We start from the raw sequence: 57,671 nt of genomic DNA, 5'->3' as shown, positions 1-57,671 counted from the left end.
GTAAAATCCTAATTTAGAAATTCCACTTGCTATATCCCCAGAAACAAGCGACGTAGTTGTTTTACTTTCCTGTTCATCATTTCCAAGATAGGTAGTTATTGTTGCTGCTCCAAGGGTAGAAGACAAGGTGCCGATTCCAACAGCAAATCCAGCAAAGGATCCACTTGGATATTCATTGGTATTTACGGCATTGTTATCTTTTACTTGTATCCACCCGGACCCTCCAATAATAAAACTGAAATTTGAAGAATTGATGAGGCTGGCATCAGTGATTCGCCCCTTATTCGAAAATTCATCTGTTGAAACAATAGTTTGACTGGATGTTACTGTCAAATTGTTAAATGCAGATACTGTAATCGGCATAAATGTGTTACAAGTTGCACCACCAACCTGAGCCATTGCATCCATTGGTAGTGATACTGTAAATAATACGTACAAAATGGTGAAAATCCACGCGTACGCCCTGCCTCTCGCGAAGGCGATTGAATTTAAAAAAGATTTCATGGTTTCTATATTAGAGCGTTAGAGGGATTGGAAACAGGGGTTTTGATTTGAATAGATCCAAGGACAATAGCCTGAGCTTACCCGCTGCCGGATATAGAAAAAACGATTCAATTTGGGGGGAAATGTGACGAAGTGATACACCGGGAACCCAGTGTACAATCTTTCTTCGCATACGGAAGATAGAAATGTTCATGATTGTATTATTATAGTGAGAAATATTTAGTAAAAGCGCATTGAATCGGACGTACCTCTGACAGTCAGGTTAAACGTGTGTTTTAACCTGTTATCAAAAAGTAGTTATCAGTAAAGTTTATTGCAAACTTGTGGGGGGCGAACAACATTGGAAATATGAGTATGCTAAAGGGGCGTGGCCCGGATAACTGTCATATTTCCCGCGACTGTTGATACGAGGGATTGGTAGTGATGTGTATTTCATATTGTATACTATGTATGGTGAGAAATATGTTATTCGCTTCTAGAGAAAAGAATCAGATATGAAATATCATTCAATAAACTTATAGCCATATATACAAAGATTCAATATCTTCATACTATTTAAACCACCGTCGATAGACAGTCATGTTTGGGGCCATATGTTATTTTTTCCTTTCCTTCGTTTTTTTAAATTTAGTATCTTCTAATCATTGTGGAGTACTGGCATTGATTGATTACAGACCAGATGTAAAGCCAGCAAGTTTGTAATAATACGGCAGCTTATATGGGTAAGGTGGTTTCAACGACTGATAATCTGCATAACACTTTCTAAGTCATTGTTTTTATTAATTTAAGGTAACATTTCATTGTATTACTTGCCAATTAAATAACAGATTACGAATATCAAACTAGTGTAATTTCTCTAAGTACTATATTCTATCATAAACATAGTAAAATTTCTACAATAAACTAACAAGTTATTGTAAATTTTCACTAAAAATATATTTAGTGGTTAAATAGCCCATTGACATGAAAAAAATATTCAAATATTGAAGGATTTTTCCTGGGACTATAATGAAACGAGAAAGGATGGGATAAGGTAGGCTAAGATTAAATATATGACCTCACTTAAAACTAATTTTATATAAATTATTCTTTTTGTATAAAAAAAGCATCAAAAAGAAAAGTTCAGTATAAATTATACCTTACTTTTTTTTTGATGCTTGTACCGAAAGGGTACCGAATTTTGAGATAACGTTGAGTAAAAGTTTTTGTAATATTTTTAAAATTTAATGTGTAAAAATACCTTATGCTGAATGGAGTTTAAATTGACTGATTACCTAATAAAAAGTAATATTTATTCTACGACAATTGGCTAAAAAACTTCGTTGTAAATATAAAAAATATTTGTAATTATATCAAAGGTATTGTCAAAAAAATATAATTTTTTTGTTTTTCGAACAGGCATTTGTAAAAGTTAAAGGTAATTTCAACGTTGAAACTCAATAGAATATCAAATTTATTTCATAATTTCTATTATAATTACTAATTACAAGTTGTATTTATTGCAATTTTAATGTTTTTTGTGCTTTAACTTTCTTATTTCCAGTCAATTGAGTTTGAGATTTTTTAATTTCAAAAAATATTGTCTGGTTACCTGCCTATCATTAAAAAAAAGTCCCCAAAAAATATTTGTCAAACAAAATTAATAAGATCATGAAAAAACTAAGAATGGCGGCCGCAGCCTTTTCAGTTGTATTAATAATGTCTTTATCTTTTTCCTATTCATTTGCCAGTAGAGGTGTAGAAGTTTTTGTACAAGATAAAATGTCGGTAAAACCAGAGGATTTACCAGAGCCGATTAAATCCACACTTTCAGCCGGCGCGTATGCAGGTTGGGAAATTACCGAAGCCTTTCTCATTACGAAGCCTGATAAGACTCAGTATTTCGAGATTATTGTAAAAAAGGGAAGTGAAATGTCAAAAATTAATCTGGATAAAGACGGCAGGAAGGTTGAATAGACGTTTTAAGAAAGAAAACGCCAAAAAGCCGCACATTCTCCGGCTTTTTGGCGTTTATTTTTGCAATTTTGCATTTCTGTAAATCGTTACTTAAAGAAATTTTTTACTATTTAATCCATTCTGCCTTATGGCTCATTTGCTGCTTGTTGAAGACGATACCACATTCTCTAAACTGCTAAGTAATTTTCTGGGCAAGCATGGCCATGAAGTGAAGGTTTGCTCAACAATATCAGGAGCCAAAGAAGCTATACGTTCCAATTCCGGCACTTCTAATGAGTATGCAGTGCTTATGCTGGATTATCGCCTGCCGGATGGAAATTCGCTTGATCTTTTAAAAGCACTAAGAGAAGAAGGTAACAGAACGCCAGCGCTGATCATGACCAGCTTTAATGATATCAGGACGGCAGTTACGGCCATGCAGAGTGGTGCATTTGACTATATTACCAAGCCTGTCAACCCCGAAGAATTGTTGATGGTGTTGAAAGAAGCGCTTAACAGAAAAGAAACTGTTTCAGTAAAAACAACCAAAAAACAAGAGAAACAGTCACTTGATTTTATTGAAGGAAGCAGCGCGATATCAAAACAGCTTTATGAGTACGTCCGGCTGGTAGCACCAACGGATATGTCAGTAATTATTCAGGGTGAGAGTGGGACGGGTAAGGAGCATGTTGCAAAATCTATTCACCGGTTGAGCAAACGTAGCGATGGCCCGTTTGTCGCTATTGATTGTGGTTCTCTATCAAAAGACCTTGCAGCCAGTGAACTTTTTGGGCACAAAAAAGGTGCTTTTACCGGTGCACTACAAGATAAAATTGGCCAGTTCGAAGCAGCTGATGGTGGTACATTATTTTTGGATGAGATCGGAAACCTCGGCTATGACGTTCAGATAAAATTGCTGCGCGCTTTGCAGGAAAGAATTGTGGTGCCTATCGGTAGTACAAATCCTGTTAAGGTTGATGTGCGCTTAATTGCAGCTACAAATGAAGATTTAATGGTGATTTCCCAGACGGGGGATTTTAGGGAAGATCTTTATCATCGTTTGAATGAATTTAAAATTCAGGTACCGGCACTTCGGGAAAGAGGCGAGGATCTTGCTGTTTTTATTCAGCATTTTGTTGATAAAGCAAATGAAGAATTAGGGAGGAATGTTCGTGAGATATCCGAAGAGGTAATGGGTATTTTTCAGAAATACGATTGGCCCGGCAATTTGCGTGAGCTCAATAATGTTATTAAAAGACTTATACTTTTGTCAAAAGATGAAATCGCCGATCTGAAAGCTTTACCACAGGAAATGATCACATCCATGGAAGCAATACCTGCCGCCTCAGTGAAACTGCCGGGAGGTTCAGACCTGAAATTGTTGCAGGAAACCCATGAAAAGGAAATGATTGAAAAGGTTTTGCAGGACGTTCGTTACAATAAAAGTAAAGCAGCCAAGCTGCTTAATATTGACCGCAAAACGCTTTATTATAAAATTGAAAAGTATCATATTGAATAGGAAAGGATTTTTCCGTCAATTTGTTCCATTAACAGATCAGCTTCTGCAACTGTTTCATACAGTTCAGAAGCTGTAATGCTTTCAGGGTTTTCTCTCAATGAGATTTCGATTTTCCTGAATTGGACTGAGATTTCCCGTGCTCCAATTTGTCCAATCCGTCCTGATAAACGGTGCGCTGTGGCGGTAACATTTTCAATATTATTCTTCGAAATCGAATCTTTTAATTCCAACAAATCATTTCGGGTATCGTTAACAAATTGTTCGAGAATTTCTTTCATTAATATTTCATCCCCAAAAGTCATTTCTTCCAATACACTGAAATCAGGTGCATAGGACAATTTTTCAGCGTTTTGAATACTTGCTGGACTGATAGGAATTTGTGCAGGCTGATTATTTGAATTCGCCTGTAACAAATCCAGGATTTCATTAGCATGGAAGGGCTTCATTAAAATTCCGTCAAATCCCATTTTCAGTAGTTGGCTTTGTTCTTCAGGCAAGGCCTGAGCGGTCAAAACATAGATCTTTACCGTTTTGGAAGCTACTTTTCTTAAACGCTGGCATAGTTCCGCACCATTCAGGCCTGGCATACGCATATCCGTAAGCACCACGGTTACATCTTCATCCCATTCTCTTGCCAGCACTTCCTCAGCAGATGTAAAACACTCGTGTGCAACATGATGTGTTTCCAAAACCGAAGCGCACCATTTCAAAATAAAAGCATCGTCATCAACAAGCCAGACTTTGTCAGTTATATTGTATGTTTTTTCCAGTGATTTGTCGGTGATTCCGGTAGGGGTTTCGCCTTTGGGGAAATCTGCATTAACTGTAAAAGTGGTTCCCTTGTTCAAAGTACTGTTTACTTCAATGGTTCCACCCATGGCGTCTACTAACGCTTTTACAATACTCAATCCCAAACCGGTTCCTCCAAAACGGCGTGCAATGGAAGGATCGGCCTGTTCAAACTGATTGAAAACACGATTAGTCTGCTCCTTTGATAATCCAATTCCGGTATCTTCGACTTCAAATTTTATAGCAACATTATTTTTTATTTCGGTATGCGTCACACTTAAAGTCACCTGACCTATTTCAGTAAATTTGATCGCGTTTGTCAGCAAATTGTATAAGATCTGACGAAGCCGGAACGGATCTCCTTTTAAATATACATCGACACCTAGTGTATTTTCCAAAGACAAAACCAATGATTTGGCAGTGGCTGTGGGGCGCAACATTTTCACAACCTCGTTGAGTAGCGGAGTGATCGCAAAAGTACGTTCCTCAAATGTAAACTGATCCGAAATAATACGGCTGTAATCCAGCACTTCATTTACCAGGTACAACAAATGTTCGGATGCAGAATGAAGCGTTTCGAGATCTTCCTTTTTCGGTTTTTCCTCTTTTTTCAACGCTTCCGTATAACCGATAATGGATTGCAGCGGAGTTCTTATTTCATGGCTCATGTTTGACAAAAAGCGCTGTTTGGCCATACTGTGGTACTCAGCTTCTTCTTTTGCCTCTTCCAATGCATATCGATATTTGCTGCTTCGGGTAATATCTGTAAAAATAAAATAAGCCAGTAAAGCGGTAAGAAAGAAAAAGCCGATCATAATGTATTCGATCTGGTTTATACTTTCTCCTACCATATTTTGGGTTTGCAGGCCATCTGTACTTGCCTGCCGGACGATCTCACCTTCAACCTCCTGCATTACATTGCGCAATTGACTTACTAATGCATTTCCCGCGGTAGTTAATTCATGTTCACGATTCACAAAACGGTCTGTTCGCGCGCGCTGCGATTTTTCAATAGCTTGCACCGCAACGCCAACTTGTTCAAATGTACTGTCTGCCCGTGCAACGGTGAGCGTATCAATATGTGATGTAACTTCCTCTTTTCTGACCACTTTTGGCATAGCGACCGGCGGAGCAGTTTTGACTTTTTTATTACCAAAAACCCGGTTGAAAAACCCTTTTTTACCTTCTGCCGGGTTAGCAGGAGCAACAGGCTCTGTGTATACTGTGGTTGTTGTGGTTCTTCTTTCGGTAGTGATTACTGTGCTATCAGGTTTCTTCCGTTTTTTGGTAGTTATAAGCCCGGAAATACTGTGTACTTCTTCCGAAAGTGCTTCGTTATTTACAAGTTTGGATCGAACTCTGACATAGTCACTATAAATACTATCCCTGGCAATGAGAATGCTTTTCATAGAGTCTATCCTTATGACTTGTAATGGCGTGTCACGGCAGAAGAAACTCAATGTATCCAGCGTACTGATGAGCTCCGCGGACTGATTTAGAAATTGCTGTCTGATAGAATCTTCTTTTTCGGGAAGGGGTCGTGCATTTTGTAATTGGTCCAGTAAAAGAATATCCTTAAAAACTTTATTGACGATGCGTAATTTTTCGCTTGGCGTGGAAAGGATTTCCAGTTTTTCAAGCATATTCTCAAAAGCGATTTTACTGACAATCCATGAAGATCCCAACGCAATGGCAGCCACGAAAAATCCTAGCAGCACTTTGCCTTTTACAGACTTTGTAAATGCTCTGTTTCTTTTTGAAGACATTATAAATTGACTATGGTATTGATTATTAACGCAATTTTGCGAAAAAAACGTTTAGTTTTTCAAAGAATGCATTTACCCTAGATTATTAGAATGAAGTTTTTTGTTTATATCAAAAAAAACAGGCCACCTCAATGAAGAAGTGACCTGCCAGCAATATATTCAGAATTGTTATTTTGCCAAAGAGTTAATCCAGGCAGCAATTTTCATGGCATCTCCTTTTGGAACTTGCGGCATTGGAGCCATTGGCGTTGCAAAATCAGGCCAGTTTTCTGGTTTTGGAGCGTAGATCAAATCAACGATTTGCTGGTTTGTATATTTACGTTTCGCTACATCAACATAAGCAGGACCAACTACTTTTTTATCTGTTGCATGACAAGCCAGGCATGTATTTTTAGTAAGCAATGGTTTTACTTCTTCCCAGGTTGGTGCTTTTGAAGCTGAGGCTGTTTTTGCCGGTGCAGCTTTTCCTTTTCCATCCGGAGAGATATGCTCCTTCACCGGTGCAGCTTCTGTTGCTTTTACATTTCCTGATCTTGATGTTTTCAAATCAGCAGATTTTAATTTCTCGCCATCAGGAATATTGTTCAATGTATAATATGCATCCGGGTGAACAAGTGACCAGTAATTTCCGGCAGCGCGTACGCCTTCAAGCTGAATTTTATGTACGTAATACTGACGCATTCCATCCAGAACAATTCTTACTTTTTTACCATCTTCAGATACTTTCACACCCTTTACATTCACTTCTTCCGTATTGATCGGAGGACTTCCGTATACAGGATAGTGTTTGTACAAATAGCTGCTCACTTTGTAAGAATCAAGATCTTCCGCAGATTTACGGTCAACCGGCATAGTGAATTCAATTTCAAAACCGTCTGGCTGCGCCTTTACAGTATACATTTCAAATGGCATTTTACCATTCCAAACCAAACGTTGCAAGCCTTGGTTGGCATCACCTGCTGAACCCCATCCACGGTTTGTTTCACCCACGAACATAGAACCATCTTTATCAAAAGCCATACGTAAAACACCCGACTGGAATCCACTGCGGAAACCGATTGAAGCACCCTGATATTCACCTTTTACTTTTTCAAGTACCAGACGCATGATATTACTTTGTCCCTGGTCACCAACAAAAACCTGACCTGTAAATGGACCGAAACCACCTTTTGTTTCATCCATGATCAATTCAGAAGTCGAAACTCCGTGAACACCATAAGGAAGCCAAACAGCCGGAAGCTGAACCATCGGGTATTTTTCTTTCAATTGATATAAAAACTGAGGTTCTTCTTTTCTCGTGTTTTCAGGTTTGATCGCACGGTCGTTTGAATCTCTTTCTTTACGGTTATCGCGTTCTGCGAAGAATTGTTTTTCGGTAAGTTTAACAGGAGAATTTGGTAATTCAGCCCATTTTAAACCAGCTGGATGTCCCATAAATCCACCTTTTTTCACAGGGAAAACTCCACCTGTACCCATCCAGTCACCCTGGTTGTCGGTATACCAAAGCTCGCCAGCCAACATACTGATACCGGCAGGTGAGCGAACACCTGTTGCGTAAGGCTCAAACTTTCCATCCGGTGTGATGCGGAAAATCCATCCACGGCCCGGAACACGGCTTTCGCCTCTCCACCATTCTTCGTCACCAAAGGCTACGTTTCCACTTACGAAAAAGCTTCCGTCCGGTGCCACTTTCGGGCCGAAAGAATACTCATGGTAGTGACCAGACAATGGCCAGGCGTAAAAGGTTTCGTAAACATCTGCTTTTCCATCACCATTTTTGTCGATCAACTTTGTCAACTCACCACGTTGTGCACAATACAAAACGCCGTCTTTGTAAGCAAGCCCAAGAATTTCGTGAAGACCTGTTGCGAATTTTCTGAAATATGGCGTGCGGCTCGTTGGGTTATCCACGATCCAAACGTCTCCGCGGCGTGTTGAAATCCCCAAAGATCCGTTTGGTAAAGTTGTCAAACCACCCACTTCCAAAACAATTCCCTCAGGAATCGGCGGCGTAATGATCTTGTAAAAATCTTCCTCTTTCGGCGATTCCTGAGCTTTTACCATCGGTAGAGCCGCCAAAATGATTAATGCTATTTGAGCAATTTTTTTCATCGTTATTATCAGCTTATAGCTTTGATTACTTTGATTTAGAATAATATGGCATATTTCAGATCACCATTTTTCACCGGAACGATCAGCTCCTGGTTTCCATTGACAGTTCTGATCTCAGGTTTCACCGTTTTGTCGGTAATCTGGATAAAGTACGATTTGTTGTTAACCGCATAAAGTCCTTCTGAAACTTTTTCGATTGAAGTGCCTTCTGCCAATTTCGCTACAAGATCTTTTACGGGATTGGCAACTTTTACTTCGCGTTCGAAATATTGGTTGTTTACAACTGAAAGATGGTCAGAAACCGGAGAACCAAATGCGATGTAGTTGAAGGTAGGCGCATCTGTGTCATCCAGTGAATATCCTTTTGGACGGTAGCCGCTTCCGGTAGTATCCGCAACCCAGGCAGATTGTCCGTTGATTTTTCCAAGCAGCATATCATTTCCTAAAAGCGTAACGCTGCCACGTGGACGGGAAGATCCATCTCCACGATCATGCCACATCGGCGTTGCATCAAGAAATTCTCCACGCCAAACCTGTAAAACTGCGCCTTTTTCAAGGTCATATGTATAATGTAGGTTTGAAGGACTTCCTACCGAAACTGCATGTACGATACGAGTATTTTTCGAAGTCGGCGTTTTTTTGAAATCCATGAAACTACGCATAACCGTATTGGTAGGAGCTGTAACAAGAATTGGATCCACGCCACCGCCTGTTGCGCCAGAGCTCAAAGTATTCAAAGAAGTTTCTCTGAAACCAGGACCAGAAACCCAAAGACCAAGGACCGGTTTCATCCAGCCTTCTGTTTTGTTGTTAAAAAGCTCAATGTTATGATCGCCGGCAGTCAGCGTAGTTTTTGCCTGGCGGAAGCTGTTGTTATCTTTTGATTCCAAAGGAAGAACATCTTTGCCGTCAATTTTCAGGTAAGAATTTCCCGCAGCTTGCAATCTGAAATTATATTCACCAGCAGTTGGTGCGTTATATTTTCCGTTATAAACAAAAGAGTAGTTGTTCGCTTCTTTCAAAATCTCCCAGGTAAGCGCGTCTGTCTTTCCTGATTCAGCTACTTTTTGTTTTGATAAATCTTCTTTGTCAGACAGATTTCCGTAATAAGTTTTGTAAGACAGGTCTGATAACGTTCCCGGCTTTTTGTCAAAATTATTGATCACAATATTTTTGATCGCCAGTGAGCCGTGGTCACCCTGAATACGGATAGGGCCCATCGGAACATCTTCGGCTGTAAGAGAACCACGTGTCGGGCCGCTCACTGCTACGTTTTCATGGATAAGAACGCCGTTCAAAATAATTTTCAGGAATACAGCGTTTGAAATTTTCTTTCCGGCGGCATCGAAACGCGGAGCCTGGTAAGAAATTTTAATATTTTGCCACAAACCAGGAGCTTTCGCTACATTAAAACGAGGCGCATATCCTTCGTAACCTTTTTCGCCTTCTGGTTTTGAATCATTCCAGCGTTCGTAAATTCCGCCGTTGTCGTTATATTTGGCAGTTTTTTTACCCCAGCTATCAAAAAGCTGAACTTCATAATTGCCTTGCAGATAAATACCTGAGTTAGATTCTTTTGTCAGCATAAAATCCATTTCAATATCTAAATCTCCGTGTTTGAAATTTGATATCAATTCATATTCCTGGCCATATTTTCCTTTTTCATGAAGAGAGGCTAAAACTCCTTTGCCAGGTTTGGTATTCAATACATTGACTTTGGAAATATCAACAGAGGCGTCACCTACAATTTTCCAATTGCCGGCTTTGTTCGTAAATGCGCTCAGGTCGTTCAGAGGAATAGCCTCCTGTGCAAAAGCGGATTGCACGGCTATCACTCCCAGACCCCAGGCGATAAATTGTAAAAAGAAACTGTTAGGTTTAAACATACAAAAAGTAAGCTTAATAGGTTTATAGATAAAAAGAGGTACAAATTACGATATAAGAATTGGGAAAATCACATTTCTTTTCTGCTGAGAAAACATTTCCTTGCCATTTTAACACACTATTTCATAATGCATAAGGAAAATTTCAGGTTGAATAATTATCAATCTTAATACTTCTTAAATTCAAAATACGACTAGTCTGAACATTTACAGATCCAACTTGCAGTTTTTGGAATGAACCGCGGTTGGATCTGCCGGAAAAAGCTAAACGTTAGGAATAATTATATCTGGATGATTTTTGTCAATCTTTTCAGGAGAATTTGGTGTGCGATTTGTATTTCAACACTAAATCGGTTTAGCAAACTTACTCAGATATTAATAATTTTTCAATAGCAAGTTGTAAAATTTCATTTTAGGGGTAAGAATTTTAAGAAGCAGTTTTTGTTGAAGAATCCCTGATAATCAGTTCTGCGGGAAGAATAATTTCATGAATAGTGGTATCATTTTCTTTTAAAGCGTTCAGCATAAGCCTGATAATCTGGTTGGAAAGTTCAGGGACCGGCTGTGCCACAACGGTGATAGACGGACTGTAAAATCTAAAAAGATCATGATCATCAAAAGAAACAACGCCAATATCGTTCGGGATATTTAGATGCTGTCTTTTGATCGCCTGTAAACCCCAGACACCGATATAGTTGGTAGAAAAGAAGATGGCGTCAATTTCTTTATTTGTATCTAAAAAAGAAGCGATCTCGCTGACATTATTTTCGGACGTATCGTAGAAATTTAGTTTTTTGACAAAGGTTTTGAGACCGGAATCGATTACGGCCTTTTCATAACCAGCCAACCGATCCGCCATTTGAGTCTGATCTGAATTAATCGTTACAAAAGCAATATTTTTAAAACCGTTTTTAATCAAATGATTAATCGCCAAACAAGTGCTGTCCAGATTTTCGATCCCGACATAATTGCATTTTAATTTTGGTAGATTTCTGTCAATTAAAACGACAGGGATTTCTTCATTGATGAGTAATTGTATTTCATTTTCAATGCCTTCGGGAGGTGTGATAATATAGCCATCGATTGATCTGTCGCGGAAAAGCCGGATGAGTTCCAAAGCTTTTTCTGTCTTGTTGTCGGTACTGCAATAAATGATCCGGTAGCCCTGGCTATGCGCTTCTTCTTCGATCAATCTTGCAACCTGGGCAAAAAGTAAGTTATTTGAAATATCTTCAACCATCAGGCAAATGATTTTCGATTTGCCGGTCCGCAATCCCTGAGCCATCATATTAGGTTTGAAATTTACCTCTTCGACAAACTTCAAAACCTTTTCTGTAAGCGCTTCACTAATTCTTTTTTCCTTGGCCTTACCGTTCAGAATAAAAGAAACTGTCGTGATCGATATTCCTAATTCTCTTCCGATATCCCGTATGGAAAGTTTTTTACTCATTGTAATTTGGGGCGGACGTTAATTGTATCAAACTAAAAATTCATTGGAAACGTAGTTTCCAATGAATTTTTATTCCTATATTTTTATATTAAAAATTCATAAAGCAATATACGCAATCATTTCTTAACTGATTCTGCTATTGCTCTTTTCTTGTTCGGCTTGGCACCCATTACAAAATTGATCTTGCCGCCATCCATGATCTCCGCATGCGTGATGTAATTGCGGGTCAGGACTTTACCGTTCAGTTCAATTTTCTGAATGTACACATTTTTATCGCTCTGGTCTTTTACATCAATTTCGAAAGTCTTGCCATTTTCGAGATTTAACTTCGCATTTTGTACCGTCGGGCTGGTGAAAATATATTGATCTGAACCGGGTGCTACCGGATAAAAACCTAGTGAACTGAAAATAAACCAGGCGCTCATTTGTCCAAAGTCATCATTCCCGCCCAAACCATCCACCGAAGATTTATACATCGCTTTCAAAATCATCCGGGTTTTTTCTTCCGTTTTCCACGGCTGATCCAGCCAGTTGTACAAATACGCTACGTGATGGGAGGGCTCATTTCCGTGGACGTAATTTCCAATAATTCCATCGCGGGAAATATCTTCAGTATTTTCAAAATACTTATCTGGCAAATTCATACTGAAAAGTGAATCCAGGTGTGCGGTGAAACGTTTTTTGCCGCCCATAAGCTCAATCATATCTGCGGGTGCCTGTGGTACATATAAACTGTAATTCCAAGAATTCCCTTCTATAAAACCTTGTCCGTGTGTATCCAGCGGATCAAAGTTTTTCCTCCATGAGCCATCATTTAATTTAGGGCGCATGAAACCAATTGACGCATCGTAAACATTTTTATAGTTACCAGCACGTTTAATAAACTCATTATAAATATCAGTACGATTCAGTTTTTTCGCCATTTGCGCGATACACCAGTCGTCATATGCATATTCCAAAGTTTTGGAAACCGACGAAGAATTTTTATCATCCGGCACAAAACCTTTTTCCATATAGTAGTTCAGTCCATCGTAATAGTTATTTCTGGCTGTCGTCACGCAGGCGTCCAATGCTTTGTTTACATCAAAATTTGCATTTCCTTTGATCACCGCATCCGCAATAACCGGCACTGAATGATAGCCGATCATACACCAGTTTTCATTGGCATAATGTGACCAGACCGGCAGCATTTTATGCACACTTTGATTATAATGTGCCAGCATAGATTTAATCATATCCGCATTTCTGGCAGGCTGCAAAACGTTGAAAAGCGGATGTAATGTCCTGTAAGTATCCCAGAGCGAGAAACTTGTGTAGTTCGTGAAACCATCTGTTTTATGAACGTTCTGGTCAATTCCTTTGTATGAACCGTCAACATCCATGTAGGTCGTGGGTCCTAAAAATGAATGATACATAGCGGTGTAGAAATTGACTTTGTCATCTTCATTAATCGCTTTGATGGCCACTTTATTAAATTCCTTATTCCAAAGCGCTTGTCCTTCCTGTTTCACCCGATCAAAATCCCAATGTGGAATTTCCGCTTTCATATTCGCCAATGCACCTTCTGTACTAACAGGAGAAATGGCGAATTTGATCTTGATCTTTTCATTTTCCGCAGTCTGGAAATCAAAATACATTTTCAGGTTTTTGCCTGCAACTTCAGGAAAATTATGTGCCTGATCGAATTTGCCCCAAAAACCTTTGTAGACATTTTTATCATCAATCCGCGTTCCATAATTTTTAAACGGCTTACTGAAAGTCATCGCGAAATAAACGATCCGCGTTCTCGCCCAGCCATTGGTCTGACGAAATCCAGTGATCAGCGTATCGTTTTCAACACGTACAAAAGTCCAGACATTTTTATTGTCATATTGATATAGTCCGGCCATCAAATCCAGGATCACGTGCGCCTCATCCGATTTTGGAAAGGTATATTGATGCATCCCAACACGGTTGCTTGCTGTTAATTCGGCCGTGATGTTGTGATCATCGAGTTTTACTTTATAATAAGCAGGTTCTGCAATTTCGTTTTTGTGGGAAAAAGCCGAACGGTATCCACTTTCAGGTTTGTCTTCCGTTCCAGGATTTAATTGCAATTTCCCCGTTGTTGGCATAATCAGGAAATCACCCAGATCCGAATGGCCTGTTCCACTGAAATGCGTGTGACTAAAACCTGTGATCGTTTTGCTGTCATATTGATAACCCGCACAGAATCTGTACACATCTGCATTGTATTTTCCGTTGACGCCATAAGGCAAGGTATCAGTATCAGGACTGAGCTGCACCATTCCAAACGGAACCGTGGCTCCCGGATAAGTATGTCCCATTTTGGCAGTTCCAACCAAGGGATGTGCATAAGGAACAAAGTTTTCGATTCCTTTTTGTGCAAAAGAACTTAGCGAGGTAAAAAAAAGAGCAGTTGAAAAGAGCTTTTTTAGGGTCATTTTACTATTGATATTTATAGAAAATAAGGGCATGAACTTGATGGTCAGCATTTAACTTTACCTTAAAAGTAGATATAAATCGATTTAGCAACCACAACAGCAATTTATATTTTTAAAATTTGTGCTAATTATACAATTTAAGACACGTAAATTTGAAATCTATGACCGAAATTGACGTTTTTATCGGAATACAATCTTATTGAATAAGTTTGATAGATAAATTTTATGAGTAAATCAGCTCTTTTTGAATCTTATAATCCCAAATAAAAATCGATTGATAATCTATGAAAAAAATTACAATGATGGTGGCTGGTATATTGACAACAGCTGCGTCGTATGCCCAATTACAGCCCTCGAAACAAACTCCTGAATCAAGCGAATTATGGACGCCGGTTCCTCGCATCGTAACGCCTGGTAAGGCTGCTGCCACCGGATATGGTTTTTCAGCACCTTCTGATGCGATTGTTTTATTTGATGGAAAAAATCTTGATCAGTGGGTTTCTGGAAACGAAGGCGGCGGTGCTGCACCATGGACAGTTGCTGACGGCGCGTTAACTTGTGCACCTAAAAAAGGGGATATCGTTACCAAACAAAGTTTCTCGGATTATCAGCTCCATATCGAATGGCGTGCTCCTGCAAAAGTTGAAGGAAATAGTCAGGGACGTGGAAATAGTGGTATTTTCATGCAGGGAATTTATGAGCTTCAGGTACTTGACAGCTACAATAACCCAACGTATGTAAATGGCCAGGCTGGTTCTATTTACAAACAAACAATGCCATTGGTTAACCCGGTTGTAGGCCCTGGCGAATGGCAGACTTATGACGTAGTATACACTGCGCCACATTTCAATAAAGATGGCCAAATGGTGATTCCTCCATATATCACGGTACTTTTAAACGGTGTTTTGGTTCAAAATCACACAGCAATTCAAGGCACAACTCCTTACATTGGACAGCCCATGATCACACCTCACGGACCGGGCCCGATCAAATTACAGGATCACAACAACACGACGAGTTTCCGTAATATCTGGATCAGAGAAATCTAGTTTCCGCAAATATTCAATGAAAAAGGGATGTCAGAAATGGCATCCCTTTTTTCGTTTTTATCAAAATTGAACCAATCAAATTTCACTGCAAAATTGCAGCAGCTGTTTCAATTGGTCTTCATTTTTAAAATCGATATCATTTTTCCGAAGAAATTCGGATAACGAATGCTGCTGTTTTGCGTAGATTTTTGAGAAACCGGATCTTCGGGCAACGTGAAAATTACGGTTCTGGTCGATAAGGAAATATGTTGTTTTGTATTTATATTCCGGATTTGATGCGTTGTTTTGCCATTGAAATTCTCCATTTTGATTATTGATCAGTAAAGAAGAAGGAATTGTACCTTCGCTCGTGGCCGTTAATTTTCGCTCCGACATATTGGCGGAATTTCCTTTAAGTGCCAGATATTTCTTTTTTGCCAAAAGCACATTATTGAAGTTTCCAACAACCTCCATTTCTCCATTTTTAAGCTGACTGTAAAATACATTTTCTCCGATTATAATGTGATCAACGAATGCCTTATTCGTGATCAGTAGCGTATCGTGGTTTGTGGCTATATACTGCACTTCTCCGTGGAGATAGTTGTAATTGAGTTTTACGTTGGTATGTTTTCCGTTTTTAAAATAGACCTTACCATCTTTAAATTCTTCATATTGATAAATTCCTTTGTAAGAAACGCGAATTGTTTCTTTGTTTTCATTTGGAAAGGCTGTTGAAAGTGTCTGAGAAATAAGATCTTGGGCGGGAGCCGAGAGCAATAGCACAAAAAGCAAAGTTTTCATATATGAGGATTGTTTAGTTGCAATTCACAAACTTAAAATCGGGTACTGAGCACTGTACTTTTTTGCTGTTAAAACAAAAAGATGGTTTGACTTAAAGATGTGATTTGTAACTTTTTATACCCTCTTTTCTGAAAAATAAATTTATAGTTTTAAAGCGCGGCTAAATCCTTCTTTGGTTTGAAAATATGATTCTTATTGAACATCACAATGGCAACGAGAATTAATCCATAGGCTGCTAATTGCCAAACGGTAATTTCTTCTTTAAAATAAAATACAGCAATGAAAAAACCGATCAAAGGATTGATATAAAGCAAAATTCCCATCGTTGATGAATTGACACCTTGCAAAGCATATAAATTCATGAAGAGCGGCGCAATGGTGAAAACAATTGCGATGAGTACAATCAATAAATAAAACGAAGTTTCCGTAGGAATTTCCGCGCTATAAGCCGGGTAAAAAGGAAGCAGAAGAAGTGACGAAAATAGTATTTGAAAAGTAAGCAGCAGGAACTTGTCAAATCCAGTATTTTTTTTCTGACTAACCAGATAAAGCGCATAAGAAACTGCGATAATTAAACTGTACAAAAGATCCGTCACATGGCCGATTGATAATAATGAACAACTGAATGCGCTTAACGCCACTGCGGCCCATTGCCAGCGGTTCAGTTTTTCATGCAGAATGAAGTAAGCCAGTACTGTCGTCAGGATGGGGCAGACCAGATAGGCAAGTGACCCTGCTTTTACGCTGATATGATTGATTGCATAAATAAAGAAAAACCAGTTTCCGGTTAACAACAATCCTCCCAGTAAAGTTATGATCACAACCTCCCGTTTCTTTTTCTGATTTAGCGATTTAAAAAAGGCATGATTTTCTTTCAAAACCTTTTGTCTGAAAACCAGACTGATAATCAGCATCAGAACTGCGCAGAAGAAAACTCTGTAAAAAAGAATATCCAGTGAAGCATATTCACGTAAAGCTTTTAAAGCAAAACTGAAAAATCCCCAGATGGTAAATGAAGAAAGTGCTGCGATATAATATTTTGAAGATTTCATTCCAATCGATTCTTAGAGAATCACAAAATTAAAAGATGTGAGTGAGTTCCTGAATAAACCTGATTAAAGAAGTTTCGTTCCGTGTATTCGTATTTGAACGGAATAAATTCTTGTTTATTAATTTCCCCATATTGTCAGCGAAAGAAAGTTGAAGGAATCGTCAATATAATTTAATGGATTATTTTTTAGTACTTTATATATATATGATTTCGTTCGAGATATCTAGCACGACAATTTTATTAAGTAAACCAGTACTACTAACTTACCACTTATGCGAATATTTTCTGGTTTAACCCGGTCAAAATACATTTCATTTTCCATTCTGTTTGTCCTGGTCGCGCTGCAATCTTGTAAAAAGGATGCCGAGACAATGACACAGCAAGAGCTTGTGAAAGAATTAAGCAAGGAAAAAAAATATAATGAACTTCTTGAATATGCAGCGAATGCAGGTGTAAAGACGGAGAAATTCGCGTTCAAAGAATCCGATGCACCGGTCTTTGCATTACTTGAAGAAACTGGTTTCGGTCATCAGCCATCTTTCAGGTATATCAATAAAAAAATCAAAGCCGACACAACGATGTTGAAAGAGGCTGCAATAGCTTTGATAAAAGGCGAGTCAGTGGATAAGGTGATGGAAAAGATCGAACCTGAATATCCGGTTTATAAAAACCTGAAAAAACATTATACGCGGTTAATTGCTGAAAACAAGAAGGATAGTGCCGCAGTGGTAGCAGAATCTATCAATGCTTATCGCTGGATACACAGACAGGCTGGTGATGCGCCACGTCTGGTTATGGTCAATATTCGTGGTGCGTATCTGACAGGTATGGATGCAGATGGCAAGGGTGGTATTACCATGCGGACCATTGCCGGGAAGATTGATACGCAAACGCCAACCATTGATACTTATGCAACAAGTATTGTGACACATCCATACTGGAATGTCCCGAAAAGTATCGCGATCAAAGAAATCTTCCCAAAAGCTGCGAAAGACGAGGAATATTTATCGAGAAATAAAATTGAGGTTATTGACAAAAAAGGCGAAGTTATTGATCCATCGGATGTTGACTGGGAATCGATGACACCCGAAGAGTTTCCATACCGTTTTCGCCAGGAAACCGGTGGAGACAATTCCCTGGGATTGTTGAAAGTTGAAATAAAGAATCCGCTTGCCATTTATTTGCATGATACCAACGCGCGTTACCTTTTCAACACAGATCAGCGCTGGAGAAGTCATGGATGTGTAAGAGTTCAGCGTCCTACCGATCTTGCGAATTTCATGGCGGGTGAGCAATTGCTTGACAATGATACGCTGACGGAACAGGATACGATTTCTATCCCCCCAAAATGGCATAAACTTAAAAAACGGATTCCTGTTTTCCTTTTATACCTGGGCGCAGATTGTAACGAAAAAGGTGATCTGCTTTATTTTGCTGATGTATACAAAAGGGATTCTCCCAAAGTCTGACCTTTTTCTTTGATCAGATTAATACCGGATAATAAAGCAGATGATTTGAAATAACGTGGGTTTTGAGAATAGATAAAGAGGCCGGCACCGTCGTATAAAAGCTGTATAAGTTTTTTGCTGTCTGCGATAGAAACAGCAGGACATCCCTGGCTTCTTCCCAAACGGCCTGTGTTTTTAATGAAATCCTCACTTACATAATCTGCTCCATGCATAACGATTGCGCGTTCATACGCGCGATCGTTAATTCCTTTTTCCATACCTTCCAAACGAAGAGAAAGTCCGTGTTTGCCCTGGTAAGTACCCAATGTCCGGTAAAAACCAAGACTGGACTGAAAAGAGGAATTATCATTTGAGAATTCCTTCGCATATTCCTGACCTGAATTTCTGCCATGGGCAACAAAAGTATTCAGTATCAGTTTTCTCCTGATCAGGTCGATCACATACAGTCTTTTTTTACATGAAGACTGACTGAAATCCGCAATGGCCATGATCTGCTTGCCAAGTCTCATTTTATGAAATCCATACCAGGCATATTCAAATGCAGTTTTAGAAAGACCCTGGTTTTTCAGGTCAAGGGAATCGTATAAAGTAGCCCATTCTGGCTTGGTAACGGAATCAGAATTAACGGCTGCGGTATCTTTTTGAATCTGGTAAGAAGAAACTAAAAGGGGATTAATTTTTTGAAAGCCAAAGGAAACGCTAAGCGCAACAAACATCACTATTACTACAACTTGTGCTTTTGTCATCTCGAATACTTAATGGTTTGATAAGATTCAATTAAGAGGACCGGGGAATACGGTATATCACAAAACGTTACAAAGAAAAAAAGCTTATCTCAAATTTAAAAATATCCTTTCAACGTGTGAGCTGGTTTAACAAAACATCTGACGGAATTGGTTCCGATGTTAGATGTTTAGCCTTTCACTCCAAGTAACTTTTCGTTTTTAATTTATATGTTAAAAGATTAAAATCATGTAAATGGAATGCCTTTTCAGGCTTATCATTCGTTTTCGCATCAGTATTTCATTATTTCTTCGACTCTATAAATCTATGTAATAATTTTTAGCGTAAATAAGAAATATCCTAACAGGTGCTGATTAGGATGTATGATAGAAATTTTATTTATCTCAATTTTTTTAAGCGCATCCTGAGTGATTTTGCCCGCATAGTGAATGAGTATGGAGAAATGGGAAATATTAGTTGCAGATAGCAATGCAATCGTAAGGATTGGCTTAGTTCAGTTAATAAGTGAAAATATTGTTTGCGAAACGCCACTTATGGTGGCGAGATCGTCAAAGGAAACGTTGCTTGCTGTAAAGCAAAATTCTGGTATTGACATGATTATAATCGGGACCAGCCTGGGAGAAATTGATGATTTGATTGGTGAGATCCGGAATGTATCAACCAAAGTCAGGATTGTAATTTTCGCCAAAAATTTGCATTATCCGAATGCTATGAGCTATCTGATTGCGGGGGCGAACGGCTTTGTAACCCAAAATGCATCAGCAAACGAAATTGAAAGAGCTATTACAAAAGTTCTAAATGACGAACGGTATTTAGGTCAGGAATTACTGGAAGCTATGGCTCAGGAGACATTTTTGAATAATGTACACAGAAGAAAAAAATCTCCTCATAAAAATAGAAGGTCCAGTTCCTTGAATGACAAGCTTTCAAAAAGACAAAAAGAAATTGTTGATTATCTGATCAAGGGAGAATCTTTGTCAGCTATTGCCAGCCATTTAAATATTAAAATTTCTACTGTGGGAACGCATAAATCAGTTGTTTTTGAGAAACTCGGTGTTAAAAATGTGCTTGAACTTATTGAGATCTATTATGGAGATCTGGTTGTTTGATAAATAAATCCCGTTAACGGTGGCATGATATTGCTATCTCTTGTCCTAATATATTAAATCACTATAACCGGGAATACATGGAAAATGAACCTACTCCTTTCAAAAAACAATGGTACAAATGGAGATTTATCGGATTGGCTATAATCGCGCTTGCAATTTTCGTGAAATTTTTTGTCCTGAAAAGTGAGGAAGAGGAAACGCTGGCTCCGATTGTTGAAGTAGATATAAGCAAAGTAGCGTTCAAAAGTGAAAAAGAAGTTGAGGCAGTTCTTGGCAAAGGCAAACTTGATAGCTATTGGAGAGATGCCAATGCAGGTTGCGATAAATGTCCGAAGGTGATTTACAGAGATGGTAAAATAGAAATTATTTATATCAACGAAATTGCAGATCGGATTACGATTAATAATCTTTCGGAGTATGATTTCAAAAACCACGTCATACTCGGCCTGCTCGATTTGAAAAGGGATATTAATCCAACTTTTGAAAACGACGCTGTGAAACGTTGGGATAATTATGAAAAGTATACCCAGATCGCTGCTTTCGCGAAAAAGGATAGAATCGAATATCTTTTGATAAAAAGTAAATCAAAATAAGAGCTTGTTATTTAAGAGATTGAAGAAGTCTTCTCAACAGAGGACTTCTTTTTTATTTTGAGGTGAGATTAACTTCATATTAATTTTTTATCAAATTTATTCACATCAACAGAACCTGAATAATTGCTGTTACTTTTGTACTTCAATCCGATCGTTCCCTTATGCTTTCTTCAAAAATTTACGGGCGTATTATGTTAGGCCTGATTTTCGGACCGATGCTGCTTTCATCGTGTAGCCGTCATTACACAGTTTCAGGAAATCAATATAAAGAATACGCTATTGATCAGTCGGCAGGTATTGATTCTTCATTGGTCAAATATTATTTGCCTTACAAAAAACAGATGGATGCGGAAATGAACCGTGTTATTGGCCGCACGGATCAGGAATTGACAAAAACATCCGATCCTGAAACTTTGATGGGTGATTTTTTCTCTGATGCTATTTTAACAGAAGGATTGAAAAAAGATCCGGCAATCCAGTTTACTTTATCAACAAAAGGAGGATTGAGGACCAGTTTTCCAAAAGGTAATATTTCGGTTTCAAATGTTTTTGAATTGATGCCGTTTGAAAATGAACTGGTCGTTTTGAAATTATCAGGAGCATCGGTTCAAAAAGTTATTGATTTTATCGTAAAATCAAATGGGCAACCTGTTGCCGGTATCCGTATGAATATCAAAGATAAAAAAGCAACTGATGTGATGATTGCCGGGAAACCATTTGATATAAATCAAAGCTATAATCTGCTTACCTATGATTATCTGGCGAACGGTGCCGAAGGACTTGAATTTTTGAGTGAAGCCTCAGAAAGAAAAAATATTGACAAGAAAGTAAGAGATGCGTTAATTGATTATATCAACGGTCTCACAAGTGCAGGAAAAACCATAAATACTCAATTAGATGGAAGAATTGTTGTCAACAATTAATCGCCGGGATTTTCTGAAAAGTGGTGGTGCGGCTGCTGCTCTACTGGCATTAAGTGCTTCTCCTTTTTCAGCTTTTGCGAAAGATGAAACGGTGCAGCTTACAATTTTGCATACCAACGACGTACATAGCCGTATCGAACCATTTCCAATGGACGGATCCCGGAATCAGGGTATGGGAGGCGTGGCCAGTCGTAGTGCTTTGATCAATAAAATACGTGCTGAACAAAAAAATGTGCTTTTGCTTGATGCAGGTGATGTTTTTCAGGGAACTCCTTATTTTAATTTGTTCGGTGGAGAACTGGAAATGAAGCTGATGAGCGATATGGGTTATGACGCGGCAACGATGGGAAACCATGATTTTGATAATGGTATAGATGGATTTGTAAAACAATTGCCTCACGCGAATTTTCCATTTCTTGTAAGCAATTATGATTTTCAAAATACAGCGTTAAAGGGCAAAACGCAGCCATACAAAATTTTCAAAAAACAGGGAATCAAAATTGGTATTTTTGGTTTGGGAATTGAACTGGCAGGTTTGGTTGATAAAAAGAATTACGGAGATATTATTTACCAGGATCCAATAGCGAAAGCCAATGCAACGGCTAGTTTGTTGAAAAATGATCTGCATTGCGATCTTGTGATTTGTCTTTCTCATTTGGGATATAAATACAAAGAGGAAAAAGTTTCAGACCAGATTTTGGCTCAGTCAACAAGAAATATTGATCTCGTGATCGGTGGGCATACGCATACTTTCATGAAAGCTCCGGAAGATATCAAAAATCTGGATGGAAAGATTACTACGGTTAATCAGGTTGGTTTTGCCGGAATTAATCTGGGCCGTCTGGATTATTTTTTCCATAAAGGAACCGGCAAACGTATTATGACAGCCAGTGTTTGTCCGGTGTATGAAAATTCACTTGTGTAGTTTGGCCAAATTGTACTAACAAAAGAATAGCCTGGCTGTGTGAGCAACCAGGCTATTCTTTTTTCTACAAAATAAATTCTATTCTACACGACTGAACTGCATGATCGGTGTTACGCTGGTAAAATTAGGTATGTCCGCGATAAGCGTTGGCCCTTCGGCATCAAGGCCTGATTGTAAAGATTGGAGATCACTGAAATGAATTCCACAAATAAGTGCGTATGCTGGTTCTGATCCGGGTGCGGGGCCTGAAACGCCAACTTCAACATCAACTTTTAATAATCCCCACGGACCGAGTAATTCTTTGACCATTGGCGTATGAACATCCAAATAATAAGCCATATTGAAATCGTCTTCGGCAGCACGTGGATATAAAACAGTAACTTTGAACATTGTTTTTTAGGTTGAAGTGATTAAGGATTTTGAACAGGTTATGGAAATTGAATAGTATCTGGATCAACCTCCACAAAACATTATCAATTTAGTCCAAACTTTTGAAAAAGCAGAAGTTATTTATCAGTTAGCTTAAAAATTGAGGCGTCAATGCATTAATCCGCTATCAGATCCTATTTCCACCTCAACTGTCCGTGTGATCATCCTTCTTCCTATCAGAAAAACACAAAGTGCGAGGGAGGATGATCCTGCCATGGCGAGTGTCATGGGAAAAGTTGATGGCACCTCAAACAGGCTTACCACAACCGAAATTGCCGCGCCCATTCCCATCTGGATTGCCCCCATAAGTGCAGATGCGCTTCCGGCATTTTGTGAAAAAGGAGCCAGTGAGAGTGCTGCTGCATTAGGATAAGTCAGACCGATGCAACACAGGAAGAAAAACAAAAGTATAATTGTAAGCGTCAAGTTCAAAAAGCCATGATAGGATGCGAACAGCATGGCAAGACTTATGATAACCATACAAACAAGAGCGATATTGATGACTTGTTCACTTTTGTATTTTCGTAACAATAAGGTATTTATTTGACTTGATCCGATAAAACCAATAGATAAAAAGGCAAAAATCCAGCCATAAACTTTTTCATTTGTATGGAATACCTCCATGAAAACCAGTGGCGATCCAGACACGTAAGCGAATAATCCTGCAAAAGCGATGGCACCAGTAAATGAATAGGTATAAAATTGCGGCTCACGAATTACAGAAATAAAGTTTAAAATGATGGGTTTAGGCTTTAATGATAAACTGGTATCGGGTTTAAAACTATCGGGAAGCCATAAAACCGACGCAATCAAAATAGCTACCCCCATTCCGGTTAAAATTATAAACACAGCCTGCCAGCCAAAAGCTGCCGTTACATATCCGCCAACTGTTGGGGCGATCATAGGGGAGGCACCAACAACGAGAAGAAGTAATGAAAAAACTTTCGCGCTGTCTTTCACAGGAAACAGGTCACGGACCATCGCGACCGAGGCAACAGCGGCGGCACAGCTTCCAATTGCCTGAACAAATCGTGACAAAATCAACATATCAATTGTAGTAGACATCGCACAGCCAACAGAAGCCAGAATGTAGACTGTCAGGCCGATGAACAATGGTTTTTTTCTGCCAAACCGATCCAGCAGGGGACCGTAAAGTAATTGTCCGGCAGAAATTCCGATAAAAAATCCAGATAGTGAAAGTGAAACTTTTGAAGCCGTCGTGTGTAAATCCTTCGCAATGGCAGGGAATCCCGGAAGATACATATCAATTGAAAAGGGGCCTAATGCAGTTAAACTGCCCAAAATAAGAATGAGGTAAAAGTAAGTTTTATTGTTCATTGGTTGTACAAAATTGGATAACGGACTAGTTTTTGATAACAGCGATAGGACAAAGTCGGTTCGGGGAATAATATATTAGAGGTATAAGGTCTGTCTTTCAGGCTTGTAGAATAAATTTTCATAGAAGAACGATAAAACGATTTTCTTGTAGAAGTAAAACTTCCGCTTAACTTTACCCTCATAAATGAACATACACAAAGATGAAAAGTGATATAAGAACTGTTTCCCTGAAATCCTTTACCTGGACCATAACCCTGATATTAATTTTAGCCTCCTTTGTATTTATAACGCTGATTACCAATTCAAAATCCGGCACAATTCAAAATAATATTCGTGTGTTGAGAAATGGTAATGATAACTATCGCAGAATCGACACGTGCATTTCTGTTTTATATGTTGCGGAAAATAATAGCAGGTTATTTTCAGTCACTTCGGATGGAAGATTTTTGAAACGTTATACCCAACAAATGAAAACCGTTTCATCAATTCTGGATGATTTTCAGGAAGAGAAAAAAAAACAAGTTTTTTTTAACAATTTATATCTTCCGCAACTGCTTGAAAACAAGCAGACTAAAAATGAGGAGTTTATTCATTTGAAGAAGATGGTTGATGATCTTTTGTTATTTCGTCCGGAAAACAAACAGGGGGAGCTTAAAGTTACAATTCCGGTTACAAAACCTTATGTTGTCAAAACAACGACAAAAGTTGCCGAATTGGATTCCGTCACCATTGTTCCAAGACAGAAAAATAAGAAATTATGGAAAAGATTGGTAGAGGCTGTTTCAAATAAAAGTGGCGACAGCAGCGAGGTTAAAATTGCGGCTTTGAAAACCACAACGACTTTCGCGGATTCTATCGCATTGCATACAAAAAAGCCTGATGTGATAGATTTTTCAGGAAATGACAATTCTCTGGCAAAAGCAAGGCACGAACTTAACCAGGCTGAGCTGGAATTATTGGTGATCAATAATCGAATTTTTTCTAATCTTCAAGCGGCTTTGAAAGCTTTGAAAATGGAAGAAATCAAGGATGTTGAAAAATTGAGAAATTCAATTTTGGTCCAGACATCAGACAACATAACGGAGCTAGATCACTTGTGGTGGGGAAATGTAGTGATTGTTCTGATTCTGACGCTTATGATTCTCTGGAATATTTCCAGGTTGTACAAAAGCGAAAAGAAAATTATTGAGTACAGTAATCTGGCTATTGAATCAGCCAGGAAAAAAGGCGAATTTTTGTCACATGTATCGCATGAAATTCGTACTCCGTTGAATTCAATCATTGGATTTTCGCGCCAGATTGATCTTAGCAAACACCAGGAAGATTTGCAGATGAAAATCAATGCAATTAGAAATTCGTCCGACGTTTTGCTTATGCTGGTGAACGAAATACTGGATTTTTCAAAATTCGAAAGTGGTAAAATAAAACTTGTAGACCATAAGTTTTATCCGTTTGAGATGCTTGAAAATGTTACAGGCATGTTGTCTGTACTAGCTGGAAATAAAGAAATCCTTTTACATAAGCAATTTGAAATTGACGATAGCTTAATGCTTAGTGGTGATGATTTTCGTCTCAAACAAGTCATTATCAATCTTATTACCAACGCAATAAAATTTACACCGCAGAAAGGAGTAGTACATGTCCGTGCCAGATTTGATAAGATAAATGATCATCGGGGGACGTTGAAAATTTCTGTAACCGATTCAGGGGTCGGAATTGAGGATAAAAATTTGAAATTAATCTTTGAAGATTTCACACAAATTGAATCGGCAGACGAGCGGAACAGGCAGCAGGGAACTGGCCTTGGATTACCCATTTGCAAAAGAATTGTCGATTTGTTTTCAGGAGCCATCAGCGTACAAAGTGAGCCTGGGAAAGGCTCTGTTTTTAAAATTGAAATTCCTCTCGCTATGGCAGTTGAAAAAACAATGGCTACGGAAGATAGCGGTCTGACGGGTATAGGCCAACTTTTGAAAGACAAGAAGGTACTGATGGTTGACGACATCAAAATAAATCTATTGCTGCTGGGAAGGATTATGGATAAAAATGCGATTCGTTATGACCTTGCATCAGATGGGGAAGAAGCTTATCACTTGTTCAATACTTCGGATTATGACCTGATTATTACTGACGTCCAGATGCCAAAAATGGATGGGCTGCAACTAACAAAACTGGTGAGAAATGATCATAATCTCTTAAAATCGGGTATTCCAATTATTGGTTACACAGGAAACGTCGCGGACGATGATCGCTCACATTACCTGCGTATGGGGATGAATGAGCTGTTAGGGAAGCCGTTTACGGAAAGTGATCTTATTGAGGTTCTTGAGAAAGTAATTTCATAATTATTTTTATATTCACGCAACTTGTTCTTTCATCAGAACATCTTCTCATAAGCCGTGAAAAACTATAATTTAATTACTCCTATGTGTAATCGTTTTACTTTGATCATTTTTCTGTTTTTTTTAATACTCCATCAGGTCAATGCTCAAACCGGAACAGGTGTAAAGGGTATAATCAAAACCCAAAAAGGGGAACCTTTACCTTTTGCCGCTATTGTTGTTAAAGGCACAGAAATTAGCACCATTTCCAATGAGGAAGGAAAGTATCAGCTGGATTTGAAACCAGGATATTATGAGGTTATCTTCCAATATCTGGGTTTCAAAACGGGTCAGAAATCTTTTACGATTGAAAATAAAATGGAAACATTTGACCTGACGATGGAGGAGCAGGCCTATAATCTGGGCGAAGTCAGGATTGGAAATAAGGGCGAAGACCCTGCGTATACGATCATGCGGAGAGCAATTGCGAAAAGCCGTTATCATTTTTTGCAGGTTGAAAGTTATACTGCAAAAGCCTATTCCAAGTCCTCTTTTGTCATTACGGATCTTCCGCTTGAATTTCTTTATAAAAAAGAATTGAAGGAAATTGAAAAAGAAACAAACTTCAAAAAGGGCGTTCCTATTTTGAATGAAAGTGTTTCGGAAGTAACATTTCGCCAGCCTAATTCTTACAAACAGCGTGTTATTGCCGCGAGAAATAGTCAGGATAATAATTTTGCCAGCGCTAATCAGTATTTTCTTACAAGCTTTTATCAACCCGAGGTTGTGAAAGCTGTTTCGCCTTTATCGCCGCGTGCTTTTGCTTATTACAAGTTTGAATATGAAGGGAGTTTTCGGGAAAACGGTGTTGAGATTAATAAAATAAAAGTCACGCCGCGTTCCTATGGTGAAGGTGTTTACAAGGGGACAATTTACATTACTGAAAATCTGTGGAGTATTTACAGTCTCAATCTGCAAACGGTCAATACAGGTTTTAATATCGAAATAAAACAGGTTTATAGTCCGGTTCAGGGCGTTTGGATGCCTACAAATCAACAGTTTCATATCAATGGCGGGATTTATGGAATTAAGGGAAAAGGCGATCTGGTTATTTCTCAGACATTTTCGAAATTAAAAGTGAACCCCGCTTTTCAGGCTGATATTGTTGTGGTTGATGGAAAAAAGGAAAAGGATGAAGCGAAGAAAGTTGGACTTTCTAACCGTGAAATTAAAAGCCAGAAACTGGAAGAAGTGGTCAGCAAACAGAAAGAATTTTCAGCTAAGAATTTGAAAAAGCTGATGAAGGAATATGAAAAGCAGGATCTGAAAAAGAAAGAAGAAAAGGGTGAGGATATTGATATGAATTTTAGCCGGAACGATTCAACGTCAGTCGATTCTTTGGCGAACAGGAGAACGATGGCGTTCTGGGATTCAATCCGGTCGGTTCCTTTGACAGTTGCGGAAGTGAAAAGTTATACCCGACTGGATAGTCTGGTGATTATTAAGGAAGGAACCCAGGAGCAGCGAGACAGCCTGAAAGTCTCGAAAGCAGACACTACCAGGAAAAAAGGTGGTGGAGGTTTTGGTAGTTCAATTGGTGATATTTTCACTGGTCATACTTTTCGTTTGGGTAAAAAAAGTCCTTGGCGGCTGGAATATGTCAGCCCGCTTTATGGCTTGCAGGTAAATACTACTGAAGGCTGGGTACTCAACGGTGGCGGATTGAAATTGAGATACCATAAAGGTGCTCAACCCAAAAAGAATTCCGATGAAATTCATATATCGAATAATGGAGTTAAAAGAGTAACAGTTCGTGACGAGGGAACCTGGACATTTAGCGGACTAACGCGGTATTCTTTTGCAAGGGAAAAATTATTTGCGACCGGCGGTGTGGATTATGCCTGGAAAAGAAATCTGATCAATATTTCAGGTGGGAAAACGGTATCACAATTTAATCCGGAAAACCCGATGCATCCAATCCTGAATAGCTTAACGACGCTGTTTCTGGAAAGGAACTTTATCAAAATTTATGAAAAGAATTTCATTCGCCTTGATTTTAAAACAAATCAGAGAAACGAACATTTTGAATTAAAAGCGAATGTGGAATATGCGGATCGTCAGCCGCTTTCAAACCTTGGAAATACAAATCCATACCGCTGGATTGACTGGAATAAACGTTCTTTTACATCAAATGATCCCTCTAATTCGGAATTGGCAAATCAGTCTGAGACATCCAATGTTAACATGCAGCCACATCAGGCTTTGACTCTTGGCTTATCGGCCTATTATAAACCCTGGCAGAAATACAAAATCATAAAAGGAAAGACAACCTTTTATGACGATGATTCTCCAAAACTTTCTGTCAATTACCGGAAAGGAATTAAAAGTGTATTTGGCAGCGACGTTGATTTCGATTTCTTACAAATTGGAATCTCTCATGGATTTGACTTAGGTATTCGCAGCAAATTGAGTTATAAAGTGGCAGCGGGTACTTTTATAAATAGAGATTCCGTAGCCTTTCCTGACTTCCAGCACTTTGCCGGAAACCAGTTTTTCTTCCAATATGGCGATCCTGTTGGTACATTCCGGATGCTTGATTATTACAGATATAGTACATCCAAACGTTTTGTGGAAGCACATGCGCTGGCAGAATTACGCAAGTTTTTGTTAACGCAAATAACCTGGTTCCGTGTGTTGGGAATCAAAGAAAATTTCTTCGCACATTACCTGGCCACGCCTGATTCAAACAATTACGGAGAATTGGGTTACGCTTTGGATGTCGGTATTCGCTTCCCGTTCCGCGTAGAAGTGGCCAATAGTTTTGAAGGGTTTAAGTATAAACACACGGTTTTCCGGATCGGGACGACGATGAATTTTTCTTTAGGGAAGAAGTAGGGTGGAGAAAGTAATAATCGTTTTGGGAATGGATTCCCGAAAAGTGTCAACTTTTTAGGAATTTATTCCCAAAAAGTTGACTTTTCATTTACATTTTCTGAATAAACATGGTTTTTAAAACCATAACCGTTCTTTCCACTTTGCCTTCAATTTCTTCTGCATCGTCGGTCAGACGAATATTTTTTACCACGGTTCCTCTTTTCAACGTTGTCGACGAACCCTTAACTTTTAAATCCTTAATCAGTTTTACAGAATCGCCATCTGCAAGCAGTGTTCCGTTACCATCTTTAACTTCCATGACTTGTTTTTTACTATTCGAATATTGTTTAACAGGGCCAAAGGTAGACAAAAGGACTAATATTGATTGGTTCAGCTAATTGGCGTGTGGAAAAACTGACGAAGATCATAATTCCAAAAGAAAAGCTGCTTCCATAGACGGAAACAGCTTTCTTGATTTATAACCTAAAAGACTTACTAAGCGTCCAAAGCCTCACGAAGTTCTTTCGCAGCAGCGGCCGGATCAGCTGCGCCATAAATAGCAGCACCTGCAACGGCCACTTTCACACCCGAAGCTTTCACCGCGGCGATGTTGCTCAACTTAACACCACCCGCGATTGAAACCGGTACACCAGCACGGGAAGCTTCGTCGATCAAAACCTGGATTGAATATCCTGGCTGTGCTTGTTCGTCCAAACCTGCGTGTAGTTCTACAAATTCTACACCCAAAGCGATCACTTCCTGAGCACGTTTTACACGATCCAAAACACCGATTGTATCTACTACAACACCTTTTCCATGTTTTTTGGCAGATTTAACGGCACCGATAATCGTTGCGTCACCTGTTGCTCCAAGGATTGTGATCAAGTCCGCACCTGCACCGAAAGCCATATCAGCTTCCAGTTCACCTGCGTCTGCTGTTTTGAAATCAGCAAAAACCAGTTTGTCCGGAAATGCTTTTTTCATCGCTGTAATCACAGCCAAACCTTCACTTTTGATCAAAGGCGTACCCAATTCAATAATATCGATATAAGGAGCAACTTTTGTTGCCAAGGCGATTGCGTCTTCTGTTGTCAATAAATCTATTGCGACTTGTAACTTAACCATGGTTGTATTGTTTATTTAATTATAAATTATTGGTATTCAATTGTTAATGTAATACTATTCAAGATTGGCGTGACGCTTCCAAAGTTCTTCTGCTGGTGTTCCGTCCAGTTTCCATAAAGTTTGTATGAGCGCATCAGCTAGAAGTAATACGGATTGTTCAAATAAACTTCCGGCATATTGTTTGGAAATATTACCACCGTGATCTTCCTTTTGAGCTGCCGGAAGAATAGAAACATGACTGGATAATTTTGCCAAAGGGGAATCCAGAGTTGTAGAAATTGTGATCACTTTTGCATTCGCAGAAACAGCTTTTTCGGCTGCTTTAACAATACTGCTGGTAGTTCCGGAACCAGAACCGGCGATTAATAAATCATTTGTTCCGATCGATGGCGTTACAGTTTCACCAACTACAAAAACCGTAAATCCTAAATGCATCAAACGCATAGCAGTTGCTTTCAAAGCTAATCCCGTTCTTCCCGCACCTACGATAAAAATCCTTTCAGCATTTTGAATAAAGGGAATCATATCGGCAACCTGATCAAAATCAATCTGACTTGCCAGCCTCTTATTTTCTTCCAGAATCATCATCATATTCGTCTGAATATCAGATGCCAAATCAATATTTATTGCAGAATTCGTCATCTCACTTACCCTTTATTGAAATCCTGAAAAATCCCGATCATCAGGAAAATCCTGTAAATCGAGATCACAAAGGTACCGGGACGCGTCTTCGAACACGTTACACAATCAGCGCGATATGTTGGACTATTTGCTAATGAATATTTAATCGATTGCATAATTTGCTAATTTTGGTGTCTAATTCGGAATATGACATGAACAGTGATATTTCGAAGACTTTTTAAAAGTGGAAAGAAATGGAAGAAACCAAACTTAGCGTTGAGTTAAATAAAACGTTGATTTATATAAGGAGTCTGGATAATTGTCCACCAAGTTATCTTAACGATCCAAGCAGAAAGGAATTCTTTGAGATTGTCTGGCTGAAAAATGAAAATGCGCTTCACACTGTGAAAGGCGACGAATTATTGAAGGGCGACTGGATATATTTAATTCCTCCTTACCGCGTACATCAGCTTAACAAAGCAGGGAAAAACGGTATTTTATTATCTTTTAAAAGAGATATTCTGGATGATGATGTGAAGGAATTTTTGCTGGATGTTTTCAAGATTTTTAACATTCAGGGAGAGTTTTCCTGCTTGCAGATCAATGACGAAACGGCTGAGCAATTAGGGAAAGTATATCAATTACTGGAAGAAGAATATCAGCGGGAAAATAATAGTCTTGTGATTATTAAAGCATTACTGAAAGTATTTTTGCTGCAACTGGTTCGTATCAAAGAGCACAACTTCACTGTGCAGGACATTAATCAAAAGCGGGTTTATGAGTTTATGGTTTTGCTGGAAATGAATTATCAGCAGGTTAGAAACACAGATTTTTATGCAGGTAAACTGGGAATAAGTTCGAAACGTTTGAATCAGATTTTGAAAGAAAAACTGGATAAAACGGGTATGCAATTAATTCATGACCGGATTATTCTGGAAGCAAAACGTCAGATTATCCATAGTGAAAATACGATTAAAGAGATTTCGTACGATTTGGGATTCACTGACCGACCTTATTTTAGTCGGTTTTTTAAACAACATACCGGATTATCGCCGGAGCAATTTCAGAATGAAGCGAAGGCGCATATCGTTACCAAATTCAATACGTTATTCTGAGTGGCTAACATCACCTCTCAGAATAATTTTATCAGGCGTTGGATAGTCAAGTAATTTGGTGAAATCAACTTTCCAGAAATCAAGATCGAGTAAGTGATTTTTATCGTCTTTGGTCAAAGTGATAACAACCGGAGTTTCATCGGAATCAACATATTCAACCTGAATAAGATCTCCTGCATAAGCGGAAACGTCACCACCCAGACTGATACTTCCCATCTTTCCGTCTTCATATTCGTCAACATACTCATCGACAGGATATTCTTCCGGGTTTAGATTTAACTGTGCCAAAAGAAATGCGATCAAATCTTTTTCGTTTTGCCGGATAGGTCTTTTCTCTTTCATTGTTATTAAATCTTAAAATCTGACAGTCCATAGCCGACTGCCCGGTCAGGCTAACTTTTTATCTTTGTTTCTCCACTGTTCTGCCTTTTTACCGACAAACCAGAAAGAGACCGCAAGTATTGCAAAGAAAATTCCTTTGTTGGTCCTATCCCAGAAATATTCGAAGTATCGGGTGTAAATATTTAATAGAAAAAATATAAGGCAGGAATCTCTCAAAACGTCGTTTTTTACCTGAAATGCATATGCAGTAAGTGCTCCCAAAACAATGGTATAGCCCACAGCCCAATACCAAAGTGTTCCCTGGCGAATAACCGTCCAGCGGCTCAGATCATCATAATTTCCAAAAATAGAAAGTGTCCAGGCGGCTAGCAGAAAAAGGAATAAGCCAATGGAATAGGTGACAGGAGTAAAGGATTTAAGCAAATTTATTTTATCGACACCCCACGAAAGTGACCAGATGACAAGCCCGAAAATGGTCATGTTTAGAGGATAATTCATTCCGGCAAAACGCCAGTTGCCACCGGTCCAAAAGTATGTTTGTGCTCCCCACCAGCCCGCGAGCGTCAAAAGCATAACCGTCCATAAAAGTTGAGAATTCAGATATGCTGCGCTTATAAAATAGGCAACGGCCGCAATCAGTAAAGGTCGGGCATAATTGCCATCAAAATAAGCAAAACTACGTGTCCAGTACGCAATGGCGATGGCGACGCTCAAAATAATCGTGATCGTATACGTTTCATTGCTTGCCTTGGCTGTTGGGTATTTAAGTTTTCTTCTTTTCGCTAAAATAATGAAAGCGACGGCCAGTAATGAAAATCCTATGCCAACAATCGTTTCAGAAAAACCCCACTTATTACGTAATAATTCTATCCATTTTTCATCAATAACCAGCGCGCCAAAAGCTAGTAAACCACAGGAAACCGCTGATATGAAGGCATACCAGGTTATGGTGTCCACATTGGAATTACGAAGCTCATAGCTGTTGCGCAAATCCTCAGCAAGTTCCGGCGATATCTTTTTTGTTTCCTGCCAAAAGTTGATTGCATTGTTGATAACCGCTGCTTCTTTCTTTTCTAATTCCATTTAGTTGATGATGAGGTTTACTTCAAAGGATATTGTTTTGTACCCGATAGTATTTTCAAATATACCTGTTTTAATTTTTTATTATGAATATCGTGCCGGTTTTGGAAAGTTGATTTTTGGGTTTTTAGTTAGAGTGGTTACAAAAGAAAAAGAGAAGTCAAGTTTTCGAAACTTGACTTCTCTAATGCCTATCAAAATATTTCAATTATCTATTTCAACCCCGACAAAAACTCAACAACGTCCCGGATTTCTCTTTTGGACATGATTGAACCCATCGGAGGCATACTTGATGGAACGTTATCACGTTTTGCAATTCTGGCAACCGGGATTTTTAAAGGTTCAGCTTCGGAAGTTTTTAGGACCAGTTCATGGGCGTTTTCTTCCATCAGAATTCCCGCTGCTGTTTGTCCGTCCTTTAATGTTAACACCACCATACCAAAACCCGGAGATAATCTTGCACTTGGCTCGACTAGCGCTTGCAGGATTTGTTCTCTACTCAATGTTGAGCCAATTTTGGAAAGTGATGGTCCAACTGCTCCGCCCTGGCCGCCAATTGAATGACATCTTGCACATTCTGCTTGTGAACTCGTCATAAAATATCTGCGTCCAAGCATTGCATTTCCTCCATAAAGTGATTCCTGATAGTCAGCAACCGTAGTTCCGGTAGAACGCATAGGAGCCATTTTAGCAATTAATGAACTTGATTTTGTAGAATCGATCGCTTCACCAAGATCAAGAGCCAATGTATTTGGAAGGTCTTTTGAAGCCATTTTGCTAATCAAACCGTCAAAAATTGTTTCTGTTTTTGCAACCGGTAATCCACCCAAAACGCGTAACATTTGCTGTTGTTCTTTGATACTTCCTTTTTCAAAAATCGTTTTGGAAATATCAGAAAGTGTTTCCTTTGACATCGAAACGCTGCTCACCAAAGCCAAGGCCGAGGTACGAACATCAGCATCCGGATCAGTCATCCCCTTTTTCATTACCGTTTCCATTTCTGAATATTTCAGGTCATGCAAAGCAGTAAGCATAGCTGCTCTCACTTTTGGATTTTTGCTGTCATCAAGGATTTTAGCCAGCGCCGCATTGTTTTCAGAAATTTTAAGCTCGCTTACCAATTGAGACGTTGCAATTAAAATAGCCGCATCGTCTTCTTGCAGCAAGCTACTGATCTGAGGTTTTATTTTCGTTTTGACAATTTCTGGATTCCTGGTAATGACGCCACGGTAACGACCGTCAACGCGATCCAGGACAGAAGGATTAGCCCAAGTTCCCAAAGTTGCCAATGCTTCTGCTCTCAACTCGTTACTCACATCTTTTCTTTTCGCAAAAGCGATCAGGTTATCCAATTGCTCATCACCGCCAACGCGCAAGGACGCATTGATCGCACGACGCAACAAAGGCTCAGAAGTAAATCTTTTCTCTTTCAAAATAGCCGCCAAGGCAGGTAAGGCTGGCATAATAGATAGATCGTCATTGATTGCACGAGCTGCTTCCGTTACGATATATTCATCTTTATCCTGTAAAAACAAACTTACTTTTTCGTTGCTCAAACGGCGTAATACCAAAACCGCAGCAGTACGAAGTGATTTATCAGGATTGTTGGCAAGTGCAACAATTGGCTCCACTTCGCCGATACGGGAAAGTGCCAGAACTGCCGCATGTCTCAAATAAAGATCCTCATCTTTATTCGTTTTGATCATATCAAGCAAAGCGGTAACGGCTTGTTTTTCTTTGATACGACCCAATGCCTGTGCACCAAAAAATTTGACACGGGGATTTTTGTCGGTTAATAAAGGAATTAATAACGGACCCGCTTCCGCAATTTTAGCATCACCCAGAACCTTTGCGGCTTGTGCAATAATTTCTGAATCAGAGTCTTTCAACAACGTAAACAAGGTATTGGCGTAAGCTTTATCCTGTCTTGCTAATTGTCCGATGCCCCAGATTCCATGAATTCGAGCCAATTGATTTCCGGTTGCTGTAATCGCTTTATTTAATTCAACCGCACCTTTTGTACCACGCGAAGCCAGTTCAAATTGCGCTTTCAAACGAATACGCATATCCTGATTTGATAACAAAGTATACAACATCGACTCAGGCTGTTTGGTGTAATCCAGCTGCATCAAACGTTTCGTTTCAAGTCTTAATGCTTTCAGATCATTTTTGCTGTCTGTAACATCAAGTCTCCAAACGCGACCGTAATTTTTAGTATCCCAGCCGTTAATCCAGTCGGCTACGTATAGTGCGCCATCCGGACCGAAACGAATACCGGTTGGCAGGATTCCGTTCAAAATATTTTTTTCTCCATCCAATACGAAAGAGGCACCTTTTGGTTTTAAACCAAATGACCAGATTGGCGAGCGTGCGGGGTTTCCTACAAATTCAACCAGGAAAAATTTGTTTTTCCATTCCGATCCCAAAGCCGTTCCCGGATTGTACTGCATACCCGTTGGGCCATTGTGGAAATTCTGGATAGGCGGGATGATGTATGCTGCCTGGCCTTCCCAATGTGGCACATATAATTTTTCATCCATCCATACTTTATAGCTGTTGTTTTTTGGATCAGTATACTTTCCATACTGCCAGTTCGAACGCCAGCCAGCATCGGAACCTTCAACTACGTGAACCAAACGCTCGCTTTCGCCAGGATGGTCGCCGTCGTTATCAGAACTTATAAGGTTGCCATATTCGTCAAAAACGAATTCGTGTGTATTTCTCAAACCACCAGCAAAAACCTCAAAATCTGTTCCGTCCGGATTTGATCTTGCGATAATTCCTTCGTTAGGACGTTTGAAATTTTCACCTTCTTTGGTCGTAATGTTTGCACCGATATCACCAATGTTCCAGTAGATTTTCCCATCGGGTCCTTCAATCGGATTTGACATTCCGTGGCCGCCAAAACCGATATGCACACCATAACCGTGGCTGATCGATGTTTTCTGGTCAAGAATTCCATCGCCGTTCGTATCTTTCAATCTCCATACATCGGGGGCGATCGCTATGAAAGTATCCTGTGCGCGAACAAGTAAACCACCCGCAACATCGGAAACTTCATCAAAGAAATCACTTAAAATACGCATCGAAACATCAGCAATACCGTCGTTGTCCGTATCTTCCAAACGCCATACTTCGTCTTTTTCAACGGTAAGATCTTTCCAGTCGTGAGAACCGTCACCGTTCAGATCTTTCAGCCATTCGTTTTCCTTGCTTTTTGACGGATCAAAAGTGCTGCGTAAAAATGCCCTGCGATCTTCAACGGATTGCAGCGCGATGGAAGATGTCATCCAGTTACGGTGTCCGCGGATATCAAATTCCGAGTTTTTTTGTCTGTTTGTTCTGTTCAGATAAACCCTTCCTTTATCATCAATAGATATGGCTACCGGATCCGGAGCCAGGGAATCCGAGGCCCAAAGATCAAGTTTTAATCCGTCGGCCAGTTTAATTACTGTGTTGTCACGAATCTCCTTAGCTCTGGCTTTTCCCGTAGCTGCGTCCTCTTTGATAACCATCGGTTTGCTGGAAATCTTGGTGGTCGATGGAGCCATTTTCATACAGGAAACAACCACAATTGCAGTGAAGGCAAGAATCGGAATTGGTTTTAGTAAAAAGTTTTTAGGGGTCATCAGGTTGAATTACTTTTTGGTATGGATTTTAAAAGTAAGAAAAGCGAATTTTTTACCCATGGAAATTCATATTAAACGCAGAGTTAGCGGAGTTTTCGCAGAGTACTGTGAGTTTTTTTTACGAATAAAGTAAAGCTCCCTGAACTCAGCGCATAACTCCCTAAACTCTGCGTTTAAAAATTGACTATTTTTGCAGAAATTAAATCCTCAGCACATTGGCCTGGTATCATACATATTTTGAAGGTTTGCCACAGAAGGCATGGAAGTTAAATCAGGACGAAGAATATACTGAATTTGAAGTTGATTTTTTACGTGATACCCTTGATTTAAAAGAAGGAAATAAAGTTTTGGATGTGATGGCAGGTTACGGTCGCCATGCTTTGCCGCTTGCAGATCAGGGAATGGAGCTTACCTGTGTGGATTTGTCAAAAGAATATTGTGAAGAATTGGGAAAGATCGCCGCTCAGGAAAATCTTTCTGTGGAAGTGATTTGTGAAGATGTTCTGGCAGTTTCTTTTGAAGCCGGATCCTTTGATGCTGCCTATTGTTTTGGAAATAGTTTCAGCTTTTTTCCTCGTGAGGACATGCAGAAATTCCTGCAAAAGATTTCTGATCTGTTAATTCCGGGTGGGCAGTTTGCTATTCATACTGAAAATCTTGCTGAGAGTATTTTTCCAAATTATCAGATTAGAAACTGGATGCCTGTTGAGGGATATATCGTATATCTTTCTCAGAATGAGTATTTTACCGAGGAAGGTTATATTGAATCGGAGCAGACTTTTATTTCAGGTACAGAGAAGGTGACGCATACTGTTCGTCAGCATATTTATACCCTTGCCGAACTCAAATTTATGTTTGAATCTGCCGGTCTTAAAGTTGTTGGCGCTTTTGGAAATCTGGAAGCTGATCCTTTTATGTTAGGAGACGAACAATTATATCTTGTTGCCAGAAAATTGTAATGCTTAATGCGGGAGTCTGGAACGTAACAATCCATAAGTCCAGGTTCCTGCAATTGCACTAAGCAAGGTTATTATTACAACCAGAAAACCGCTTCCAATCTGTGCAAATAACGGCCCCGGACAAGCGCCTGTAATGGCCCAGCCTAAGCCGAACAAAAACCCTCCATAAATCTGTCCTTTATTAAATTGCTTTGGTGGTACGCTAACGGTTTCTCCGCTGATCGTTTTGATATTAAATCGTTTAATGATTTGCATCGAAATCAATCCAATAATAACAGCCAAGCCAATCACGCCATACATATGAAAGGAATCTAAGCGGAACATTTCCTGAATCCTGAACCAGGATACGATTTCAGCTTTTACAAAAACGATTCCGAAAAATACGCCAACGATCAGGTATTTCAAATTACCAATAAAATTCTCCGTTTTCGACTGCTGATTAGTACCGTCAAAAGTGTCAATGTCTTTATCTAAAAGATCAATTTCGGCGGTAGAATTACTTTTAATTGTTGCCATATTGTAATGAATTAATATTTGTTTGCAAATAGTTTAGCTGACTAAATTCAATAACCAGGGCAATAATATCCAGGTAGAAAAGAAACCGCCGACCATGAAAAATATCGTAGCCACTAACGATGGCCATTGCAAATTGGAAAGCCCCATGATAGCATGACCCGACGTGCAGCCACCGGCATAACGTGTACCAAAACCGACCAAAAATCCTCCCAAAACGAAAAATATCAGGCCTTTCAGAGACAGAATGTTTTCTGCCGAGAATATATCTGTGGGCATTAATCCCGAAAAGTCAGTAATTCCCAATTGGCTTAAACTGGCTTTTGTAGATTCAGCCACGATCAAAGAATCCGGATTTGTCAGCAGATAAGTAGCAACAAAACCACCCAGCGTTATTCCTGCAACGAAAAATAAATTCCAGGTTTCTTTTTTCCAGTCATATTTAAAAAAAGAAATGTTCGCCGGAATAACGGCGGCACAGATATGGCGTAAAGATGAAGAAATTCCAAAGGATTTATTGCCAAGCAAAAGCAAAATGGGTACTGTAAAACCAATAAGCGGGCCTGCAATATACCACGGCCATGGTTTGCTGATGAGTTCGAAGATTTCCATAGATTAATGTTGATATTATTGCATTCCCTTAAGTTAGAGATTTATCAGATTATTTGTTCCGAAACCTGAATATTAACAGGAGGCTCCTAAGGAGCCACGGTATTTGTTCGTCATCTTTGGAGCTATAAACAGGAAGCCCTTATCGGGCTCATTACTAACACATTCTATTAATTCAGCCCGGTAAGGGCTTCCTGTTTATAGAAATTATGGTTGAATAAGATGGCCCGGCTCCTTAGGAGCCTCCTGTTCTGGCTACGAATTAGTTGAGATTCAATAATGTCAAAACTAATTCACAATCACTTCCGTCTTCTGAATAGCACCATAACCACCTTCAATATTAACAACATCATCAAAACCTCTCGATTTTAAAATAGACGCAGCGATCATGGAGCGGTAACCACCTGCACAATGCACATAAAGCGTTTCATTTTTTGATAAGGCAGTCATACTTTCGTTAATGGTATCCAAAGGAATATTTTCGGCACCATCCACATGCCCGGCTTCAAATTCATCCGGTTTTCTGACATCAATAACTTTGATTTCGCCTTCGTTATACCGTTCAGCAAATTCCTGCGCTGGCAGAGAAGTCACCATATCAATTTCTTTTCCTGATTTTTTCCAGACATCAAATCCGCCATTCAGATAGCCAATGGCATAATCATATCCAACTCTGGCCAGACGAGTCACCACTTCCTCTTCGCGTCCGGGATCTGTCACCAGCAAAATATTTTGTTTCAAATCCGGGATAAGCGCGCCAACCCATGGAGCAAAACCGCCGTCAATACCGATGTTGATTGAATTTGGAATAAAACCTTTGGCAAAATCATCTGCCTTTCGGGTATCTAAAATTAAAGCACTGGTTTGGTTTGCCTTGGTTTCAAAAGCATCCGGAGATAAAGCGTGATCACCGCGCTCCAACACATCATCGATACTTTCATAACCATCACGATTCATTTTCACATTTTCAGGAAAATATTGCGGCGGCTCGGTCAACCCGGTTGTCACTTCTTTAATAAATTCCTCTTTCGTCATATCCGCACGAAGCGCATAATTGAATTTTTTCTGATTGCCCAAAGAATCGCTCGTTTCTTTGCTCATACTTTTTCCACAAGCTGAGCCTGCACCATGCGCCGGATAGACGGTCAGGTCATCAGGCAACGTCATGATTTTTGTGCGCAAACTATCAAACAGAATTCCGGCCAGATCATCCTGGGTAATTTCTCCGTTTTGCGCAAGATCAGGGCGTCCAACATCACCGATGAAAAGGGTATCACCACTGAAAAGCGCAATTTCTTTTCCATTTTGATCCGATAATAAATAACAGGCAGATTCCATGGTATGACCTGGCGTGTGAAGCACTTTTATTGAAATATCACCCAGTTTAAAAACTTCACCATCCGTAGCAATATGCGCTTTGAAACCGGTTTTTGCTTTTGGTCCATAGACAATTTCTGCTCCCGTTTTTTCAGCCAGATCAATATGTCCAGAAACAAAATCAGCATGGAAATGCGTTTCAAAAACGTATTTGATCTTCAAATTCGACTTCGCAGCTTTTTCAATGTATGGCGCTACCTCACGCAAAGGATCAATCACAGCGGCTTCACCATTGGAAGAGATAAAATAGGCTCCCTGTGCCAGACAGCCGGTATATATTTGTTCGATCTTCATCATAATCATTTATTTTTTGCAGAAACACTGAATGATTTCTGTCGGTTTGTATGAACCAATACTCAAAATTCGAATAAAAGTTGATAGTAGTTGGTGATATTAGTCACATTGAATTTAATTTTTTTCGGAAGCTTACCAGATCAAAATGCTAACTCTCTCAGGATAATATAAATTCCTATACAAAGCACAAACCAGCCAAAGGTGTTTTTTAACGCTCCGGCTGAAAATTTGGTTGAAAAGTAGTTTCCCGCAAAAAAACCTGAAACCGATAATGCTGTGATTTTTAACAGCAGATGCCAGTCCGGATTAGCCGCAGGCAATCCTGCGAAGAAACCGATCATCGATTGAACACCAATGATGAGCAGGGAAGTACCTATGGCTTTTTTCATGGGTACTTTATTGAGTATGGTCAGCAAAGGAATAATCAAAAAACCGCCTCCCGCACCGGAAATTCCCGAGATTGTGCCAACGGAAATTGCCTCACCGAAAATTAAACCCAAATTTCTCTTTGGCTCAATTTTTAAGTTTTTCTCGACTTTTTCCTTTCTCGTGATCATAAATAAAGAAGCGGCGATCATCACCGTTGCAAAAAACAACATAATCATCAACCTTCTTAATATGATGACTGAATCAAACAGAATGATTTCTTCGGGAATGGCCGGCAAAATCACTTTTCTGGCAAATATTACTGCCAAAGCCGAAGGGATACCAAAAAGCAAAGCCATCCTGAAATCAATCGATCTTTCCCTGTAAAGAGGAATGACGCCTATCAGGCTTGTAATGCCAACGATAAACAGGGAATATTCAGTCGCGCTGAGCGGACTGACAGAAAATAGATAAACCAATATAGGTACGGTTAAAATGGATCCGCCTCCTCCGATTAATCCTAATGATAAGCCTGCTAAAACAGATGCCAGATAGCCAATAATCTCCATTTTTATTACAATGATTTTGACAAATTTCGGCAGAGAAAAAAGGTAAGTCTGTGACAATTGTCACCCTGGCTTATAAATTTAGCCATTCAATGTAATTTCTGTTGAGGATTACTTTTTTGTCGATTTCCATTTTCTTCAACAACCGGGAAATCACTTCGCGTGAAGAATTTAAATCCTGGGCAATTTCCTGATGGGTGATACTTAATTGGTTATTCCCTTTTTGTTTGACCTGATTTTCAAGATAAAATTCAAGACGTTGGTCCATGCCTTTGAATATCACGTGGTCGAGCATGAGCAGAAGTTCGTCAAACCGGTCGCGGTAATTTTCAAGAACGAAGTAATACCAGCTTTTATAATTTTTCATCAGTTCGTCAATGACAGGAACAGGTATCAAAATTGCTACAGTGTCTTCCACTGCTTTTCCTAAAACCTGGCTTGTTTCCTGTTTTGCCGCGCAAATGATGGATAAAGCACAAGCCTGTCCGGGATTTAAATGATAGATGAAAACTTCTTCGCCGTCGTCACCTTCGCGGTAAAGTTTGATAAGACCTGCTGCTATCAGTACGGTATGTTTGAAATATTGTCCCTGGCGCATAATCAATTCTCCGGCTTGAAAATTTTTCAAAATGGCAACTTCTTCAATTTTATCTTTTAAACCCGCTTCGAAAAAAGGAAAATGCGTTTCAATATATTGACGAATTTTTGAAGAGTCAGTGGACATAAATATTATTGTTAAATACTTTGGCAGTCGGCAATCAGCTTTCAGATGGTTTGCGCAGAAACTCAATGACCAAAATCAGCTATGTAGTCAACTGAATGATTCGGGATCTGGTTCAGGTTAATCATCTGAAAGCCGATAGCTACACCTTTACTGTTTTCCATTTTCCCAGTCTAAACCTCCATATTCCCAGCAATGCCAGAATTGACTCTGCTACGGGTACTGAAATAAAAACACCAATGGGGCCAAGTGCAAAGAAAATTGCCAATACATAAGCCAATGGAATTTCGAGAAGCCAGAAACAGATCAGGTTTAAAACGGTTGGCGTTTTGGTATCTCCTGCACCATTCAGCGACTGAATGATTACCATACTGTATGCATAAAAACCATAACCAAGACACAAAACCCGTAAAGCTAATTTTCCGGTGTGGATCACTTCAACATTCGGACTGAACCAGCCGATGATGCTTTCAGCTCCTACAAACATTAAAATGGAAAGTCCGAGCAGGAAAAATAAATTGTAAGAAGCACATTTCCATACTGAGATTTCTGCGCGTTCCGGTTTTCCGGCACCCAGGTTTTGTCCAACCAAAGTTGCCGCAGCATTTGCCAAACCCCATGCAGGAAGGAGTGTAAACATGATCACACGAATTGCAATGGTATAACCCGCTACAACATCGCTGCCAAATTCTGCCAAAATTCTGGTGAGGAAAATCCAGCTTGCGGAGGATACTAAAAACTGTCCGGTTCCGCCAGCGGCAACTTTTACCATACTTACGATCGTTTCTTTGTGCGGTTTCAAATCCGCCCAGACAAATGCCAGAGCTTTATTAACACGGGTTAATGAATATAGTTGATAACCCACACCAATCGAACGGCCCAAAGCCGTAGCAATTGCCGCGCCTGTTACACCGAAAGCCGGAATAAATCCAAAGCCAAAAATCAACGTCGGGCCCAGGATCATATTTAAGACATTTGCGATGATCAATGAGCGCATCGCTGTCGCAGCCGCACCGGCACCACGTAATGCACCACTTAATGAGTATAATAAAATTACTACCGGAGCACTGAGAAACTGGATTTGGGCGAAAATCGTCCCGGTTTCTATCACTTTCGGATCCGCACCCATAATGCTTAATACATCACCGGCAAACAGAAAACCTGCAAGGGCGATGGGCAAGGAAATGGCAAGTGAAATTAAGATAACCTGTCCGATGGCAACACGCGCCTGCGTCGTGTTCCCTTCGCCTATACGTCGTGCGATGGTGGCGGTTGCGGCGGTACTTAATCCAATCGCCACAGAGTAAACCAGTGTGATAACCGATTCGGTAAGTCCGACTGTCGCAACTGCTTCAATACTTACTTTGGAGACAAAAAATATATCGACAACAGCAAAAAGGGATTCCATGACCATTTCCATGATCATAGGGACAGAAAGAAGGAAAATCGCCCGGTTGATGCTGCCATCAGTAAAACTTTCTTCGGAGCCGCTCAGGGCCTGACGAAGCAGTTGTAGCCACTTTTTCATTTGAGAAGAGAAATTCAGATTAATAATAAGATACCTGCGTTTCAGAAACGCAGCTGAACAATCCTGTGAGAAGGACCAAAAAATACAGTTTGGTTACAATGAACCGAAGACGACGACCAACATAGGCTTAGAGCTATTTTGACAAAGATACAAAACTGTTTTTTGAATATTCAAATAAAAAACTGGAATACTATTGGTGGAAGTCGTAACTTCATGCCGTTTGAACCTGAACTTTTGAAGTTTATAATCCGTTCTCAATTTACCCTTTCTGTTAAAAAAGGGATGCTTTTGCCACTGGGTCAACTCAGGAATGTGTAAAAGCCTGAACAAAAAAATGATCCTGAATGATTGATAAAAGTAAATTATTTTCTACTGCCGTTGCGCAGGAAACAGCAGTGCTGGTAGCTGTAAGTACACAAAAACAAACCACTGCAAAAACAAAGGAATACCTGGAAGAGCTGGATTTTCTGGCTGCAACGCTGGGTGTGAAAACGCTCCATAAATTCACACAGAATTTGGAAAGAGCTGATATTAAGACCTATGTAGGAAAAGGAAAACTTGAAGAAATAAATACCTTCATTACTGCAAATCCGGTGGATATGGTCATTTTTGATGATGATCTTTCACCTTCGCAAGTGCGTAACCTTGAAGTTGTTTTTAAAGATATAAAAGTACTTGACAGAAGTCTTCTGATCCTGGATATTTTTGCGATGCGTGCTAAAACGGCACAGTCGAAATTGCAGGTAGAACTTGCACAGTACCAATATATGTATCCACGACTGACCCGGCTTTGGACCCACTTAAGCCGCCAGTCCGGCGCTGGTGTAGGTATGCGTGGCCCCGGGGAAACGGAACTTGAAACGGATAGACGTATTGTAAAAGACAGAATTGCGTTTTTGCAGGAAAAGCTTGAAAAAGTGGACCGTCAGAGTATGACAAGACGCAAGGAACGTGATCGCCTGGTGCGCGTTGCAATTGTTGGATATACCAACGTAGGGAAATCTACGCTGATGCAGGCACTGTCCAAATCTGATGTTTTTGCTGAAAATAAACTTTTTGCAACGGTAGATTCTACGGTTCGGAAAGTGAATATGGAAAACATTCCGTTCCTGCTGACCGATACTGTTGGGTTTATCAGGAAATTGCCAACGACGCTGATCGAATCATTTAAATCTACTTTGGATGAAGTTCGCGAGGCTGATATTTTGGTACACGTTGTTGATATTTCGCATGAATCTTATGAAGAACATCTGGAAGTTGTAAACAATACACTGGTTGAAATAGGAGCGGCGGATAAAAAGACAATTCTTGTTTTCAACAAAATTGATTTATATAAACCAGCTCCAAAAGCGGAAGAATGGGATGACGATGGAAATATCGTTCCCGAAGAAGCTTCCACAGAAAGCGTTTTGGATCAGTTGAAAAAAAGCTATCTGGCGCATAAAGCAGACCAGGTGGTATTTATTTCTGCGGCTAAAAAAGAAAATATGGAAGAGCTGCGTAATACTTTATTTGCCTCGGTAAAATCAAAACACTTCGCTATTTATCCAAACTGGCTTGATTTGGGATATTCACCTGTACAATCAGAAGAATAATCACTTGTAATTGAATCGGAATTTTTCCACTTTTGCACCCCGATTGGTATTCATAGGAATATGGATACCAATTTGTTTTGACTGCGTAGTTCAACGGATAGAATAGGAGTTTCCTAAACTCTAGATATGGGTTCGATTCCCGTCGCGGTCACTTTAAGCCGCCTCAATTTTTTTGGGGTGGCTTTTTTTGTTTTTTTTGGTAAATGGTATTTTGAGTAAAAAATGTGGCTCGGCGAGGAAGTGATATCTTGTAATTGTATCTTTTAAACGGAGGGACTCAATAGGTATGTTTCATTAGGTCTGTGAGGACACAGACCAAGGAATAGATTGTGAGAAAGCACCGGCAGAAACTGATGCTTTTCTGCTAGTTTTACATGTAGTATATTTATATATCGTATTAAATAAATCTAGCACGACAACATGTAATCATATGATCTTGCAAAAAAGGTTTAAACTGGCTTGGATGCTAACTAAGCGTACACTCGCTAGAGTGGATAAATTTGAATGGGGAATGGCATTTTTTTCATCGCTAGTAGTAATATACGTAATCTTAGGTGAGTCTCATCATTGGGCCGCTTATCCAGTATTTTATATTTGTTTACTACTCATGTTAGCGCCAATACAGCACTTAAAACTATTGCGCCCTGTATATCAATTACTTTGGGTTCCCGCTTTTGTGGTATTAATTGCTGCTCCAATTTTTTTTCCAGTTGTGACGTGGCTGTTAAGTCAGACCTTGATTGTCGGCTCAGCATTCATATTGATAGAATTAATATTGAATTTTTTTGGACATGGTTCTAATCTTAACTTGTTGTTATATCTTGGATTGACTCTTTCCGCGATTTTGCTCACAACAATTGGTAATAAGGTTTACAGAATTTATCCATTTAATAGGTTTAACAAGGAGTACATAGAGGTTGGCATGAAACTTCATAGCCAAAAAAGGACAAAGATTTATATCTATGCTATGTATTTCGTGATTTTAATTACTTCAATGATTAGTAAATTGACAGATAAATCCTTGTTTCCGAATGAAGGCTTAAGCGAGATTTATATTCAATCATTTGCTAGTTACTTAGCTTTTGATAGAATTCAAAATGCAGTGAAGGACATTTCTATTTATGCAAAAGTTAAGGAATTATGTCGCGAGTATATCGCTACTGTTGGTTTACGTAGATAGATATGGAAAAATAGTTTGCTCCTGATATTTAGGAAATTATACTAGTATTTTTATGGTGCAAAACCATTGAATCCAAATGGAATTTTATATAGTTTGGATTGCTCGCAGTTAAATGTAAAATTATATTTACCTATCAATTCTACAATCGTAGGAAGATACCAACTCGGAGCTTGCGGTGCTACAATAATCTTTGTAACTAGTTTATTTAAATCAACTTCAACCAATATGCCTCCGTTTTTTTTTATGTCATCACAAGTTTTTTGATTTGTCGTAAAAATGAGTCCACGTATTTCTTGCTCATGCGAGTAACTCTGTTTTTTTGATGCGTACATTCTATCACTTTTACTTGGATCAATGTAGTCATTTTCATAATCGAGATACTCTACTTTTGCAAAAGTAACATCCAAAGGAGATGTATCAGATTCTTTTAATTTTCTGTAAGTTGATTGAACTGCAATTCCAAAAACATTATCTGAATAAAGCTTTCTCATCCCATCGGATTCACCTTTGTTTCCATGCCAGCAGCTAATCGCTGTCATTTGTCTTCGAGAATAAAACTCTTTGTAAATCAAACGATTTTCAGTGTCATACCCTTGCTGTTTTAGTTCATCGATATTCTTGTCAGGCAACGTTCATTCCGAAGGGTCATCAAATTTATCGGCGGCACAAAAAAAGAGTTTAGAAGTTGAGAGTAAAGCAATAAACTTTTCTAAACCCATATAGCGCCATACTGTCATATCTTCATCGCTAGGTTCCAGTAAATGGGAGTTTTTCTTATACATATTGTATATCAATAGAAAGATATTAGTAGTTCAGCTTCAATTTAACAAAATATAGCTATTAAACATCTAATTTGATACCAAATTGCTACCCAGAAATAAATATTTTGGTAACACGTGGATAATGTGATTGTACTATATTTCCGTCGCGGTCACCAACGTTAAAAATAGACCTTACGAAAGTTTAAGTATAAATGTACGGTGCGCAATAGAAGATTTTTGGTTCGCTATGATGTACAATAGATACACTAATACTAACAAATTGTAGCGTAATAAAAGATTTAAATGTGGAGATAAACAAAGACGTCAACCTGGATTGACGTCTTTGTTTATAAACATTTACAAACAATTTTTATGCCCTATTTTTTCAATAAAGCCTCCATCATTTTTTCAGCCAGGAACTTATTTCCGGTTTCGTTCAAATGAACCCGGTCGGTGGTAAGTATATCTTTTTCTTTATTCTCAGGATTATTCTGAGTCAGATAATCCTGGAAGTATTTCCGAAGATCACATAGCTGAAGATTATTTCTGGATGCGATATCACGAATTATTTTTGAATATTGATTCAAATCCCCGTCCTGCATATTGGAATTGTCATTTTTCTCACCGATTACAGTTGGTGTACATAGAATGATACGGATATTCTGCGCTTTCAGTTTCTTGATGATCGCTTCGTAAAACTTCACATACTTGTCAGGATCAGTTCCTGTGCCCGAGGAGCTTTTGTGCCAAACATCATTGATTCCGATATAAACAAAAACTACATCCGGTTTTTTTGTCAAAACATCATCCTCAATCCGGAGATAAAGGTCATATATTTTATTGCCGCCAATTCCGGCACCCATCAGCTCAAACTGATTGCTTTGATTGTTGGTTTTAAGCGTTTCTGTCATCATCGTTATATATCCTTTTGGGCCAACACCAGCTTGTGTGATGGAATCGCCAAAGAATATAACGCGTAAAGGTTTATCCTGCTTCATCGCTAAAAGAGGGAATGCGACGAGAGCAATTTGTAAAAATCGAAATAGAATTCGCATGAGGTTATATGATTAGGTTTGAAGGAAAAGACGAGTGGTGACTAAAATTACCCTAATTCTGTGACGGTGTCACGGCAAGATTTTAAATTAATTGATCAGTTCTATCTGAGGAATTTCCATAGAATAGCGTAAAACAAAAGATTGTCCCGGCGACATTTTGGATAGCCAGTGAGTTGGAACGCGTAAGTTTCTGACAGATTGCTGAATAAGTGCGCTGATAATCAAATGATCGCTGTGTTCAGTACAGCTGAGTACTTCGCCGTAAATCGCGAGTTCTTCGTTGTTATTATTTTCGGGAATATAAACTTCTGATGGAGTTCCCTGTTTTGTGATTTTTCCATTTTCCAAAACGAACACCTGATTGGCTAACCGGAATATTTCCCCAAGATCATGTGACACAATTAACATGGTAAAACCTTGCTGTTTTTGCAGTTTTAATAAATAATCCTGCAATCGCAGACGCATGGTATGGTCTAACGAAGAAAGCGGTTCATCAAGTAAAAGTAAATCAGGTTGGCGAACAAGCGCTCTTGCCAGTGCTACCCGTTGTTGTTGTCCACCGGAAAGTTGATGAGGTTTTCTGTCTGCCAGTTGGATCAGTTCAACAGAAGCTAAAAGCTCTGTTACAATTGCAGGATTTTCTCCTTTTTTTAACGCAAAAAGTAAATTTTCTTTAACCGTTAAATGTGGGAAAAGGGCATAGTCCTGGAAAACGAAACCAATATTTCGAAGCTGTGGAGACTGAAAAGTTCCATGGTCAGTATCGAGCCAGGTATCACTTCCGAATTTAATTTGCCCGGAATCTGGTGAAACCAATCCTGCTATTTGCCTGAGTAATGTTGTTTTTCCTGCACCTGATGGGCCTGTTATGGCTATAATACTTCCTTTTTCTGCCCGCATGGAAATCTCCATAGGAAGAATTCCATGAGCAGTTTGCAACGAATGCCGTATAGAAATATCAAGAAGTTTATCGGACACGCAGGAATCGGTTATTTACGGAATATACCAGCAGTAGTATGAAAAAAGTTATGGCGAAAAGTATCAAAGCATATTGATTTGCAACCTCATAATTCAAGGCTTCCACTTCATTATAAATGGCAACGGATGCAACCTTGGTTACACCAGGAATATTGCCGCCTATCATCAGAACCACACCAAACTCTCCAATTGTGTGCGCAAATGTGAGTACAAACGATGTTAAGATAGCTGATTTACAGTTTGGTAATAAAATTTTATAAAATGTTTCCCATCGCCCTTTTCCCAAAGTGAAAGAAGCTTCTCTCAATGAAACAGGAAGTGATTGCAAGCCTGCCCGTAATGGGTAAACCATAAAGGGCAAACTGTAAATGACTGAACCTATAACGAGGCCTGTGAATGAAAAAACCAGCCGGAGTCCAAACATTTTTTCAATCCATGCCCCAAACCAGTGCGATGGACTGAAAGCCAATAATAAATAAAAGCCGAGAACTGACGGTGGCAACACAAGCGGCATTCCAATAATCGCTTCCATGATTCCCTTTCCTTTAAATTTTGTATAAGCAAGCCAGTAAGCCAAAGGAAGCGCCAACACAAACAAGATGCAGGAGGTAATAATTGCGAGCTTGAATGTTAGCCAAAGTGGTTGCCAGTCCATTTTAATTTTGAATGAGTGAATGAGTGAATGATAGAATGAGTGAATGGTGGCTCGTAATGGGATTATCTGATTTTATTTGTAACCGTATTTTTTGAAAATGGCTTTGGCTTTTGTGGAAAATAAAAAATCGTAAAACTTCTGACTTGTTTCTTTTTTTGGAGAATTATCGCTGTGGCGGAGTAGCAAAGCTGCTTGTGCAATCGGTTTGTATGATGTGGAATCGATGATTGTGTAGTAACCTTTTCCTTTCATTTCCGGGGCTAAGATTACAGATAATGCTGTAAAACCTGCTTCAACGGATCCTGTGGTAATGTATTGAGCGGCTTGTGCTATACTTTCTCCGTATACGATTTTACTTTTTAATGGCTCTAATAAATTTTCTTTTTGTAATGCTTGTTCGGCAGCTTCACCGTATGGTGCCATTTTAGGGTTTGGAACTGCAATTTTCTTCACCTTATCAGTAGTTAATACTTTTAAGTTTAACTCATTTGCAGGAATCGAAAGCGACCATAAAGCCAATGTGCCATAAGCGTAAATTTTTGGTTTTTCATCCGATCCGCCTTTGTTGAATATTTCTTCAGGATATTTGGCATCCGCAGAAACAAAAACGTCAAATGGCGCACCTTCCCGGATTTGAGCCGTTAATTTTCCTGATGAGCTTACTACTATCTCTACTTTTTTACCAGTCTCTTTTTCAAATTCCGTTTTTAATTCCTTCATGACATACTGCACGTTGGCTGCTGTGGCCACAATAATTTTTTCCGATGGCTTGGAACAACCACTCAGAAAAATCAAAACCGGGAATAAAATACGCTTTATGTTCATTTTGCTAAATTAATGGATTAAGGCGTATTGATACAAAAAATGTTTGGATTCAATTTAGCCCTGAAAGGGCGTCATACCTTAGCATGGGGCATCGCCCTATGACTCCGAGGATTCCTCGATTCCATGATTCCGCATATTCAGCACGTGGTCGCATCGATAGGGCGTTGCCTATCCTAAAATATGGTGCCCTTTCACGGCTTTGTGATGGAAACTTTGTGTCCATTGCGTAAACCATTGCGCCTATTGCGGTTAAAGTCGTAAATTGCGTCCCATTTTGACCGGCTTAGCCGGAATTATAATTAATGTGTTAAAACAATGATAATAGAAACTGCCCAGCGCACCCGGCAAACGTCCGAGTATTACTTTTCAGTAAAGCTGGCCGAAGTAAGAAAACTGGTAGCCGAAGGACATGACGTGATCAATCTTGGGATTGGAAATCCGGACATGATGCCTTCTGAGCAAACACTTACAACACTTTCAGAGGCAGCTTTAAAGCCTCAGGCACATGGTTATCAACCGTATGTAGGAACAGTGGCTTTTCGGAATGCAATTGCAGATTATTATCAAAGAACCTATGATGTTACACTAAATCCGGCTTCTGAAATATTACCATTAATTGGATCGAAAGAGGGAATAACGCATATTTCATTAACTTTTCTTGATCCTGATGATGAAGTGCTGGTACCCGAACTGGGTTACCCGGCTTACCGCGCCGTGAGCCAAATGGTAGGAGCGAAGGTAAAAGAATATCCATTGCGCGAAGATCACGGATGGCAACCGGATTGGGAGGTGATGGAAAGTCTGGTTTCATCCCGGACGAAATTAATGTGGTTGAATTATCCGCATATGCCAACGGGAGCACCAGCAACGAAAGAATTATTTGAAGCCGCAGTAGCTTTTGCCAAAAAACACAAAATCCTGCTTTGTCACGATAATCCGTATAGTCTGGTTTTGAACAAAAAAGAACCGATTAGTTTATTGTCGATTGAAGGGGCCAAAGACGTTGCCATAGAACTTAATTCTATGAGTAAATCGCATAATATGGCGGGATGGCGATTGGGCTGGCTTGCCGGTGCAAAACCTTATATTGATGCGGTCCTTACCATAAAAAGCAACGTCGATTCTGGTATGTTCTGGGCTTTGCAGGAAGCGGCAGTAGCTGCGCTTGGAAATCCTCAGGAATGGCATAACCAAAGAAATGCTGTTTATCAAGGACGACTGGAGGCTTCTGAGGCGTTTTTAAACGCTGTTGGCTGTACCTGGGATAAAAAACAAGAAGGTATGTTTTTATGGGGGAAATTACCTGATTCGGTCGAATCTGCTGAAAAGCTGGTAAACGAATTGCTGATTGAAAAACATGTTTTCATAGCGCCTGGATTTATTTTCGGCCCCAAAGGACAGCGTTATATCAGGCTTTCTCTTTGTATGCCAAAAGAGCGGATCTGGGAAGCAGTGGAGCGGCTTAAAAATTAATTTTCTTAACATAAAATCTTATTTCGGATTAGAGAACTTTCTAATCCGAATATTTCAATATATATGATAATCAGTATAATAGGAGTTGGCCTGCTTGGCGGCTCATTCGCGTTAACGCTTCGGGAGAAATACCCGCATATAAAATTTGTTGGCGTAGACAAGTCTTTGGTTAACCAAAAAATTGCTCTTGCCAAAGGAATTGTTGACGAAATCATGACATTGGAAGAAGCTTTGCAGGTTTCAGAATTAAATGTTTTGGCAACACCTGTCGATGCAATTGTTGCTCTTTTGCCAAAATTGCTTGAGATGCTTCCGGAAGGCCGGACGGTTATGGATTTGGGCTCCACAAAAGAAATGATTTGCAGAATCGCTGATCAACATCCAAAACGTGCGCAATTTGTTGCCGTTCATCCAATGGCTGGAACGGAAAATTCAGGTCCGGGAGCTGCATTTAAAGAATTGTTGCCGGGGAAAAACGTTATTATCTGCGACAAAGAAAAAAGTGATCCTGATTCTTTAACACTCGTAGATACTTTTCTGCGCGATGTTGGAATGAAAATTCACTACATGACGCCCGTAGAACACGACCTACACCTGGCCTATGTTTCGCATTTAAGCCACATTAGTTCTTTTGCTTTGGGATTGACCGTTTTGGAAAAAGAACGTGATGAAAAGGCAATTTTCGACATGGCCAGTACCGGATTTTCATCTACCGTGCGTCTGGCTAAAAGTTCACCGCAAATGTGGGCACCTATTTTTGACCAGAATAAAACCAATGTTTCAAAAGCACTGGGGGATTATATCGAATTTTTGAAAAAATTCAAGGAAGCCATTGACAGTAAGGACCTAACAACAAGCCTTGATTTTATGTCGAAAGCAAATGATATTGGTCGGATTTTGAGCGGGATTGAGAAAAAGTAAACGATCTGATGACTGAAATTTGTTATATTTCGTAATCACTAGCAAAGTAATCGCATGGAACTACCGTTAATTATACGTCCGGTGGCCGGTCTTACCGGAGATATGTTCTTTGATCTTTGTCAGGCTAATTCCCAGCTTTTCATGGAGCGAGACAAAGACGGTAATATAATAGTTATGGCACCCACAGGATCGGATACAGGAAATTATAATTTTGAATTTGGATTAGAACTGGGTATCTGGAACAGAAGGAGCAAATTAGGATACGTTTTTGATTCTTCATCAGGGTTTACGTTACCAAATGGAGCCGTTAGATCACCCGATCTTTCATGGATTTCTAAAAGTAAATGGGAGTCGCTATTGGAAACTGAACGAAAAAAGTTTGCACCAATTTGTCCGGATTTTGTATTGGAAGTACGATCACTAAGTGACGACCTTAATGACCTCCAAAATAAAATGAAAGAATACCACGAGAATGGATGTAGTCTTGGCTGGTTAATTGATCGTATTGGCAGAAAAGCGTATATCTATCGAAAGGATGGTTCTGTTGAAATTATGGAGGATATTCCCGTTCAATTAAGCGGAGAAGATTTACTGCCTGGATTAATTGTAGAAACCAATTTTTGAGATTCTAACCTTATAAACAAAAACGTCCGGCAGATCAATTCCGCCGGACGTTTTTTATTTATCAATTAATTATGCTTTTTAACTCTTCTTTCTAACCTCAACAAAAACAGCCCCAACGATCAAACCTACCAATAACAGCGAGCTGATTAAGTCAACGGTTTTTCCGGTAGCAACAGAGATAGGTTCAAATTTGAATGTAATCGAATGTTTTCCCGCAGGAACTCTGAGCGCTCTCAGAACATAATCCGCACGAAGCATATCGGCAGGTTTTCCATCAATTGTTACTTTCCATTCGTCACGAACATTGTAATATATTTCCGAGAATATAGCCAGACCTTCGCTTTTTGAATTGCTTTCGTAAATCAATTCGTTTGGTTTGTATGTGATCAGACTGATCTTGTCGGTTGAATCTGCCTGAAGTGTTAATCCCTTTAATTTATCAGCAAAACGTTGGTCAACAACCGCCGTTTGTTTTGGTTTTAAGGAATCCAGAGCGGCCATTTCTGCATCCGCGTTAGGGACAATTTTGTATTCTTGTACAAACCACGCATGTCCAAATGCATCAGGATTTTGCTGCGCTACTTTATTTCCTTGTTGGTCAGCCGTGATAAAATACTTGGTATTCAACATATTGAAAATACCGAAATTAGGATTTTGTTTGTTCATCTGATGCTCATACAATTCCTGGTAACGTCTCAGTTTTGCTCCATGATATCCCCCTAGTGATTTGTGGAAATAGGATGCTTCTGCACTTTGGAATGGAGAAGTTGAAAGATCATAAACCTTGAAATCGGGATCGGTGTCGGTCATGATTTTTTCATCGGCCGGACTTGGAGCAAGCGCAGCCAAAGACGCACTTTTACCTATAAAGTCAGCATTGTTCAAATACCTTTTATCAATACCAAACATGTCAATGATCATCAGCAGAATCAAAATCGGATATAGCAAAGCCGTTTTAATTTTATCTTTCATCCAAAGCCAGATTAATCCGGCCGTTGCCAGAATGAAAAATAAACTGCGGAAAGCATCTGAGCGCATTAATCCGGCTCGGTCCTGAACAATTGCATTAACAATCTGTTGGCCAAAAGCCGGGTCTTTCGTCATTTGAGAGTACTCGTTGGCTACCGCTGCATCATTGAGCCCCTGAAAACTAAAAAATACAGTCGGCATCAAAGCCAGAATCAAGGAAAGACCGCCGGTTATACCCAAACTTATTAAAAAAGGTTTTTGTAAATCTTTCCAGGAAATCTCTTTTTTAGCTATGGTATTCAAGGCCAGAACGGCAACAAAAACCATTAAAAGCTGCACAAGCGCGAGTACCATCGTAACGGCCCTGAACTTGTTAAACATTGGGAAATAGTCGTAGAAAAGATAATTAAATGCTGCAAAATTCTTTCCCCAGGCCCAGAAAATATAAAGCACAATCACACCAGCTGCCCAGTTTTTCAAAGGACTTTTAACTATAAATAATCCTAAAATAAACAGAAAAAGAATGATGGCTCCTGCATACACCGGGCCGCTTACAATAGGTTGATCTCCCCAATATAAAGGCAATTGCTTCACAACATTGCTGGCAGTTGCAGCATCCAATCCTCTGTTGACAAATACTTTATAAGTTTCGGAACTATTGGACAATGCTCCTGGATTAGAACCACCGTAAGCATTTGGAATCAGGAAAGTTAACGTTTCTCCAATACCGTAACTATAAGAAAATGCATATTCCTTGTCTAAACCATCTTGTTTGTCGTTCGTTTTTGCTCCATTGGAAACACTCAGTTCCGGTTTGCCGCGAATCGTTTCTTTGGTGTAATCATATGCGTTCCAAAGTCTTGTGGTGTGCGTTCCGACCGATACAGTAGCTGCAAAGGCGAGGCCGATAAGAATAAAAGCAAGTTTTTTAATCTGTCCGTTTTTCAGATAGGGTAAACTTTCAATGATCACCAAAACGATAATTCCAATTCCCAGATAATAGGTTATCTGAACGTGATTGGCGTAAAGTTCCAAAGATAAAAATAGTGCTGTAACAGCGGCTCCTGCCAGCCAGTTTTTTCGGAATGCCAATATTACGCCGGCCAGAACACCGGGAGCATAATAAATGGCCAGCATTTTGGAAACGTGCCCGGCTTCCAGGCTTACCAGATTCCAGGCTGCAAAACCAAAAGCAATGGCACCAAAGACAGAAAGCCATATACCGGCGCCTGAAACGAGAAAAAGAATATAAGCACTTACACATCCGATCAGGAAATAATTGGCAGGTGCAGGTAAGATTTTATTAACAATCTGTCCCATTTTTGTGGAAATACTGGTCGGATAATCCCCTGCGATCATATAGGCAGGCATCCCGGCGAACATGCTATTGGTCCAGTTTGACCATTCTCCGGTTTTTTCATGATACGTTACGACCTCGTGGGCAGCGGCTTTTGCCTGTACATCATCATGCTGATTCAGCTTTTTGCCTTCCAGCACAGGAAATGCATAGATTAATGACAAAACCATAAAACCTATCACCGCAAAAAAATGCGGCCGGATTTGTTGCCAGGAAAATAAATTTTTCATTTTGATAATAATAAGCCGACAAGTATTTGAAAATGTGATATTATAATGTCAATAATACGTACAAATATGACTTTTCTTTCATGATAGTCATGAAGAACATCTATCCTTGCACGTTAAATTTTTGTTAACGAGCGCAAATATAAAAGTATTGATATATGTTTGGGATGTAAAATATGAATCTTGTTTTAGTATTTTT

At 39.4% G+C, this 57,671-nt stretch carries 46 protein-coding genes and 1 tRNA gene (1 of these 47 only partly in view); 18 read left to right on the top strand and 29 right to left on the bottom strand.

Annotated elements, in window-relative coordinates; genetic code table 11:
- On the bottom strand, nucleotides 1–504 hold the 5' portion of the coding sequence (locus FZF08_RS20675; RefSeq protein ID WP_159472580.1) for an S-layer family protein. The gene continues 3,528 nt to the left of window position 1, outside the view; the window shows 504 of its 4,032 coding nt (coding positions 1–504); the start codon lies at nucleotides 502–504; its stop codon lies off the left edge, out of view.
- Nucleotides 505–2,154: 1,650 nt separating this feature from the next.
- Here FZF08_RS20675 and FZF08_RS20670 point away from each other — a divergent pair.
- Together FZF08_RS20670 and FZF08_RS20665 are read left to right on the top strand one after the other, a co-directional pair.
- Nucleotides 2,155–2,460: a hypothetical protein gene (locus FZF08_RS20670; protein WP_159472577.1), complete on the top strand. Its 306-nt coding sequence runs from the start codon at nucleotides 2,155–2,157 to the stop codon at nucleotides 2,458–2,460.
- 127 nt (nucleotides 2,461–2,587) lie between these two features.
- Nucleotides 2,588–3,958 carry a sigma-54 dependent transcriptional regulator gene (locus FZF08_RS20665; protein WP_159472574.1) on the top strand — a complete coding sequence of 457 codons (1,371 nt, stop codon included), beginning with the start codon at nucleotides 2,588–2,590 and terminating at the stop codon, nucleotides 3,956–3,958.
- Here the strand turns inward: FZF08_RS20665 and FZF08_RS20660 are convergent.
- From FZF08_RS20660 to FZF08_RS20640, 5 genes are all read right to left on the bottom strand, one after another.
- Nucleotides 3,946–6,513, bottom strand: a complete 2,568-nt coding sequence (locus FZF08_RS20660) for an ATP-binding protein (RefSeq protein WP_159472571.1) — start codon at nucleotides 6,511–6,513, stop codon at nucleotides 3,946–3,948. The two genes, FZF08_RS20665 and FZF08_RS20660, sit on opposite strands and share 13 nt — an antisense overlap.
- A 168-nt stretch (nucleotides 6,514–6,681) precedes the next feature.
- The gene (locus FZF08_RS20655; RefSeq protein WP_159472568.1) at nucleotides 6,682–8,625 is read right to left on the bottom strand and encodes a hypothetical protein; all 1,944 of its coding nucleotides are present in this window, start codon (nucleotides 8,623–8,625) and stop codon (nucleotides 6,682–6,684) included.
- 35 nt (nucleotides 8,626–8,660) lie between these two features.
- Nucleotides 8,661–10,511 (bottom strand): family 16 glycoside hydrolase, encoded by a 1,851-nt coding sequence (locus tag FZF08_RS20650; RefSeq protein WP_229216618.1) that lies wholly within the window; start codon nucleotides 10,509–10,511, stop codon nucleotides 8,661–8,663.
- A 424-nt stretch (nucleotides 10,512–10,935) separates the two neighbouring features.
- Entirely contained in the window at nucleotides 10,936–11,958 is a 1,023-nt protein-coding gene (locus tag FZF08_RS20645; protein ID WP_159472565.1) for a LacI family DNA-binding transcriptional regulator, read from the bottom strand.
- A 116-nt stretch (nucleotides 11,959–12,074) separates the two neighbouring features.
- Complete coding sequence (locus tag FZF08_RS20640; protein ID WP_159472562.1) at nucleotides 12,075–14,402, bottom strand: GH92 family glycosyl hydrolase; 2,328 nt, start codon at nucleotides 14,400–14,402, stop codon at nucleotides 12,075–12,077.
- Nucleotides 14,403–14,686: 284 nt separating this feature from the next.
- On the opposite strand from FZF08_RS20640, the gene FZF08_RS20635 reads away from it, so the two are divergent.
- Nucleotides 14,687–15,451 (top strand): DUF1080 domain-containing protein, encoded by a 765-nt coding sequence (locus FZF08_RS20635; RefSeq protein WP_159472559.1) that lies wholly within the window; start codon nucleotides 14,687–14,689, stop codon nucleotides 15,449–15,451.
- A 75-nt stretch (nucleotides 15,452–15,526) separates the two neighbouring features.
- Here FZF08_RS20635 and FZF08_RS20630 read toward each other — a convergent pair whose 3' ends face one another.
- Nucleotides 15,527–16,231: a hypothetical protein gene (locus FZF08_RS20630; protein ID WP_159472556.1), complete on the bottom strand. Its 705-nt coding sequence runs from the start codon at nucleotides 16,229–16,231 to the stop codon at nucleotides 15,527–15,529.
- Nucleotides 16,232–16,380: 149 nt separating this feature from the next.
- Nucleotides 16,381–17,283, bottom strand: a complete 903-nt coding sequence (locus FZF08_RS20625; protein ID WP_159472553.1) for an EamA family transporter — start codon at nucleotides 17,281–17,283, stop codon at nucleotides 16,381–16,383.
- 271 nt (nucleotides 17,284–17,554) lie between these two features.
- Between FZF08_RS20625 and FZF08_RS20620 the strand changes: the two genes are divergently transcribed.
- Nucleotides 17,555–18,751 carry a L,D-transpeptidase family protein gene (locus tag FZF08_RS20620; protein ID WP_159472550.1) on the top strand — a complete coding sequence of 399 codons (1,197 nt, stop codon included), beginning with the start codon at nucleotides 17,555–17,557 and terminating at the stop codon, nucleotides 18,749–18,751.
- Here FZF08_RS20620 and FZF08_RS20615 read toward each other — a convergent pair.
- Nucleotides 18,709–19,497 carry a murein L,D-transpeptidase catalytic domain family protein gene (locus FZF08_RS20615; protein ID WP_229216617.1) on the bottom strand — a complete coding sequence of 263 codons (789 nt, stop codon included), beginning with the start codon at nucleotides 19,495–19,497 and terminating at the stop codon, nucleotides 18,709–18,711. The genes FZF08_RS20620 and FZF08_RS20615 overlap by 43 nt on opposite strands.
- A 432-nt stretch (nucleotides 19,498–19,929) precedes the next feature.
- Here FZF08_RS20615 and FZF08_RS20610 point away from each other — a divergent pair, with 432 nt between their 5' ends.
- From FZF08_RS20610 to FZF08_RS20595, 4 genes are all read left to right on the top strand, one after another.
- Nucleotides 19,930–20,604 carry a response regulator transcription factor gene (locus FZF08_RS20610; RefSeq protein ID WP_229216616.1) on the top strand — a complete coding sequence of 225 codons (675 nt, stop codon included), beginning with the start codon at nucleotides 19,930–19,932 and terminating at the stop codon, nucleotides 20,602–20,604.
- A 77-nt stretch (nucleotides 20,605–20,681) separates the two neighbouring features.
- Nucleotides 20,682–21,197, top strand: coding sequence for a hypothetical protein (locus FZF08_RS20605; protein ID WP_159472544.1), 516 nt, complete (start codon nucleotides 20,682–20,684; stop codon nucleotides 21,195–21,197).
- Between the two features lie 161 nt (nucleotides 21,198–21,358).
- Nucleotides 21,359–22,120 (top strand): 5'-nucleotidase C-terminal domain-containing protein, encoded by a 762-nt coding sequence (locus FZF08_RS20600; protein WP_159472541.1) that lies wholly within the window; start codon nucleotides 21,359–21,361, stop codon nucleotides 22,118–22,120.
- The gene (locus tag FZF08_RS20595; protein ID WP_159472538.1) at nucleotides 22,095–23,045 is read left to right on the top strand and encodes a bifunctional UDP-sugar hydrolase/5'-nucleotidase; all 951 of its coding nucleotides are present in this window, start codon (nucleotides 22,095–22,097) and stop codon (nucleotides 23,043–23,045) included. Before FZF08_RS20600 ends, FZF08_RS20595 begins: the two co-directional genes overlap by 26 nt.
- 78 nt (nucleotides 23,046–23,123) lie before the next feature.
- On the opposite strand, the gene FZF08_RS20590 is transcribed toward FZF08_RS20595, so the two are convergent.
- Both FZF08_RS20590 and FZF08_RS20585 read right to left on the bottom strand, forming a co-directional pair.
- Entirely contained in the window at nucleotides 23,124–23,435 is a 312-nt protein-coding gene (locus tag FZF08_RS20590) for an EthD family reductase (RefSeq protein ID WP_159472535.1), read from the bottom strand.
- Between the two features lie 147 nt (nucleotides 23,436–23,582).
- Nucleotides 23,583–24,812 (bottom strand): multidrug effflux MFS transporter, encoded by a 1,230-nt coding sequence (locus tag FZF08_RS20585; protein WP_159472532.1) that lies wholly within the window; start codon nucleotides 24,810–24,812, stop codon nucleotides 23,583–23,585.
- Nucleotides 24,813–25,012: 200 nt separating this feature from the next.
- Here FZF08_RS20585 and FZF08_RS20580 point away from each other — a divergent pair, with 200 nt between their 5' ends.
- On the top strand, nucleotides 25,013–27,157 hold the full coding sequence (locus tag FZF08_RS20580; protein ID WP_159472529.1) for an ATP-binding protein: 2,145 nt from the start codon (nucleotides 25,013–25,015) through the stop codon (nucleotides 27,155–27,157).
- A gap of 81 nt (nucleotides 27,158–27,238) precedes the next feature.
- A complete protein-coding gene (locus FZF08_RS20575; protein ID WP_159472526.1) occupies nucleotides 27,239–30,028 on the top strand; it encodes a DUF5686 and carboxypeptidase regulatory-like domain-containing protein in 2,790 nt (929 codons plus the stop codon).
- Nucleotides 30,029–30,116: 88 nt separating this feature from the next.
- Here FZF08_RS20575 and FZF08_RS20570 read toward each other — a convergent pair whose 3' ends face one another.
- The 3 genes from FZF08_RS20570 to hxlB all read right to left on the bottom strand — a co-directional run bounded on the left by FZF08_RS20570 (nucleotide 30,117) and on the right by hxlB (nucleotide 31,774).
- The gene (locus FZF08_RS20570; protein ID WP_159472523.1) at nucleotides 30,117–30,326 is read right to left on the bottom strand and encodes an alkylphosphonate utilization protein; all 210 of its coding nucleotides are present in this window, start codon (nucleotides 30,324–30,326) and stop codon (nucleotides 30,117–30,119) included.
- A 176-nt stretch (nucleotides 30,327–30,502) separates the two neighbouring features.
- Nucleotides 30,503–31,132 (bottom strand): 3-hexulose-6-phosphate synthase, encoded by a 630-nt coding sequence (gene hxlA / locus FZF08_RS20565; protein ID WP_137339215.1) that lies wholly within the window; start codon nucleotides 31,130–31,132, stop codon nucleotides 30,503–30,505.
- A 54-nt stretch (nucleotides 31,133–31,186) separates the two neighbouring features.
- Nucleotides 31,187–31,774 carry a 6-phospho-3-hexuloisomerase gene (gene hxlB, locus FZF08_RS20560; protein ID WP_159472520.1) on the bottom strand — a complete coding sequence of 196 codons (588 nt, stop codon included), beginning with the start codon at nucleotides 31,772–31,774 and terminating at the stop codon, nucleotides 31,187–31,189.
- Nucleotides 31,775–32,007: 233 nt separating this feature from the next.
- Between hxlB and FZF08_RS20555 the strand changes: the two genes are divergently transcribed.
- Nucleotides 32,008–32,868, top strand: a complete 861-nt coding sequence (locus FZF08_RS20555) for a helix-turn-helix domain-containing protein (RefSeq protein ID WP_159472517.1) — start codon at nucleotides 32,008–32,010, stop codon at nucleotides 32,866–32,868.
- Here FZF08_RS20555 and FZF08_RS20550 read toward each other — a convergent pair.
- The 3 genes from FZF08_RS20550 to FZF08_RS20540 all read right to left on the bottom strand — a co-directional run bounded on the left by FZF08_RS20550 (nucleotide 32,860) and on the right by FZF08_RS20540 (nucleotide 37,919).
- Nucleotides 32,860–33,210, bottom strand: a complete 351-nt coding sequence (locus FZF08_RS20550) for a DUF6984 family protein (RefSeq protein WP_159472514.1) — start codon at nucleotides 33,208–33,210, stop codon at nucleotides 32,860–32,862. The genes FZF08_RS20555 and FZF08_RS20550 overlap by 9 nt on opposite strands.
- A 45-nt stretch (nucleotides 33,211–33,255) precedes the next feature.
- The gene (locus FZF08_RS20545; protein ID WP_159472511.1) at nucleotides 33,256–34,293 is read right to left on the bottom strand and encodes a hypothetical protein; all 1,038 of its coding nucleotides are present in this window, start codon (nucleotides 34,291–34,293) and stop codon (nucleotides 33,256–33,258) included.
- Between the two features lie 209 nt (nucleotides 34,294–34,502).
- The gene (locus FZF08_RS20540; RefSeq protein WP_159472508.1) at nucleotides 34,503–37,919 is read right to left on the bottom strand and encodes a HEAT repeat domain-containing protein; all 3,417 of its coding nucleotides are present in this window, start codon (nucleotides 37,917–37,919) and stop codon (nucleotides 34,503–34,505) included.
- Between the two features lie 215 nt (nucleotides 37,920–38,134).
- Here FZF08_RS20540 and FZF08_RS20535 point away from each other — a divergent pair, with 215 nt between their 5' ends.
- Nucleotides 38,135–38,878 (top strand): class I SAM-dependent methyltransferase, encoded by a 744-nt coding sequence (locus tag FZF08_RS20535; RefSeq protein WP_159472505.1) that lies wholly within the window; start codon nucleotides 38,135–38,137, stop codon nucleotides 38,876–38,878.
- Between the two features lie 3 nt (nucleotides 38,879–38,881).
- Here the strand turns inward: FZF08_RS20535 and FZF08_RS20530 are convergent, their stop codons facing one another.
- From FZF08_RS20530 to FZF08_RS20505, 6 genes are all read right to left on the bottom strand, one after another.
- Complete coding sequence (locus FZF08_RS20530; protein WP_200837137.1) at nucleotides 38,882–39,394, bottom strand: DUF6691 family protein; 513 nt, start codon at nucleotides 39,392–39,394, stop codon at nucleotides 38,882–38,884.
- Between the two features lie 33 nt (nucleotides 39,395–39,427).
- Nucleotides 39,428–40,003, bottom strand: coding sequence for a YeeE/YedE family protein (locus tag FZF08_RS20525; RefSeq protein WP_159472502.1), 576 nt, complete (start codon nucleotides 40,001–40,003; stop codon nucleotides 39,428–39,430).
- A 285-nt stretch (nucleotides 40,004–40,288) separates the two neighbouring features.
- Nucleotides 40,289–41,671 carry a rhodanese-like domain-containing protein gene (locus FZF08_RS20520; protein ID WP_159472809.1) on the bottom strand — a complete coding sequence of 461 codons (1,383 nt, stop codon included), beginning with the start codon at nucleotides 41,669–41,671 and terminating at the stop codon, nucleotides 40,289–40,291.
- Between the two features lie 140 nt (nucleotides 41,672–41,811).
- Nucleotides 41,812–42,606, bottom strand: coding sequence for a sulfite exporter TauE/SafE family protein (locus tag FZF08_RS20515; RefSeq protein WP_159472499.1), 795 nt, complete (start codon nucleotides 42,604–42,606; stop codon nucleotides 41,812–41,814).
- A gap of 70 nt (nucleotides 42,607–42,676) precedes the next feature.
- A complete protein-coding gene (locus tag FZF08_RS20510; protein ID WP_159472496.1) occupies nucleotides 42,677–43,327 on the bottom strand; it encodes a Crp/Fnr family transcriptional regulator in 651 nt (216 codons plus the stop codon).
- Nucleotides 43,328–43,466: 139 nt separating this feature from the next.
- The gene (locus FZF08_RS20505; RefSeq protein WP_159472493.1) at nucleotides 43,467–44,852 is read right to left on the bottom strand and encodes an MATE family efflux transporter; all 1,386 of its coding nucleotides are present in this window, start codon (nucleotides 44,850–44,852) and stop codon (nucleotides 43,467–43,469) included.
- Between the two features lie 344 nt (nucleotides 44,853–45,196).
- Between FZF08_RS20505 and hflX the strand changes: the two genes are divergently transcribed.
- The 3 genes from hflX (at nucleotide 45,197) to FZF08_RS20490 (ending at nucleotide 47,627) form a co-directional block, all read left to right on the top strand.
- Nucleotides 45,197–46,447 (top strand): GTPase HflX, encoded by a 1,251-nt coding sequence (hflX, locus tag FZF08_RS20500; RefSeq protein ID WP_159472490.1) that lies wholly within the window; start codon nucleotides 45,197–45,199, stop codon nucleotides 46,445–46,447.
- A gap of 79 nt (nucleotides 46,448–46,526) precedes the next feature.
- A tRNA-Arg gene (locus FZF08_RS20495) sits at nucleotides 46,527–46,598 on the top strand.
- Between the two features lie 312 nt (nucleotides 46,599–46,910).
- Complete coding sequence (locus FZF08_RS20490; RefSeq protein WP_159472487.1) at nucleotides 46,911–47,627, top strand: hypothetical protein; 717 nt, start codon at nucleotides 46,911–46,913, stop codon at nucleotides 47,625–47,627.
- Between the two features lie 50 nt (nucleotides 47,628–47,677).
- Here FZF08_RS20490 and FZF08_RS20485 read toward each other — a convergent pair whose 3' ends face one another.
- The 5 genes from FZF08_RS20485 to modA form a co-directional block, all read right to left on the bottom strand.
- On the bottom strand, nucleotides 47,678–48,256 hold the full coding sequence (locus FZF08_RS20485) for a hypothetical protein (protein ID WP_159472484.1): 579 nt from the start codon (nucleotides 48,254–48,256) through the stop codon (nucleotides 47,678–47,680).
- A gap of 509 nt (nucleotides 48,257–48,765) precedes the next feature.
- Nucleotides 48,766–49,443 (bottom strand): SGNH/GDSL hydrolase family protein, encoded by a 678-nt coding sequence (locus tag FZF08_RS20480; RefSeq protein WP_159472481.1) that lies wholly within the window; start codon nucleotides 49,441–49,443, stop codon nucleotides 48,766–48,768.
- 87 nt (nucleotides 49,444–49,530) lie between these two features.
- Nucleotides 49,531–50,421: an ABC transporter ATP-binding protein gene (locus FZF08_RS20475; RefSeq protein ID WP_159472478.1), complete on the bottom strand. Its 891-nt coding sequence runs from the start codon at nucleotides 50,419–50,421 to the stop codon at nucleotides 49,531–49,533.
- The gene (gene modB / locus FZF08_RS20470) at nucleotides 50,411–51,076 is read right to left on the bottom strand and encodes a molybdate ABC transporter permease subunit (protein WP_159472475.1); all 666 of its coding nucleotides are present in this window, start codon (nucleotides 51,074–51,076) and stop codon (nucleotides 50,411–50,413) included. Before modB ends, FZF08_RS20475 begins: the two co-directional genes overlap by 11 nt.
- Before the next feature lie 72 nt (nucleotides 51,077–51,148).
- Complete coding sequence (gene modA / locus FZF08_RS20465) at nucleotides 51,149–51,901, bottom strand: molybdate ABC transporter substrate-binding protein (RefSeq protein ID WP_159472456.1); 753 nt, start codon at nucleotides 51,899–51,901, stop codon at nucleotides 51,149–51,151.
- 315 nt (nucleotides 51,902–52,216) lie between these two features.
- Here modA and FZF08_RS20460 point away from each other — a divergent pair, with 315 nt between their 5' ends.
- From FZF08_RS20460 to FZF08_RS20450, 3 genes are all read left to right on the top strand, one after another.
- Nucleotides 52,217–53,374 (top strand): pyridoxal phosphate-dependent aminotransferase, encoded by a 1,158-nt coding sequence (locus FZF08_RS20460; protein WP_159472453.1) that lies wholly within the window; start codon nucleotides 52,217–52,219, stop codon nucleotides 53,372–53,374.
- Between the two features lie 63 nt (nucleotides 53,375–53,437).
- Nucleotides 53,438–54,295 carry a prephenate dehydrogenase gene (locus FZF08_RS20455; RefSeq protein WP_159472450.1) on the top strand — a complete coding sequence of 286 codons (858 nt, stop codon included), beginning with the start codon at nucleotides 53,438–53,440 and terminating at the stop codon, nucleotides 54,293–54,295.
- A 54-nt stretch (nucleotides 54,296–54,349) separates the two neighbouring features.
- Nucleotides 54,350–54,919 carry a Uma2 family endonuclease gene (locus FZF08_RS20450; protein WP_159472446.1) on the top strand — a complete coding sequence of 190 codons (570 nt, stop codon included), beginning with the start codon at nucleotides 54,350–54,352 and terminating at the stop codon, nucleotides 54,917–54,919.
- Between the two features lie 78 nt (nucleotides 54,920–54,997).
- Here FZF08_RS20450 and FZF08_RS20445 read toward each other — a convergent pair whose 3' ends face one another.
- A complete protein-coding gene (locus FZF08_RS20445; RefSeq protein WP_159472441.1) occupies nucleotides 54,998–57,475 on the bottom strand; it encodes a hypothetical protein in 2,478 nt (825 codons plus the stop codon).
- Nucleotides 57,476–57,671 lie beyond the last annotated feature (196 nt).

It is taken from the genome of Dyadobacter sp. 3J3 (genome assembly GCF_009801115.1).
Lineage (GTDB): Bacteria > Bacteroidota > Bacteroidia > Cytophagales > Spirosomataceae > Dyadobacter.
Note: the sequence above shows the minus strand (reverse complement) of the source record. Positions and strands in the feature narration are given on the sequence as shown.

What these genes read in the sequence shown, in the direction of transcription:
- FZF08_RS20670 (WP_159472577.1), top strand. Translation starts at nt 2,155, where the DNA reads ATGAAAAAACTAAGAATGGCGGCCGCAGCCTTTTCAGTTGTATTAATA.
- FZF08_RS20665 (WP_159472574.1), top strand. Translation starts at nt 2,588, where the DNA reads ATGGCTCATTTGCTGCTTGTTGAAGACGATACCACATTCTCTAAACTG.
- FZF08_RS20660 (WP_159472571.1), bottom strand. Translation starts at nt 6,513, where the DNA reads ATGTCTTCAAAAAGAAACAGAGCATTTACAAAGTCTGTAAAAGGCAAA.
- FZF08_RS20655 (WP_159472568.1), bottom strand. Translation starts at nt 8,625, where the DNA reads ATGAAAAAAATTGCTCAAATAGCATTAATCATTTTGGCGGCTCTACCG.
- FZF08_RS20650 (WP_229216618.1), bottom strand. Translation starts at nt 10,511, where the DNA reads ATGTTTAAACCTAACAGTTTCTTTTTACAATTTATCGCCTGGGGTCTG.
- FZF08_RS20645 (WP_159472565.1), bottom strand. Translation starts at nt 11,958, where the DNA reads ATGAGTAAAAAACTTTCCATACGGGATATCGGAAGAGAATTAGGAATA.
- FZF08_RS20640 (WP_159472562.1), bottom strand. Translation starts at nt 14,402, where the DNA reads ATGACCCTAAAAAAGCTCTTTTCAACTGCTCTTTTTTTTACCTCGCTA.
- FZF08_RS20635 (WP_159472559.1), top strand. Translation starts at nt 14,687, where the DNA reads ATGAAAAAAATTACAATGATGGTGGCTGGTATATTGACAACAGCTGCG.
- FZF08_RS20630 (WP_159472556.1), bottom strand. Translation starts at nt 16,231, where the DNA reads ATGAAAACTTTGCTTTTTGTGCTATTGCTCTCGGCTCCCGCCCAAGAT.
- FZF08_RS20625 (WP_159472553.1), bottom strand. Translation starts at nt 17,283, where the DNA reads ATGAAATCTTCAAAATATTATATCGCAGCACTTTCTTCATTTACCATC.
- FZF08_RS20620 (WP_159472550.1), top strand. Translation starts at nt 17,555, where the DNA reads ATGCGAATATTTTCTGGTTTAACCCGGTCAAAATACATTTCATTTTCC.
- FZF08_RS20615 (WP_229216617.1), bottom strand. Translation starts at nt 19,497, where the DNA reads ATGACAAAAGCACAAGTTGTAGTAATAGTGATGTTTGTTGCGCTTAGC.
- FZF08_RS20610 (WP_229216616.1), top strand. Translation starts at nt 19,930, where the DNA reads ATGGAGAAATGGGAAATATTAGTTGCAGATAGCAATGCAATCGTAAGG.
- FZF08_RS20605 (WP_159472544.1), top strand. Translation starts at nt 20,682, where the DNA reads ATGGAAAATGAACCTACTCCTTTCAAAAAACAATGGTACAAATGGAGA.
- FZF08_RS20600 (WP_159472541.1), top strand. Translation starts at nt 21,359, where the DNA reads ATGCTTTCTTCAAAAATTTACGGGCGTATTATGTTAGGCCTGATTTTC.
- FZF08_RS20595 (WP_159472538.1), top strand. Translation starts at nt 22,095, where the DNA reads ATGGAAGAATTGTTGTCAACAATTAATCGCCGGGATTTTCTGAAAAGT.
- FZF08_RS20590 (WP_159472535.1), bottom strand. Translation starts at nt 23,435, where the DNA reads ATGTTCAAAGTTACTGTTTTATATCCACGTGCTGCCGAAGACGATTTC.
- FZF08_RS20585 (WP_159472532.1), bottom strand. Translation starts at nt 24,812, where the DNA reads ATGAACAATAAAACTTACTTTTACCTCATTCTTATTTTGGGCAGTTTA.
- FZF08_RS20580 (WP_159472529.1), top strand. Translation starts at nt 25,013, where the DNA reads ATGAAAAGTGATATAAGAACTGTTTCCCTGAAATCCTTTACCTGGACC.
- FZF08_RS20575 (WP_159472526.1), top strand. Translation starts at nt 27,239, where the DNA reads ATGTGTAATCGTTTTACTTTGATCATTTTTCTGTTTTTTTTAATACTC.
- FZF08_RS20570 (WP_159472523.1), bottom strand. Translation starts at nt 30,326, where the DNA reads ATGGAAGTTAAAGATGGTAACGGAACACTGCTTGCAGATGGCGATTCT.
- hxlA (WP_137339215.1), bottom strand. Translation starts at nt 31,132, where the DNA reads ATGGTTAAGTTACAAGTCGCAATAGATTTATTGACAACAGAAGACGCA.
- hxlB (WP_159472520.1), bottom strand. Translation starts at nt 31,774, where the DNA reads ATGACGAATTCTGCAATAAATATTGATTTGGCATCTGATATTCAGACG.
- FZF08_RS20555 (WP_159472517.1), top strand. Translation starts at nt 32,008, where the DNA reads ATGGAAGAAACCAAACTTAGCGTTGAGTTAAATAAAACGTTGATTTAT.
- FZF08_RS20550 (WP_159472514.1), bottom strand. Translation starts at nt 33,210, where the DNA reads ATGAAAGAGAAAAGACCTATCCGGCAAAACGAAAAAGATTTGATCGCA.
- FZF08_RS20545 (WP_159472511.1), bottom strand. Translation starts at nt 34,293, where the DNA reads ATGGAATTAGAAAAGAAAGAAGCAGCGGTTATCAACAATGCAATCAAC.
- FZF08_RS20540 (WP_159472508.1), bottom strand. Translation starts at nt 37,919, where the DNA reads ATGACCCCTAAAAACTTTTTACTAAAACCAATTCCGATTCTTGCCTTC.
- FZF08_RS20530 (WP_200837137.1), bottom strand. Translation starts at nt 39,394, where the DNA reads ATGGCAACAATTAAAAGTAATTCTACCGCCGAAATTGATCTTTTAGAT.
- FZF08_RS20525 (WP_159472502.1), bottom strand. Translation starts at nt 40,003, where the DNA reads ATGGAAATCTTCGAACTCATCAGCAAACCATGGCCGTGGTATATTGCA.
- FZF08_RS20520 (WP_159472809.1), bottom strand. Translation starts at nt 41,671, where the DNA reads ATGAAGATCGAACAAATATATACCGGCTGTCTGGCACAGGGAGCCTAT.
- FZF08_RS20515 (WP_159472499.1), bottom strand. Translation starts at nt 42,606, where the DNA reads ATGGAGATTATTGGCTATCTGGCATCTGTTTTAGCAGGCTTATCATTA.
- FZF08_RS20510 (WP_159472496.1), bottom strand. Translation starts at nt 43,327, where the DNA reads ATGTCCACTGACTCTTCAAAAATTCGTCAATATATTGAAACGCATTTT.
- FZF08_RS20505 (WP_159472493.1), bottom strand. Translation starts at nt 44,852, where the DNA reads ATGAAAAAGTGGCTACAACTGCTTCGTCAGGCCCTGAGCGGCTCCGAA.
- hflX (WP_159472490.1), top strand. Translation starts at nt 45,197, where the DNA reads ATGATTGATAAAAGTAAATTATTTTCTACTGCCGTTGCGCAGGAAACA.
- FZF08_RS20490 (WP_159472487.1), top strand. Translation starts at nt 46,911, where the DNA reads ATGCTAACTAAGCGTACACTCGCTAGAGTGGATAAATTTGAATGGGGA.
- FZF08_RS20480 (WP_159472481.1), bottom strand. Translation starts at nt 49,443, where the DNA reads ATGCGAATTCTATTTCGATTTTTACAAATTGCTCTCGTCGCATTCCCT.
- modB (WP_159472475.1), bottom strand. Translation starts at nt 51,076, where the DNA reads ATGGACTGGCAACCACTTTGGCTAACATTCAAGCTCGCAATTATTACC.
- modA (WP_159472456.1), bottom strand. Translation starts at nt 51,901, where the DNA reads ATGAACATAAAGCGTATTTTATTCCCGGTTTTGATTTTTCTGAGTGGT.
- FZF08_RS20460 (WP_159472453.1), top strand. Translation starts at nt 52,217, where the DNA reads ATGATAATAGAAACTGCCCAGCGCACCCGGCAAACGTCCGAGTATTAC.
- FZF08_RS20455 (WP_159472450.1), top strand. Translation starts at nt 53,438, where the DNA reads ATGATAATCAGTATAATAGGAGTTGGCCTGCTTGGCGGCTCATTCGCG.
- FZF08_RS20450 (WP_159472446.1), top strand. Translation starts at nt 54,350, where the DNA reads ATGGAACTACCGTTAATTATACGTCCGGTGGCCGGTCTTACCGGAGAT.
- FZF08_RS20445 (WP_159472441.1), bottom strand. Translation starts at nt 57,475, where the DNA reads ATGAAAAATTTATTTTCCTGGCAACAAATCCGGCCGCATTTTTTTGCG.